Source organism: Bacteroidota bacterium (genome assembly GCA_013696965.1).
Classification (GTDB): Bacteria; Bacteroidota; Bacteroidia; order JACCXN01; family JACCXN01; genus JACCXN01.
Genome location: JACCXN010000020.1, coordinates 57,672 through 115,342, shown reverse-complemented (window position 1 = coordinate 115,342; position 57,671 = coordinate 57,672). Strand labels below are relative to the sequence as shown.

At 34.1% G+C, this 57,671-nt stretch carries 52 protein-coding genes (1 of these 52 only partly in view); 21 read left to right on the top strand and 31 right to left on the bottom strand.

All coding sequences use genetic code 11. The annotated features are described in order from the left end of the window. The 3 genes from H0V01_03660 to H0V01_03650 form a co-directional block, all read left to right on the top strand. On the top strand, positions 1–64 hold the 3' portion of the coding sequence (locus H0V01_03660; protein ID MBA2582469.1) for an OmpH family outer membrane protein. Its footprint begins 443 nt before the window's first position; 64 of the gene's 507 nt are visible here — the last part of the coding sequence; its start codon lies off the left edge, out of view; it ends in the stop codon at positions 62–64. Positions 65–126: 62 nt separating this feature from the next. Further along, positions 127–939 carry a glutamate racemase gene (murI, locus tag H0V01_03655; GenBank protein ID MBA2582468.1) on the top strand — a complete coding sequence of 271 codons (813 nt, stop codon included), beginning with the start codon at positions 127–129 and terminating at the stop codon, positions 937–939. Between the two features lie 67 nt (positions 940–1,006). Further along, positions 1,007–1,864 carry a class I SAM-dependent methyltransferase gene (locus H0V01_03650; GenBank protein MBA2582467.1) on the top strand — a complete coding sequence of 286 codons (858 nt, stop codon included), beginning with the start codon at positions 1,007–1,009 and terminating at the stop codon, positions 1,862–1,864. Positions 1,865–1,867: 3 nt separating this feature from the next. On the opposite strand, the gene H0V01_03645 is transcribed toward H0V01_03650, so the two are convergent. Both H0V01_03645 and trpS read right to left on the bottom strand, forming a co-directional pair. Further along, positions 1,868–2,380, bottom strand: a complete 513-nt coding sequence (locus H0V01_03645) for a gamma carbonic anhydrase family protein (GenBank protein MBA2582466.1) — start codon at positions 2,378–2,380, stop codon at positions 1,868–1,870. Positions 2,381–2,451: 71 nt separating this feature from the next. Further along, positions 2,452–3,420 carry a tryptophan--tRNA ligase gene (gene trpS / locus H0V01_03640; protein ID MBA2582465.1) on the bottom strand — a complete coding sequence of 323 codons (969 nt, stop codon included), beginning with the start codon at positions 3,418–3,420 and terminating at the stop codon, positions 2,452–2,454. 155 nt (positions 3,421–3,575) lie between these two features. Between trpS and H0V01_03635 the strand changes: the two genes are divergently transcribed. After that, positions 3,576–4,328, top strand: coding sequence for a 1-acyl-sn-glycerol-3-phosphate acyltransferase (locus H0V01_03635; protein ID MBA2582464.1), 753 nt, complete (start codon positions 3,576–3,578; stop codon positions 4,326–4,328). Positions 4,329–4,358: 30 nt separating this feature from the next. Continuing rightward, positions 4,359–4,655 (top strand): Asp-tRNA(Asn)/Glu-tRNA(Gln) amidotransferase subunit GatC, encoded by a 297-nt coding sequence (gene gatC / locus H0V01_03630; protein ID MBA2582463.1) that lies wholly within the window; start codon positions 4,359–4,361, stop codon positions 4,653–4,655. Positions 4,656–4,763: 108 nt separating this feature from the next. On the opposite strand, the gene H0V01_03625 is transcribed toward gatC, so the two are convergent. Next, positions 4,764–5,363: an SET domain-containing protein gene (locus H0V01_03625; protein ID MBA2582462.1), complete on the bottom strand. Its 600-nt coding sequence runs from the start codon at positions 5,361–5,363 to the stop codon at positions 4,764–4,766. A gap of 587 nt (positions 5,364–5,950) precedes the next feature. After that, positions 5,951–6,364 carry a BrxA/BrxB family bacilliredoxin gene (locus tag H0V01_03620; GenBank protein MBA2582461.1) on the bottom strand — a complete coding sequence of 138 codons (414 nt, stop codon included), beginning with the start codon at positions 6,362–6,364 and terminating at the stop codon, positions 5,951–5,953. A gap of 414 nt (positions 6,365–6,778) precedes the next feature. Between H0V01_03620 and H0V01_03615 the strand changes: the two genes are divergently transcribed. Continuing rightward, positions 6,779–7,171 carry a hypothetical protein gene (locus H0V01_03615; GenBank protein MBA2582460.1) on the top strand — a complete coding sequence of 131 codons (393 nt, stop codon included), beginning with the start codon at positions 6,779–6,781 and terminating at the stop codon, positions 7,169–7,171. A gap of 91 nt (positions 7,172–7,262) precedes the next feature. Here the strand turns inward: H0V01_03615 and H0V01_03610 are convergent, their stop codons facing one another. Continuing rightward, positions 7,263–7,709, bottom strand: coding sequence for a nucleoside deaminase (locus H0V01_03610; GenBank protein MBA2582459.1), 447 nt, complete (start codon positions 7,707–7,709; stop codon positions 7,263–7,265). Between the two features lie 97 nt (positions 7,710–7,806). Here H0V01_03610 and aspS point away from each other — a divergent pair, with 97 nt between their 5' ends. Continuing rightward, the gene (aspS, locus tag H0V01_03605; protein ID MBA2582458.1) at positions 7,807–9,558 is read left to right on the top strand and encodes an aspartate--tRNA ligase; all 1,752 of its coding nucleotides are present in this window, start codon (positions 7,807–7,809) and stop codon (positions 9,556–9,558) included. Between the two features lie 4 nt (positions 9,559–9,562). Here aspS and H0V01_03600 read toward each other — a convergent pair whose 3' ends face one another. The 4 genes from H0V01_03600 to H0V01_03585 form a co-directional block, all read right to left on the bottom strand. Then, positions 9,563–10,999 (bottom strand): hypothetical protein, encoded by a 1,437-nt coding sequence (locus H0V01_03600; GenBank protein ID MBA2582457.1) that lies wholly within the window; start codon positions 10,997–10,999, stop codon positions 9,563–9,565. A gap of 223 nt (positions 11,000–11,222) precedes the next feature. Next, the gene (locus tag H0V01_03595) at positions 11,223–11,951 is read right to left on the bottom strand and encodes a glycosyltransferase family 2 protein (protein MBA2582456.1); all 729 of its coding nucleotides are present in this window, start codon (positions 11,949–11,951) and stop codon (positions 11,223–11,225) included. Positions 11,952–11,991: 40 nt separating this feature from the next. Continuing rightward, the gene (locus H0V01_03590; GenBank protein ID MBA2582455.1) at positions 11,992–13,980 is read right to left on the bottom strand and encodes a hypothetical protein; all 1,989 of its coding nucleotides are present in this window, start codon (positions 13,978–13,980) and stop codon (positions 11,992–11,994) included. A gap of 73 nt (positions 13,981–14,053) precedes the next feature. Then, positions 14,054–14,713, bottom strand: coding sequence for a CoA transferase subunit B (locus tag H0V01_03585; protein MBA2582454.1), 660 nt, complete (start codon positions 14,711–14,713; stop codon positions 14,054–14,056). A gap of 425 nt (positions 14,714–15,138) precedes the next feature. Between H0V01_03585 and H0V01_03580 the strand changes: the two genes are divergently transcribed. Together H0V01_03580 and H0V01_03575 are read left to right on the top strand one after the other, a co-directional pair. After that, the gene (locus H0V01_03580; GenBank protein ID MBA2582453.1) at positions 15,139–17,172 is read left to right on the top strand and encodes a glycosyltransferase family 39 protein; all 2,034 of its coding nucleotides are present in this window, start codon (positions 15,139–15,141) and stop codon (positions 17,170–17,172) included. 64 nt (positions 17,173–17,236) lie between these two features. Then, positions 17,237–19,144: a hypothetical protein gene (locus H0V01_03575; GenBank protein MBA2582452.1), complete on the top strand. Its 1,908-nt coding sequence runs from the start codon at positions 17,237–17,239 to the stop codon at positions 19,142–19,144. A gap of 60 nt (positions 19,145–19,204) precedes the next feature. On the opposite strand, the gene H0V01_03570 is transcribed toward H0V01_03575, so the two are convergent. From H0V01_03570 to H0V01_03530, 9 genes are all read right to left on the bottom strand, one after another. Continuing rightward, the gene (locus H0V01_03570; protein ID MBA2582451.1) at positions 19,205–20,893 is read right to left on the bottom strand and encodes a glycosyltransferase family 39 protein; all 1,689 of its coding nucleotides are present in this window, start codon (positions 20,891–20,893) and stop codon (positions 19,205–19,207) included. Between the two features lies 1 nt (position 20,894). After that, positions 20,895–21,902, bottom strand: a complete 1,008-nt coding sequence (locus tag H0V01_03565; protein MBA2582450.1) for a DUF288 domain-containing protein — start codon at positions 21,900–21,902, stop codon at positions 20,895–20,897. Between the two features lie 51 nt (positions 21,903–21,953). After that, positions 21,954–22,688, bottom strand: a complete 735-nt coding sequence (locus H0V01_03560) for a glycosyltransferase (protein ID MBA2582449.1) — start codon at positions 22,686–22,688, stop codon at positions 21,954–21,956. Positions 22,689–22,875: 187 nt separating this feature from the next. Continuing rightward, entirely contained in the window at positions 22,876–24,732 is a 1,857-nt protein-coding gene (locus tag H0V01_03555) for a hypothetical protein (GenBank protein MBA2582448.1), read from the bottom strand. Positions 24,733–24,863: 131 nt separating this feature from the next. Further along, positions 24,864–25,556 carry a CoA transferase subunit A gene (locus tag H0V01_03550; protein MBA2582447.1) on the bottom strand — a complete coding sequence of 231 codons (693 nt, stop codon included), beginning with the start codon at positions 25,554–25,556 and terminating at the stop codon, positions 24,864–24,866. A 12-nt stretch (positions 25,557–25,568) separates the two neighbouring features. Beyond that, positions 25,569–27,815, bottom strand: a complete 2,247-nt coding sequence (locus tag H0V01_03545; GenBank protein MBA2582446.1) for a penicillin-binding protein — start codon at positions 27,813–27,815, stop codon at positions 25,569–25,571. Positions 27,816–27,865: 50 nt separating this feature from the next. Then, a complete protein-coding gene (locus H0V01_03540) occupies positions 27,866–28,348 on the bottom strand; it encodes a gliding motility lipoprotein GldH (protein MBA2582445.1) in 483 nt (160 codons plus the stop codon). Between the two features lies 1 nt (position 28,349). After that, entirely contained in the window at positions 28,350–29,528 is a 1,179-nt protein-coding gene (locus tag H0V01_03535; GenBank protein ID MBA2582444.1) for a hypothetical protein, read from the bottom strand. Between the two features lie 124 nt (positions 29,529–29,652). Continuing rightward, complete coding sequence (locus tag H0V01_03530) at positions 29,653–30,789, bottom strand: DNA polymerase III subunit delta (protein ID MBA2582443.1); 1,137 nt, start codon at positions 30,787–30,789, stop codon at positions 29,653–29,655. A 129-nt stretch (positions 30,790–30,918) separates the two neighbouring features. Here H0V01_03530 and H0V01_03525 point away from each other — a divergent pair, with 129 nt between their 5' ends. Further along, positions 30,919–32,103 carry a phosphoglycerate kinase gene (locus H0V01_03525; GenBank protein ID MBA2582442.1) on the top strand — a complete coding sequence of 395 codons (1,185 nt, stop codon included), beginning with the start codon at positions 30,919–30,921 and terminating at the stop codon, positions 32,101–32,103. A gap of 210 nt (positions 32,104–32,313) precedes the next feature. Here the strand turns inward: H0V01_03525 and H0V01_03520 are convergent, their stop codons facing one another. After that, positions 32,314–32,844, bottom strand: coding sequence for a CvpA family protein (locus H0V01_03520; GenBank protein MBA2582441.1), 531 nt, complete (start codon positions 32,842–32,844; stop codon positions 32,314–32,316). 123 nt (positions 32,845–32,967) lie between these two features. On the opposite strand from H0V01_03520, the gene H0V01_03515 reads away from it, so the two are divergent. Continuing rightward, positions 32,968–33,303, top strand: a complete 336-nt coding sequence (locus H0V01_03515; GenBank protein MBA2582440.1) for a hypothetical protein — start codon at positions 32,968–32,970, stop codon at positions 33,301–33,303. A 23-nt stretch (positions 33,304–33,326) separates the two neighbouring features. On the opposite strand, the gene H0V01_03510 is transcribed toward H0V01_03515, so the two are convergent. Continuing rightward, entirely contained in the window at positions 33,327–33,668 is a 342-nt protein-coding gene (locus tag H0V01_03510) for a hypothetical protein (GenBank protein ID MBA2582439.1), read from the bottom strand. 179 nt (positions 33,669–33,847) lie between these two features. On the opposite strand from H0V01_03510, the gene H0V01_03505 reads away from it, so the two are divergent. The 3 genes from H0V01_03505 (at position 33,848) to purT (ending at position 36,815) form a co-directional block, all read left to right on the top strand. Further along, entirely contained in the window at positions 33,848–34,495 is a 648-nt protein-coding gene (locus tag H0V01_03505) for a peptidylprolyl isomerase (protein MBA2582438.1), read from the top strand. Positions 34,496–34,502: 7 nt separating this feature from the next. Further along, positions 34,503–35,525 (top strand): phenylalanine--tRNA ligase subunit alpha, encoded by a 1,023-nt coding sequence (pheS, locus tag H0V01_03500; protein ID MBA2582437.1) that lies wholly within the window; start codon positions 34,503–34,505, stop codon positions 35,523–35,525. 129 nt (positions 35,526–35,654) lie between these two features. Beyond that, positions 35,655–36,815 carry a formate-dependent phosphoribosylglycinamide formyltransferase gene (gene purT, locus H0V01_03495; GenBank protein ID MBA2582436.1) on the top strand — a complete coding sequence of 387 codons (1,161 nt, stop codon included), beginning with the start codon at positions 35,655–35,657 and terminating at the stop codon, positions 36,813–36,815. On the opposite strand, the gene H0V01_03490 is transcribed toward purT, so the two are convergent. The 3 genes from H0V01_03490 to H0V01_03480 all read right to left on the bottom strand — a co-directional run bounded on the left by H0V01_03490 (position 36,812) and on the right by H0V01_03480 (position 39,376). Next, positions 36,812–37,369, bottom strand: a complete 558-nt coding sequence (locus H0V01_03490; GenBank protein MBA2582435.1) for a hypothetical protein — start codon at positions 37,367–37,369, stop codon at positions 36,812–36,814. The genes purT and H0V01_03490 overlap by 4 nt on opposite strands. Before the next feature lie 49 nt (positions 37,370–37,418). Further along, a complete protein-coding gene (gene dprA, locus H0V01_03485; GenBank protein MBA2582434.1) occupies positions 37,419–38,510 on the bottom strand; it encodes a DNA-protecting protein DprA in 1,092 nt (363 codons plus the stop codon). Positions 38,511–38,581: 71 nt separating this feature from the next. Continuing rightward, positions 38,582–39,376 (bottom strand): DUF1571 domain-containing protein, encoded by a 795-nt coding sequence (locus H0V01_03480; GenBank protein MBA2582433.1) that lies wholly within the window; start codon positions 39,374–39,376, stop codon positions 38,582–38,584. Between the two features lie 225 nt (positions 39,377–39,601). Between H0V01_03480 and kdsB the strand changes: the two genes are divergently transcribed. Both kdsB and H0V01_03470 read left to right on the top strand, forming a co-directional pair. Continuing rightward, complete coding sequence (kdsB, locus tag H0V01_03475) at positions 39,602–40,357, top strand: 3-deoxy-manno-octulosonate cytidylyltransferase (GenBank protein ID MBA2582432.1); 756 nt, start codon at positions 39,602–39,604, stop codon at positions 40,355–40,357. Positions 40,358–40,383: 26 nt separating this feature from the next. Further along, positions 40,384–41,436 (top strand): HU-CCDC81 and SPOR domain-containing protein, encoded by a 1,053-nt coding sequence (locus tag H0V01_03470; GenBank protein ID MBA2582431.1) that lies wholly within the window; start codon positions 40,384–40,386, stop codon positions 41,434–41,436. A gap of 45 nt (positions 41,437–41,481) precedes the next feature. Here the strand turns inward: H0V01_03470 and H0V01_03465 are convergent, their stop codons facing one another. Together H0V01_03465 and H0V01_03460 are read right to left on the bottom strand one after the other, a co-directional pair. Continuing rightward, positions 41,482–43,122 (bottom strand): NAD+ synthase, encoded by a 1,641-nt coding sequence (locus H0V01_03465; GenBank protein ID MBA2582430.1) that lies wholly within the window; start codon positions 43,120–43,122, stop codon positions 41,482–41,484. A gap of 78 nt (positions 43,123–43,200) precedes the next feature. Then, on the bottom strand, positions 43,201–44,049 hold the full coding sequence (locus H0V01_03460; protein ID MBA2582429.1) for a PorT family protein: 849 nt from the start codon (positions 44,047–44,049) through the stop codon (positions 43,201–43,203). Positions 44,050–44,186: 137 nt separating this feature from the next. Between H0V01_03460 and H0V01_03455 the strand changes: the two genes are divergently transcribed. The 3 genes from H0V01_03455 (at position 44,187) to H0V01_03445 (ending at position 47,578) form a co-directional block, all read left to right on the top strand. Then, positions 44,187–45,122, top strand: coding sequence for a hypothetical protein (locus H0V01_03455; protein MBA2582428.1), 936 nt, complete (start codon positions 44,187–44,189; stop codon positions 45,120–45,122). A 121-nt stretch (positions 45,123–45,243) separates the two neighbouring features. After that, positions 45,244–45,582 (top strand): gliding motility protein GldC, encoded by a 339-nt coding sequence (gldC, locus tag H0V01_03450; GenBank protein MBA2582427.1) that lies wholly within the window; start codon positions 45,244–45,246, stop codon positions 45,580–45,582. 169 nt (positions 45,583–45,751) lie between these two features. After that, complete coding sequence (locus H0V01_03445; protein ID MBA2582426.1) at positions 45,752–47,578, top strand: gliding motility-associated C-terminal domain-containing protein; 1,827 nt, start codon at positions 45,752–45,754, stop codon at positions 47,576–47,578. A gap of 103 nt (positions 47,579–47,681) precedes the next feature. Here the strand turns inward: H0V01_03445 and H0V01_03440 are convergent, their stop codons facing one another. The 3 genes from H0V01_03440 to H0V01_03430 all read right to left on the bottom strand — a co-directional run bounded on the left by H0V01_03440 (position 47,682) and on the right by H0V01_03430 (position 51,174). Further along, positions 47,682–48,425: a succinate dehydrogenase/fumarate reductase iron-sulfur subunit gene (locus H0V01_03440; protein ID MBA2582425.1), complete on the bottom strand. Its 744-nt coding sequence runs from the start codon at positions 48,423–48,425 to the stop codon at positions 47,682–47,684. A gap of 89 nt (positions 48,426–48,514) precedes the next feature. Then, positions 48,515–50,434, bottom strand: a complete 1,920-nt coding sequence (locus tag H0V01_03435) for a fumarate reductase/succinate dehydrogenase flavoprotein subunit (GenBank protein ID MBA2582424.1) — start codon at positions 50,432–50,434, stop codon at positions 48,515–48,517. Positions 50,435–50,478: 44 nt separating this feature from the next. Further along, positions 50,479–51,174 carry a succinate dehydrogenase cytochrome b subunit gene (locus tag H0V01_03430; protein ID MBA2582423.1) on the bottom strand — a complete coding sequence of 232 codons (696 nt, stop codon included), beginning with the start codon at positions 51,172–51,174 and terminating at the stop codon, positions 50,479–50,481. Between the two features lie 216 nt (positions 51,175–51,390). On the opposite strand from H0V01_03430, the gene H0V01_03425 reads away from it, so the two are divergent. Then, entirely contained in the window at positions 51,391–52,698 is a 1,308-nt protein-coding gene (locus tag H0V01_03425; GenBank protein ID MBA2582422.1) for an aminopeptidase P N-terminal domain-containing protein, read from the top strand. A gap of 76 nt (positions 52,699–52,774) precedes the next feature. Next, positions 52,775–53,605, top strand: coding sequence for an alpha/beta hydrolase (locus tag H0V01_03420; protein MBA2582421.1), 831 nt, complete (start codon positions 52,775–52,777; stop codon positions 53,603–53,605). On the opposite strand, the gene H0V01_03415 is transcribed toward H0V01_03420, so the two are convergent. The 3 genes from H0V01_03415 to H0V01_03405 form a co-directional block, all read right to left on the bottom strand. Continuing rightward, positions 53,602–54,600 carry an NAD(P)H-dependent glycerol-3-phosphate dehydrogenase gene (locus H0V01_03415; protein ID MBA2582420.1) on the bottom strand — a complete coding sequence of 333 codons (999 nt, stop codon included), beginning with the start codon at positions 54,598–54,600 and terminating at the stop codon, positions 53,602–53,604. The two genes, H0V01_03420 and H0V01_03415, sit on opposite strands and share 4 nt — an antisense overlap. 11 nt (positions 54,601–54,611) lie before the next feature. Further along, on the bottom strand, positions 54,612–56,321 hold the full coding sequence (gene lysS, locus H0V01_03410; protein ID MBA2582419.1) for a lysine--tRNA ligase: 1,710 nt from the start codon (positions 56,319–56,321) through the stop codon (positions 54,612–54,614). 279 nt (positions 56,322–56,600) lie between these two features. Beyond that, a complete protein-coding gene (locus tag H0V01_03405; GenBank protein ID MBA2582418.1) occupies positions 56,601–57,389 on the bottom strand; it encodes an SDR family oxidoreductase in 789 nt (262 codons plus the stop codon). Positions 57,390–57,671: the final 282 nt, after the last annotated feature.

Sequence of the window (57,671 nt, the reverse complement as noted above, 5' to 3'; positions counted from 1 at the left end):
ACTGTACTCTCCAGAATCAGACGATATTTTGCCCCTGGTGAAAAAGAAAATGGGCATTAAATAAAAAAGCTCTTATTTTTGATCCCGGAATTTCTTCCGGGATTTTTTTTTATTCATTTTTAGGCCTTGAGAACAACAAATTCAAAACAACCAATTGGAATATTCGATTCAGGTATTGGGGGACTTACTGTAGCAAACGCCATAAATAAAATACTACCCAATGAACAACTTATTTATTTTGGCGACACTGCTCACTTTCCTTATGGTGACAAATCCCCGGATTCTATTAAATACTATAGCATAAGAATTGCTAAATTCCTAATTGACAATAATTGTAAGGCAATAGTAATTGCATGCAATACTGCTTCCTCTCAGGCTTATGAAACAGTTAAGGATTTTGTAGCAGATAAAGCCATTGTTTTTAATGTTATTGATCCGGTAGTTGAAAAAGTTACTGCTTCCGGAGCTGGCTCAATTGGTGTAATTGGAACCAAAGGAACAATTAAATCAAACGTTTATGCCACTAAAATAAATCAGGTGAATCAAAATATTAAAGTGGCCTCCCTTGCAACTCCTTTACTTGCGCCAATGATCGAGGAGGGGCTGTTCAATAATAAAATCAGCAAAAGCATAATTAACTCCTACCTGAGTAAAGCTAAATTAAAAAATATCGATTCCCTTATTCTTGCTTGCACACATTATCCTTTAATAAAACAAGAGATTGAAGAGTTTTATAAAAAGAATGTAAATATTTTAGATTCAGCGGAAATTGTAGCACAGCATGTAAAAAAAAATTTAGCAGAAAAAAAAATGCTTAATCAGGGAAAAAACCTGAACCATCATTTTTATGTTTCTGATTTTACTGATTCATTTGAACAAAGCACTCGTTTTTTCTTTAAAAATAAAATTCATCTGGAAGAAGTTTCCATTTGGAAATAGTCCTAACATCAATCCTTTTTATTGTATTTTAAAAAATATAATTTCAAAGAAAAATAAATAATAAAGCATGAGTAAATTAAAGGCAGCTTATCATTTTCTATCCTCCAGGTTCCAATCCATACACCTTGATTATAAAGTTGATTCCAAGCCACGGTATGGGCATGGAAAAGCTCCTCACAAACTTCTTTATGACAGTATTAATTCCAACAGGCAGGAATATGAAAATAATTTAAATTTCTTTTGTGGATTAAAAGAGGTTTTTTTTAAAATTAATGATTCAAGTAAGGAAAGGGATGAAAATAAACCTGCCTGGAATAATGGTTTTTTACCCGGGCTTGATATTATTGGTTTATATGGTTTAATTGCCAGGAAAAAACCAGCTCAATATATTGAAATAGGTTCTGGAAACTCAACTAAAGTTGCAAGAAAAAGTATACTGGATAACCAGCTTAACACCAAAATAACCTCAATTGATCCTTATCCAAGGGCACATATTGATCATCTGGCAGATAAAGTAATCCGGCAACCCGTTGAGAGCATCAGTAATCTGGATTTTATTGTGGATAGCCTTAATGAGAACGATATGCTTTTTATTGATAATTCTCACCGTTGTTTTCCAAATTCTGATGTAACCGTTTGTTTCTTAGAATTGTTACCCAGGTTAAAAAAAGGAGTAATTGTACATATTCATGACATTTATCTTCCCTATGATTATCCCCAGTTTATGTGTGACAGGTTTTACAATGAACAGTATATCCTTGCTTCTTTCATCCTTGCTAACCCCGGTAAATACAAAACTATTTTACCAAATTATTTTATTTCTGAAGATAAGGAATTAAGCAAAATTTTAAGCTCAGTTTGGGAGCATCCAAACATGAAAAATGTTGAAAAACACGGTGGTTCCTATTGGATTGAAATCGCTTAGTTTTTATTTAAACCAGCTGGAATATTTAAGGTAATTATCTGCTATTCGGTTAATTTCACCTGTAATTAATTCCTGTTTTATATCCTTGACTTTTTTTGCCGGAACACCAGCAAAAATACAACCTGCAGGAACTTTTGTTCCCTCCAGTACAACTGCTCCCGCTGCAATAATTGTATTGGACCCAATTTCGCAATTATCCATTACAATGGCTCCCATACCAACTAATACATTGTCCTCAATTAAACATCCATGAACAATTGCATTGTGACCTATTGAAACATTATTACCAATGTTAACAGTGGTTTTTTGATAAGTGCAGTGAATAACAGCTCCATCTTGAATATTTACTTTGTTTCCAATGCGAATGCTGTTTACATCGCCCCTTACCACCGCATTGAACCAAATACTACAGTCATTCCCCATAATTACATCGCCCACAACAGTAGCATTTTCAGTTAAAAAGCAATTTTCTCCAAATTGGGGTTCTTTTCCGTTTACAGTTTTTATAAGGGCCATTGTTTTATCAGTTACAGGTAAAATTTTAATGATTTTTAAGTTTTGACTTATTTTAATGAATTAGAAAATCTTTAATACCCGATTTTCGTTCTAACCCTTTCAAGCACTTGCCTTGCAATAATTCTTGCCTTTGCAGCGCCTTTTTGTAGTTTTTCCTCAAGGGCTTTTTGATCGTTCATATAATAATCGAAAAGCAACCTTTCCTGCTTGAATTTTTTAACAATTAATTCAAATAATTCATTTTTTGCATGGCCATAACCGTAATTTCCTGCTGTGTATTTGTTTCTCATATGGGTTATCTGCTCCTCAGTGGCAAGTAATTTATACAGGGCAAATACATTGCAAGTATCTGGGTTTTTTGGTGCCTCCAATGGTGTGCTATCCGTAACTATGGATAATACTACTTTTTTTAATTCTTTATCTGGAAGAAAAATATTGATGTAATTATTATAAGACTTACTCATTTTTTGCCCGTCAATTCCAGGTACTGTCATTACTTGCTCATCGATACGGGGTTCAGGTAAAACAAATGTATCTCCATAATGATGATTAAAACTGCCTGCAATATCCCGCGTCATTTCAAGATGTTGAAGTTGGTCTTTTCCAACAGGAACCACTTGCGCATCATACATAATAATATCCGCAGCCATTAATACCGGATAGGTAAACAAACCAGCATTAACATCTGCCAGTCGTTCTGATTTATCCTTAAAGGAATGCGCATTGGCTAACATTGGAAAAGGTGTAAAACAGTTTAAATACCAGGTAAGTTCACAAACTTCGGTTACATCAGATTGCCTGTAAAAAATATTTTTTTCTGTGTTAAAACCAAATGCAAGCCAGGCAGCTGCAGTTGCCATGGTGTTGTGTTTTAAAATAGTGGGATCTTTAAGGGTTGTAAGAGAATGAAGATTGGCAATAAAAAAAAGAGATTCGTTTTCAGGGTTTTCAGATAAACGGATAGCAGGAATAATTGCCCCCAAAATATTTCCTAGGTGAGGTACTCCTGTGCTCTGAACACCAGTTAATATTCTTGCCATTTGAATAAAAGTAAATTAAAAGTGAAAAATAAAAGTAAAATTAGAAAATTTAAATCTTAAAAGGCAGTTTTTTCAATTGCTTGTTAATTGATTCCACTATTTAAGGTTTTTATCTTAATTTTGAAGAGAGAAAATAAAATGAAAAAACAATAAAATTGAACAAGATTACCAAAGTATTTCAAGTGTGTTGGAAAATTTATGTTATTGTAAATTTCTGTTTCTCCCTCTTGCTTATTTATCCGTTTTTTTATTGGTGTTTTTTAAACGACAAAAGGCTTCCTAGAGCATTCTGGATTTTCCAGGTATGGGCTAAATATATAACCTTTAGTTCGGCAATTAATGTAAAAATTACCTTTGAAGAGGAACTTCCATCTCCCCCTTATGTAATTTGTCCAAATCATACTTCTTTCCTTGATATCATTCTTGCTTATAGTGTTTTCCCTGATTATTTTATTTTTATGGGAAAACAGGAACTTGGAAAAATACCTATTTTTAAAGGCTTCTTCAAAACAATGCATATTCTTGTTGACCGTAAAAGCAAAGCAGCCTCACATCGCTCATTCCTTCAATTGGGCATTAAGATTGATAAAGGAAATTGCATAATTATTTTCCCGGAGGGAACAGTTTCCAAAATTGCTCCCCGTTTATCTCCCTTTAAAAACGGTCCTTTTAAACTTGCAATTGAAAAACAAGTTCCCCTTGTTCCTGTTTCTTATTTAAGTAATTGGAAAATTTTTGGAAATGGTTCCTTCTGGAGTTCTCCTTGCGGCCCGGGAACATCAACAATTTATGTTCATAAAGCCATTTCAACCAAGGATGTAAATGAAAAGAATATGACTCAAATTAAAGAGCAGGTTTATACTGTACTTGACAATAAAATGGCAGAGTTCCTTGAAAAAGAAAAATAAAAACCAATTAAAATTATACTTGAAATCAACATGAAAATAGACGATAAAATGGTTGATCACCTGGCACATCTTTCCAGGCTCGAATTTGATAAACAAGCAAAGGATGAAATAACCAAAGATTTAAACAACATTCTTACTTTCGTTGAAAAACTAAATGAACTGGATACAGAAAATGTAGAACCCTTAATATACATGACGGATGAGTTTAATGTAATGCGTGAAGATGAAGCAATAATTTCATTAACCCAGATAGAAGCGCTAAAAAATGCCCCCAAAAAAGATTCTGATTATTTTAAAGTCCCAAAAGTGCTTGAAAAACCAATTTAAGAAATAAGTAGTTTGAATTTTAAGTTAAAGCTCAGCTTTGCCCTATAATTTCAAATGGTTTTTGGTTGTTATAAAATTTGTTTGCTGTTTGTTGATTAATAAGATTAATCAATGCTTCTTATTTCTGTCAAAATAACAATTAAGAATGGATTCCAATTCTTCCTTTTTGTGGCCAATATTTTTAGCTTTAACAACAATCTCCTGTGGAAGTAATTTGATTAATGGCTGCTCAACATCATTGAAAAACTGAAAACCTTCTTTTATTTTCTTATCCCATATTGGATGATACTTTAATAAGTCATCAGGTAAAACATGAGTACGTTCTGAACCATGTTCTTGAATACATTCAAATGGTTCTTTTACATTCAAATAACCATAATCATCTGTTAACTCTTCCCCAGGATGAATATCCCTTACAGCAATTTCAAATTCATAGGCTGTTGAAAAGCAATTTGAGTTAAAGCTGTGATTTACAAAGCGGGAAATATCCCAACAAAGTACATAGCTTCCTTTATTGTCAACATAACAATACTTTTCAAGGATGCCTTTGTAAATTTCATCAAATTCACCAACCTCAGAAGGGCTAAAGGTTCTATCTAATTTATCTTTTACCCAGGTTATTGTTCCTTTAGGAATAAATTGCGTTGCAACAACACCGTAGCCCACTATGTCATTAATAAATTTAATTTCTGTATGTGGATGAATCATATTAAAATTTTAGGTTTCAAATGTATTTAATAAAAAAGTTACTTGTTTAAATTGACAAAAATTTTAATGTGCTGTTTATTAGTAATTTAGTGTTGAAAATTAAAAAGATGATACGGGTGATAATGTTTCAGCACTTTTTTTCTTTTCAAAAGATGATATTTGCTAAATTCACTCTTTAACTAAAGATATAAAATTTGAATGCAATTCGAAAACAAAGCCTAAACTATTCATAAAGTCATGCAACAAGGAGAATGGAAATAAAAATAAAATAACAAATTTTTATCTCCTTAAGTTTTTATTTTTAAGCCTGTTCTATTTAATATTAAACAAAAAAGCCGGATTTGCTGAAAAAGCATCTCATTCTTTGATTAATTTTTAAAAAGCGATTAAGTTTAAAGCAATCTTTAGCTATTGCTTTTTTTATAATGCTTTTTATTTGCTTAATTTTTTAGTGGAAGTCTTTAACTAAAAAAAAGGAGTAGAAAAACTTATCTTTCTACTCCTTTTTTAGTTAACAATTTCTTAATAGACTTTTTCAGTGGACTCTTATAATTAAGCCGGCTTTTTTTATTTAATCTGATTTGTGTTTAACAATATTGATCAAAAGCCATTTTAAGGTTATCAGCAATCATTGTTGCTGCTTTTCCTTCGATATGGTGCCTTTCAATAAAATGAACCAGTTTCCCATCTTTAAATAGAGCAATTGCCGGGGAGGAGGGAGGGTATGGCAACATGAATTTTCTTGCCATAGCAACAGCCTCTGTGTCTACTCCTGCAAATACTGTTGTTAATTTATCAGGGCGCTTATTATTTTGCACGGCCATTTTAACTGCCGGACGTGCATTTCCTGCTGCGCATCCGCAAACAGAGTTTATAACAACTAATACTGTACCGGATTTACTGTTTAATGTATTGTCTACTGCTTGGGATGTTAATAATTCTTCAAAACCCGCTGATGTTAAATCTGTTTTCATTGGGGCTACTAATTCTGCTGGATACATATTTTTTGTTTTAATTAAATATAATAGAGTGTGCAAATATAACGAAGAAAATCAGCAAAATAATATGATTTTAATCATTTGGCATGATGTGTATGTTGGAATTTTAAGATATAAAACAAAGTATTTGGCATTATAACATTCTTTTATTAGTATTTGACTAAAGGTTTTCTAATCAAAAATTGTAAAGCGAGCCAAACGAAAATCTCTTTGTTAATACTCTTTGGTGCATTGCGGAAAAATTTACACAAAGTGAATAGAGGATTGTATAATGGTTTTTATAAAAAGTATTTTTTAAAAAGGAATAAAAATTAAACTATGAGGGAAAATAGATATTTATGGTTTTGAATTAGTCTACTGGCTGTTTTTTTGCATTTCTATTAGAAAAGATTTCAAATTTTTTAAATATAGATGCAAATGAGAAAAATAATTTTAGCCCTGGCAATTATAGGTGTATTTTATTCAACCTTTAGTTCCGGACAAATCCAGGTAAAAATCGAACAAGCCCGTCAAAGTATTCAAACAGATCAGGAATGGGAACTATCTCTGGAACAAAAATGGAAAGGGGCGGATAATTTGTGGTATAAATTAGATGGGGATCAGGTTATGAAATCCAAGGATGGCCAGAACTGGGAAATGATTTACGGCAACACTTTCGAAACAATTGATGGGGGAATGTACAGATATTACGAGGGAAAGCTGTATAAATTGGCAAATGGCCAACTTTGGAGGTTAACTGATGGATTTATTGATGCGCAAGGAAATGCGTGCAACATTGATGAGCAGGGAAATTTGTTAATTAGGTATTAGCCAGCAAAAACTTTATTAATAGTTGCTTTATCAAAACTAAACAAACCTAAATAAACTCTCTTTGTAGTTTGATTTCAGGAATCAGCTTTTTTCACCTCTTTTTTTTAAAAAAGGATTTTAATAATTCCTGACTTTCATTTGCTAAAATTCCACCTACAAGAGTTGTTTTAGGATGGAGTAGGGGATATCCGGTTTTTAAAAAACCTCTTTTTGGATCTTCTGCGCCATAAACTATTCTACTTATTTGGGCCCAAAAATTAGCCCCGGCACACATCACACAGGGTTCAAGAGTAACATAAAGGGTGCACTCAGTAAGGTATTTGCCGCCAAGGTGGCCAGCAGCTGAGGTAATTGCCTGCATTTCAGCATGAGCGGTTACATCATTTAACCTTTCAGTTAAATTGTGAGCCCTTGCAATTATTTCATTATCATGAACAATTATCGCTCCCACTGGAACCTCGTCAGCTTCAAATGCTTTATGCGCTTCTTTTAAAGCCTCTTTCATAAAATGTTCATCAGAAAAAATAGAAAAAACCATATTTGTAAAATCGCATTAGTATTTAATTGAAGAAAGAGAACCTATTATGCATTAATATAATTGCTAATTTCGCAAACTTAATATAAAATTACGAGATATGCTCAGAACACATACTTGCGGAGAATTAAATATAAAAAATACCGGAGCTAGGGTTACTTTATGCGGTTGGGTACAAAAATCAAGAGATTTAGGGGGAATGACTTTCATAGATCTACGTGACCGCTACGGTATTTCACAATTAGTATTCAATATGGATACGAATTCAGATTTATGTGAAAAAGCAAGAAAGCTTGGTAGGGAATATGTGCTTAAGATTTCAGGCTCAGTAACTGAAAGAAGTAACAAGAATTTTAAAATACCAACTGGCGAAATAGAAATTAGTGTAAATGAACTTGAAGTATTGAATGTTTCCAAAACACCTCCTTTTACTATTGAAGAAGAAACCGATGGTGGGGATGAATTAAGAATGAAGTACCGTTACCTGGATTTAAGAAGAAACAACGTAAGAAAAAATCTTGAATTAAGACATAGAATGGGAATTGCTACCCGTAATTACCTTGACTCAATGGATTTTCTGGAAGTTGAAACTCCTTGTCTTATTAAGTCAACTCCTGAAGGAGCACGTGATTTTGTTGTACCCTCAAGAATGAATCCCGGTGAATTTTATGCCCTTCCACAATCCCCTCAAACTTTTAAGCAATTGTTGATGGTAGCAGGTTTTGATAAATACTACCAAATTGTAAAATGTTTCAGGGATGAGGATTTACGTGCCGACAGGCAGCCCGAATTTACTCAGATTGACTGTGAAATGGCATTTGTGGAACAGGAAGATATATTGCAAACCTTCGAAGGCTTAACAAGACATTTGTTTAAAAAAGTAAAAAATATCGATCTACCCCTTGTTCCCAGGATTACGTATGCCGAGGCAATGAGGGATTATGGTAATGACAAACCGGATATAAGATTTGAAATGAAATTTTCAATGCTAAATGAGCCATTAAAAAATAAGGGATTTAAGGTTTTTGATGATGCTGAATCTATTATAGGAATTTGTGCCCAGGGTTGTTCGGAATATACACGCAAGCAAGTGGATGAACTTACGGAATTCGTAAAACGACCACAGCTTGGAGCCACAGGATTAGTTTATGCCAGGTACAATTTAGATGGAACAATTAAATCTTCAGTAGATAAATTTTACAGTGAAGAAGATTTGAGAAATTTAATTGAAGTTTTCAATGCTAAACCAGGGGATTTAATATTAATTCTGGCAGGTGAGGAATCAAAGACACGCAAAGCATTATCAGAATTAAGATTGGAAATGGGTACCCGGCTTGGGTTTAGAGATAAAAACGTTTTCAGGGCACTTTGGGTGCTCGATTTTCCTCTTTTGGAATGGAGTGAGGAAACAAACCGCTGGCATGCCATGCATCATCCTTTTACTTCACCAAAAGCCGAAGATATTGATCTTTTATCCACCAATCCAGCTAGTGTAAGGGCAAATGCCTATGATATGGTAATCAATGGTGTTGAAGTAGGGGGCGGGTCAATACGTATACATGATCGTTTATTGCAGGCAATGATGTTTGAAAAGCTTGGTTTTACCCAAGAAGAAGCACAGGCACAATTTGGGTTTTTAATGAATGCCTTCGAATTCGGTGCGCCTCCTCATGGTGGCATTGCCTTTGGTTTTGACCGCCTTTGTTCCTTATTTGGTGGTTCAGACAGTATCCGGGATTTTATTGCATTCCCAAAAAACAATGCAGGAAGGGATGTAATGATTGATTCCCCTTCTCCCATTAGTTTTGAACAGTTGCAGGAACTTGGAATTAAGCTTGAGGTAAAAAAATAGTTGCTTATTTTTTATAAAAAGGTTTGAATTCATATTCATCCTCACCTCTCATTGCCTTTTTAAAATCAGGGTCTTTAAACCCAACACTCAATGCCTTTATATCTGAATCATTGAGTTGATTGTTTAGGAATAAAATCCAATAGGCTTCCTTAGTCATACTCTCCCAATGCAATAACCCTACACGATATTGGTTGGTTTGATGAAAATTAAGATAAATACAAAAAGAAAATGTTAGTGCAACAAGGGCATTGTAAATGATTTTTTTTTGGGTGATTATGTATTCTACAAAAGCGCAAAAAGGGATTGCTAAAAATGGATAAATATCTATCATAGGTCGCATACCATAACCTCCACCATACCACCAGCTCCACCAGGAAAAAATTATATAAATGAACAAAACAAACAAAGTAACAAGGGGTATGAAAAATTTTTTCTGTTTTTTATAAAGTAGAATAAAGCCAATTAGAGAAAAAATCATTACCGGAGAATAAACCAGCCAGCCTTTCCTGTAACTAAAAAGTCCTTCCAGTATATGAGGATTTGTCCAAAAAAACCTTTCCACTCCAAGGGTTGCATTTGTATAGGAGTAATAAAAAAAATGATCGGTTATAATTTTCCAGTAAATTAGCTGAGGGAGAATTACTAAAAATGAAATTGAGGCTATTATCAGCAATTGTTTTTTGTAAATTAAAACCTCTTTGATTCTGTATTTATAGTCTGAGAAATTTTTAACATCATACAATGCAAAAAATACAAATACAAGAATATTAACAGGCCTGGCCAAAACAATTAATCCTCCTATAACACCTATTATTAATGATTTTTTAAACGATTTGTCTTCATGCCATTTTATGCTGTAATAAGTAAATGCTGCAATTAAAGTAAAATTAAAACTATGGCTGTAGGGAGATAAATCCGTAACAAAATAATATAGATTTGTTGCAAACAACAGAGTGAGTAGTGTTGAAGAAACGGTAATATCATTGAAAAACAATTTAAGAGTTTTGCGAAGATAGAATAGTCCGAAAAAAAAATAAAATAATCCGGAAAGCTGTATCCATTTCTGATAGGGCATAGAAAACCCATAGGCCTCATACCCAAATATTAAAGCCTCTAAATGGGCCATTGTGAAAAAAGGTAAATATAAAATGGAAAGTCCCATTGTCATTTTAAACACCAGCCCTCCATTTGGAGCCTCAACAGGCCAATAAACCCCTTTGTGATCGGAATAAATAAAATTTAAGTGTAAATCATTGTGAATTATTGCCGCAGGCAAATAACCATAATAGGAGATTACATCTGAAATAATAATCTCCCTGGTTTCCCAAAGTTTTTTACTAAATGTTTCAAAGATTAAAAATGAAACAATGAATGCAAGTATAAATCCAGAAATAGTTGTTTTATGAATTACCCGGGAAAAATCAAATTTTAGTTTAGGCATTGTCATTTCTTAAAATAATACCTGTTGTTTTTAACAATAACACCTGTTCCTGATTTATAGGAATAATTATACTCAGATATGGAAATTGTGTTGTCAAAGGATACTTTTTTTAATGTCTTTATCTTTTTTCCTGTAAATTTTATGCATTAAAACTTCAATTTTATGTTTTTATTGAAACTGAAGTTTTAGCAAGGTTATATAATTTCAAAGAAATTGAAAATCCTTATTTTCGATTCCAAATATTGTATTTCATAATGCAGTAAATTGCTCTTACACCATCTTTCCATCCAATTTTTTTTCCTTCTTCGTATGTTCTGCCATAATAAGAAATTCCTATTTCATAAATGCGCACCTTAGGTACTCTGGCAATTTTTGCTGTAACTTCCGGTTCAAAACCAAATCGCTTTTCCTTAAAATCAATGTTTTTTATAATATCCGATCTAAATACCTTGTAACAGGTTTCCATATCCGTTAAATTCAAATTGGTGAACATATTGGAAAGCGCAGTTAAAAATTTATTCCCTAATGTATGCCAGAAAAAAAGAATGCGGTGCGGCTTTCCTCCAATAAATCTTGATCCGTATACAACATCAGCCACATCGTTTATAAGGGGTTTTAACAACACATTGTATTCTTCAGGATCATATTCCAAATCGGCATCCTGGATAATTACATAATCACCAGAGGCAAGTTTGATACCTTTGTGCAATGCAGCTCCTTTCCCCTGATTGTAGGGCTGGTTATGCAAGCTAATGGTAGTACCTGAATTGTTAAGCATGTATTTTTCTATAACTTCAGCTGTATTATCAGAGGAACAATCATTTACAATAATAATTTCCTTTTCCATGTTATCCACAAGTTCAACTTTTGATACCTTATTGAGGATTAAATGAATTGTAGCAGCCTCATTGTAAGCTGGAATTATTATGGAAAGTTTCTTGACTTTGTTCACTAGGGGTTTAGTTTTTCATTTAATTTTAAAAAGCCTCTTTTTATTCAATCGTTAATTCATATACTTCCCCTATTATATCATTTTTTGGAAATGGAATGAATTCTTGCTTAAAGGTTATAGGAGGCCACCACTCCGATAAGTGGTATTCCTGGGTAATTACAGCAATCATTTGATTGTTGGGAATAGATGTTATATCACTGTTCATATATCCAACAACGGATAGTTTATCCTTTTCCGGTCCTATTCTCCAAATAATATGGTTGGGAGTCCATTCAAATTGGTAGTAGTAATATGGGCTTTTGAATAAGTCATTGTCTTTTGCTGCAGTTCGGGTAGTAAGGGCTTGATAATGACTGTCCCATCGCATTGTTTCAAAAGTTTTATTTTCATATTCAACCGTATCAATTCCCCATGTATATGTTTTGCAATCCTTACAGGTTAAATCCCAGTTAGTGCATCCAACAATAATATCATCACTTTGCGATTCATCCTTTTCATTTATTCTCCCCTTGTAATAACCTATTGGCCATTTAGGGCTTGTTTTTACTATTTCGAAATCTATTTCTGAATAATTTGTCTGAGAAATCCTTGGAGCATCATTTATGGTTTCTCCCTTTTTGGAATAGCCTGTTTTACAAACCCTGCGATTATTCCATTCCTGTTCATCCTGGTATATTAACCAAAAGGCATTTGTTAATCCATTCCAAACGTTATGTTTATTTATCAGTTCAGGGAATTTAATTTTAGCAGTTATTTTTCCGTAAGTGAATCCTATTCTTGTTTTAATCCCCATATTAACTTTGTGTGCATCTGCAAGCTTGTCATTTCCGGGATTCACAATCTCAATAGCTTTTTTATTTTCATTATACCTTACATATTTACACGGATTTTCAGTACTTCTTATGTAATCTTTTTTAAATTGTTTTTCTGAATATTTTTTTATTGCTGAATCATATTCATCCTTTGTATAACTGGAATCATTTACGTCTTGAATAAGAGGTATTGTATTTAAGTGGAAGTTTTTATTCAGGGAGGAAAAAAACTGGCCGAAATGTGCATTGTTAAATAAATCCTTATTCCAACCACACGCTTTTTCATCGGGCATTTTTTCTGAAGAGGGATATTCAAGTGGATTGGCACATATTCCCCCAGCAACATCCATGGAAGCTTGTACCCTTACAAAGGAGCTATCAATAAATACTTTTGTATCAGGAAAAGAATCAGGGTTTATTTTGTATTTGAAAAAGTAATAAGGAGAAACGAAAATTCCGCTATCTGAAAGTTCATTTATAAATTGGATGTGTTTAGGGATCTTGGCTAGTTCCTCCTCTGTAGTAACTACTACCATAAGGCTGTAAGTGCCCATTCTTGGATTTCTTTTCCACCGGTTGTTTTCATGCTCTCCCCTGGTTTCATTTTTCAAAACCCACTTAGCATCAAAAAGCAATTGTTCTTCGATACTTAATTTATTTTTTTCTGCTTTTGAAACTATGGCGGCAAACCAGTCTTGTGTTTCCCTTATGTTTTTGCCTACGGCTTGAATATCTTCCTCACTGTAATACGTTTTTTGGAATGGAATTCCATAATATTTTTTTTCGTCTCTTGGATTGCCAATAATTTTTATGGATTCATTAATAGTAAAATCAATTGCAGGCACTTTTTTAAATCCTATAGATGGATCATTCCAAGAGCCATAGAAATTTTCATCTGCAAATGCATTGTAATTTTGGGCAGTATCAGCAATTTCAGGGAATTTGTAACTTTCGTTCTGGTAATAAATCTTGTAAAAATAATTCTGGCCTTTGCTTCCTTTTACCTCAAATGAAATGTCGAAATTGCCAGAAGCGGTTTGCCTTTCTGTTGGAATTTCTATCCCATTGGTAACTACCCCCGATAAATCGGCTTGAATAACTCCATTTGAAAGTTCACCTAAATTGTATTTTACATTTAAAATTTCAGGACTATTACTACATGAGGCAAAAAGTGCGATTAGAATAAATAGGGCACTAAAACGAATTAATTTGATCATGTTTTTTTTATGGTGTTAAATTCAACGTTTTTCCGGATAATTTAGCCTGAATTTATTTACAGGAAGTTTGAATTTAAAAAATTTTCATTTCCGGAATTTCTCCTTCAACGATTAATTTTCCAGCTGTGGCTTTTACTATTTCTTCCACAGATACTCCTGGCGCCCTTTCAATAAGTTTAAAACCTTGGGGAGTAACATCAATTACAGCCAATTCTGTGACAATTTTTTTTACACACTTAACTCCCGTAAGTGGAAGGGAACAACTTGGAAGTAATTTTGATTCCCCGGCCTTATTAATATGTTGCATGGCAACAATAATGTTTTTGGCCGAAGCTACTAAATCCATTGCACCTCCCATACCTTTTACCATTTTTCCCGGTATTTTCCAATTGGCAATATCTCCTGTTTCACTCACCTCCATTGCTCCAAGAATGGTAAGGTCAACTTTCCCTGCGCGAATCATTCCAAAACTCATGGCTGAATCAAAAAAAGCAGATCCAGGAATTGTTGTAATGGTTTGTTTTCCGGCATTTATCAAATCAGGATCTTCTTCTCCTGCAAAAGGAAAAGGGCCCATTCCCAATAAGCCATTTTCTGATTGAAGTATAACATCAACTCCTTCAGGGATATAATTTGCTACCAAGGTAGGTATTCCAATTCCTAAATTTACATAGAAACCGTCTTTTACTTCCTGGGCAATGCGTTTGGCAATTCCGTTCTTATCTAAAGGCATTTTAATTAATTTTGTGGTTCAAAAATATCAATTTTATAATCAGGGATGAAAATATTCTGATTTTTACCGGTTTTATTTTTTTAGGCAGTTTTATCTGAATTCAGCGGAAAGGTAGTCAAAACTAACTTTATTACATTTATTTAACTCTAAATTCATTGAATTTTCAAAACTCTTTGTTGCCTGTTTCTTTATTTTAAGCCTAATTTTCATTAATAACTGCAAAAATTCAAATTGTAGTATAAATGTATGAACAGCTAATTCCTTGAAAAATAAGATAGTTATTAGTCCCCTGCTTATCCTCAAATTCCAGTTAAGTAATTGTGAATTGTAATTCATGAATATTTGTTTCCTGTGTAAACAAAAAAAATAATACTATGTTTGTGATAATATAGAGTATTGCAGACCATTAAGAAATACCCATAAGGGTGATTCCACGAGAATATTTGTCAACAATGGGTGAAATTCCAACAAATAAAAAACAAGGATTAAATAGTAAATTAATATTCTTTTTACTGTTGTTTTTTTTGTTTTTACTATCACTGTTTATTCGTACATATGGCCTTTCTCTGGAGAGCTTATATGGCGATGAGATGTATAGTGTGTTTCATGGTCAAAAATCGCTATCTGAACTAAAAGTAATATTTTTAAATGATCAAAACCCACCCATGCACATTGCTTTGTTGCATTTTTGGATGGAAATTTTCGGAGTAACAGAAATAGCTTCTAAAATGTTATCTGTTGCATGTAGTGTTTTTGCAGGCCTTATTTTATTTTTATTTGCCAAAAAGTTTTTGAACATTCAAACAGCAGTAATTGCTTTTTTCTTGTTTTTGTTTTCCAATTCCCAGCACTATTTCTCTACAGAGGTAAGGCCTTATGCCCTTATTCAATTGTTGTGCATTTCTTCATTTTATATTTATTTCAATTTGCTTACTAAGCCCAAAAAGAGCGATGTTATTTTTTTGTGGTTAATTAATTTGTCTTTACTCTTTACGCATTACCTTTCTGTTTTTATTCTTGTTGTTCAGTTTGTTTTTATTTGGGGATATTTTAAAGAAAACAGAAAAGCTTTTGTTTATTATTTTGTTAGTCAAATATTCCTTGTAATTTCTTTTTTGCCCTGGGTTTCTATACTCTTATCCAATGTTCCCAAAGAAGGCTCTTTTTGGAACATAGCTCCAAATTTTGATGCATTTAGATACCATACAAATGTTCTTTCGGGAAGTGAAACTTTGTTTTATGTTTTTAGTGCATTTGTTTCGCTTTCATTTTTGATTGTTGTTTTCAACAATCAGCTGAAGGTTCTTAGCATGGAGTTTAATCGCAAACACTACTTTGTTTTTGTAACACTGTATATCCTGCCCATAGTTCTGGATTTTATTGTTTCTCAGAAAACCCCGGTATTCCATGCAAGGTATATTTTGTATACCACCATTGGTTTGTTTTTGTGCATTGCTTACTTTTTTTCAAATCTAAAAATGAAATTTCTTTATAAGTTCTTATTTATTATCCCTTTTGCTTTATTGATACTCACTTCTTTTGAAATTACGCAGGAACGCGAAGATGATTGGAAAAGAATGGTTCCGGTTGTAAAAAGTAAGCAGGATAAGAATACGGTTATTTTTATTTCCGCCACTTATAAATACATGGATTTTGCTTTTTATTACGATTACGAATCCTTTAGGAATTATTCAAAATCGGCTGAAATGTTGGCAAAAAACAATGTTTACTATTGTGAGAAGTGTCCTTTGTATGGATGGGAAAATTTAAATTACGATACTATAAATAAAGTTATTTATGTTCATTCTCATTCGCAATTTCAGGATCCTGACCATAAAATAGAAGAATTTATTGTAAGTAAAGGATTTAAAGAATGCAGCTATTACAAGAGAATCAGTACAGGCTACACTGTATTTGTAAAAAATGAGTTAGCTTGTAATCCAATTGAAATTATTGCAGATGTCTCAGACAATCCCTGTGATTTGGTAAAAAGCTTTATTGGCAAGAATGTTAAGGGTGATTCTTGTCTTGTTTTTCATTCTTCCTTTATGAATGCAGGTTGTAATATAGATAACCCTTCAATTATATTCACTGATACTGGAAGGGCATCTTATTTAATTAATGAACAAAATCAGTTTAGCCCGGGAATAGTAAAAAAAATAAGTGAATTGAATGGAAAAACAGCCATTTCAATAAACGCTTTAGTTTATAATGAAAAAAAATCAATCGGACATATGGTTATTTCAGTTGAAAAAGATGGGGAATCCTTGTTCAGAGCTGATTTAATTGTTCTGGAAAAAATGAAGGTGCCAAATAACTGGAATAATATTTCTTTAATAGCAAACTTGCCTAGCGGTATTTCTGATGATGCGGAATTAAAAATATATGTTTGGAACCGTGCTAAAGAGAATTTTTACATTGAAAATTTTAAAGTTGTTATACAAAAAGGTGAGTTTTAGAGTTCAAATTTTGATGCATTTTTTTTAAAATAAAGTAAGTAAATAATTAGTAATTCGAAAAAGAATGGAATTTATAAAAAATATAAAAAGCAATTTAATTAGTATTTCCTCCCTTGTTGTAATTGTTATTTTTATTCTTGGGGTTTTTCGACTAGTAAGTGAAGATAAAATTTATCCTACGGGGGATGTAATTGAATATACAATAATGACAGAGGCTTTTTACAATCATTTTTCACCTGATGTAAGAGAGGGTGATTTTGAAACCTTTAAAAAAGCATACACTAAAATTGCCGACTGGTCCAATAATGAAAAAGCAATAACTTATGATGCAGCTCAGCAGTTTGTTTCAGAAAAGAATCATCAACCTCTGGATTACGATTATGCTTTTTTTGTAAGTGAAAAGGGTAAAAAATTTAGTTGTCATTTCTTTGCATACTCTTTAATTAATGTGCCTTCCCGTATTCTTTGTGCTGTATTGGATTTTAATCCATTAATTATCCATCAGCTCACTAATTTAATGTTGATTGTTATTTGTAGTTTTTTATTCTTCAGATATAGTGGATTTAATAAGCTATATACAACTCTCTTTGTATTCATGTTTTATTTTTCAACAAACTATTGGTATTTATCCTGGCAACACCCAGAAGTATTTACAGTTTGTTTTTCTTCATTGGGTTTGTTTTTATTCCTATCCGAAAGGCGTTATTGGGGTTTGTTTTTAATGTCTATTGCTGCATTGCAAAATCAGCCAATGGCTATTTTGATTGCTGGTTTAGCGGTATATACATTAATTAAAGCACCAATTAATATTAAAAATCTAGTAAAGTTGGGCTTAAGCACAATAATAGTGCTTGGTCCATCTTTGTTCTACTACTACCATTTTGGTGAAACAAACCTTATTAAATATCAGGGGGCTTTAAGTTTTGACTATGTAACTGTTAATCGTGTTTTGGGTTTGTTTTTTGATATTAATCAAGGCGCAATATTGGCAATTCCACTTGTTTTGTTTTTATATATTTTCCTTCTTATTCGGAAATTTCTCACAACTAAACCTCCGGAATATATTTTAGAAATAATAATAGTGGTTTTTACTGTATTTTCTGTTTGCATTGCAGCAACAATTGATAATTGGAATCATGGCCAGTCTGTTGTAAATCGTTATGTTACCTACTTTAGTGGAATGATTTTGGTTCATTTTGCGTTTTTGCTGTACGAAATTAAAAACCTGAGGTTAAAAATCAGTATTGCTTCTTTTGCGCTTATAACCCAAATAGCAACAGTAATTTATCACAACAATTTAAGTGATTATGACTGGTCCACAAATGTGCCAAAACCCATTTCAGTATGGGTGTTGGAAAATTATCCCAAATTTTACAACCCGGACCCAGTAATATTCTTAAATAGGTATTTTCCTAATGCAGCCTATGATTATTCAAGTACTCCTGCTTATTTCATGAAAACAGATGGTACTATTACCAAAATACTTATACACAAACAACATACAGATAATTTGGAAATAATAGGCTTGAATAAAGCTCAAATTGATTCAATAAATGAAAATACTAATTTTATTAATAATTGGGCTTATTTAAATGTTGACAATATTTCATCAAAATTTCTACCTAAAGCATTGCTAATAGAAATTGATAATGTAAGAAAAACACAAAATATGATTGAAATAATAAAAGCCACTCCCAATTGGTATAATTCAGTGATTGAACGAGCTGAAAAGGAGGGTGTTTCCGAGGAGCAGGCTTTGATTGGTGATGCAAGATATGTTTTAAAAATTGATCCAGTAATTCAAATAGGAACCACTAAAGAAGAAAAAATAAATATTAAAATCGTTCAGATAAAAGCTAACCCAGAATGGCTTGAAATGATTAAATTAAAAGCCAGAGAAAGTAATACAAGTTTGGATACAGCCTTATATTATGACGCAAAATGGATTATAGAAGAAGAGCTGAAAAAATAGTATCTGTTTTAAAATAGTTTCTATTTTTACTTTTAAAGTTGCAATTCAAAAAGTAGAGTTTTAAAAATTGTATTTAACTTTGATGGAATCTTGTTCTTCAGGGCTAATTTCTTTAGCATTAGTTAAACACCACAATGCTTCCAGCATAACTTGTTTTTCTATGGTTACATTATTATTTAGAGCCTTTTGCTTTGTTGCTTGGTTCCACTGCTTGTCGGAATTAATTTCTGAAACTTTTTTTAGAAATAGTTTTACATATTTGTTTTTGAAGTATTCATCATAGGAAATTACCCGAAGCAATAATTTCGGACCTTCAGCAATAATTAAAGTATCTAAAACCAAATCTTCCTTCAATGTTGGAAAAAATTTCATTTCCGTTACCATAATTGTGTCATTTTGTACAAAATCATGGTTGGTTGGTTGAACAATTTCAATATTCAAATGATGCATTTCTTTCTCTTTTATATAAAAGATTAGATGCGGATTGTAACCTTCGGAAGTTACCTTTAAATTTTTTTGATTGGGAAATAATGCATGTATTTCATTTATAAAATCGCCATAAAACGTCTCAGGATAATAGGTTTCTTTTTCAAACTGAATGGATGTGGCAAAAATATTTTTCAGAGGAATAATAAAAATTAGTGACGTTATTGATAGATAAACAAATTGTTTAAAAATAGATTTTTTCAACACACTTAAACCTGATATTTGTATTTGTAATTGAGTAAAGCCAGCGGCTATTATTAGGGCAAACAATGGAAATAATGGGAGGTCGTACCAATCTAGTTTTGTATCTGAAAAAGTAATTACTGCAAAATATACTATAGCCTGAAGAAAAATAAATGCTGTTATTTTTTTTAATTTTTTATCTGCCCTTAAAAAGATCAGGACTAGTGCCAATGGAATAAAATATATCCAAAACTTATAGTGGTAGTCCCTTAATAATTCATAGTAAAACCAAATTGATCCCGAATGACCTTCGTTTGTTTCAGCATATCTGCCTGTTATTTCATTAAAAATTACCATCTCAATAAAGCCAGGGTTCATTTGTTCCCGAATAATGTAATAGGAGAGCCCAATTAGCAGGCCCAAAAAAGAGAATACATAAAAATTTGCTGACTTTAATAATGTGAGATTCTTTTTATCGATAAAAAAATAAATTGCCAGGCCTGGTAAAATCATGCATGCTGCAATTCCTTTGGTAAGTAAAGCCAGACCAAAAAAAATGGAGAAAAGTATTAAATTTATTTGTTTTCTGTTTTCTAAAAACAGAAAAAACTGTGTAACATATAGGAATATCCACATTGCAAGCATTGTGTCGAAATCTCCATTTCTTGATGCATGATGATCAATGAATCCAATTGATGTGCATAAAACTAATCCAAATATAAAACCAAGGTTTGTTGATTGAATATATTTTCTTGCAAACCAAAAACCATATATAACAATTGTTAGAGCTGCCAGAACAGAGGGGAATCTTAATGCAAATGTAGTTACACCAAAAAATTTCATGGAAAGTGCAATCATCCAAATCATAAATGGAGGCTTTGTGTTCCACATATCAGGCTGATCATCGAAATGGGTTACAAATAGCTTTCCATTTCCTAACATTTCAATTGCATTAATTCCATTTCTAGCCTCATCCCACATTCTTACACTTAGTTTGTCTAAGTTTAAGAAAAGCGGGTAAGAAACAAGAATAATCAATAAAACGAAAGCAGAATAGATTTTAATTTTGGATTGAATCATTCTAATTTAATACTATTTTCAAGTCGCTTATCCATGCTTTTAACAATATCATCTCATCTTTTCCAATCACACCCATATCAATTAGTTTTTGATAACAGGCTATTAAATTAGGGTAGATGTTTTCCTGGCCTGGCTTTAAATCAAGTGCTTGTAATTCTTTGCAAATATTAAAGTTGTTGGTGTATCCTGGAATTTCATCTTCAAAATCTTTCATCAAATTGTGTTCGTTGCGCTCCTGCCAAACTGTAGGTTCGTGATATAGTATGCTCCAGCCGCATTCCCATGCTATACGCTGTGCAACATAACTGCGCCAGATGTCGGTCATCCTAAAGCTGCAATACGAGGGTAAATACATCAATGCAAAAGCTTCTTTAAACCAATAGGTATTCTGACTGTTAAAGGGGCTCCATGCGTTTTTGCCTAATGCTAAGCGTTCTTTTAATTCAAAATTAAATGGCAGGGGGTAAGTAAGTCTGTAAACTGCATCAACATCCGGATTCTCATCAGCAAGGCCTTGTTGAATAGGGCACAGGGTACTTTTGTTTTCCAGGTCTGAAAGTGCAATTTGTTTTTTTTGTAACTCCTCCAAAGGAAAGCCTCTTGGCCAAATCATCTGCTTGCTAAAGTAATGGTATACATTTACCCAGCCCTTGTTTTCAAACTGATGGCTCTTTACTTCACGAGATTTTGGTTCCCAAAATTCTTTACGCGGAATATTGTCATCATCTGTTTCTACCAGTTCCGTTGCCCCGTTTTTTATGGCAATAAGATATCCCAAATTTTTTCTTGAATAATGGCGGGTGGGGGTGATTTTTGCCAGTTCAAAAGGCAAGCCCAATTGACGCTCAACATTCCAGTAATCACAACCCTCTAATTGGAAATTTTCCGGTGATTTTGTGTCACCAATTACAATGAATGGCGTGTTTTGTTCTTTGCATTCCTTTGCAAATTGTTTTAATATTGCATTTTGATCGTTTGCAATTGAGGTAATGATAAGTGTTTTTGACATATATTTATTTGGAATGAAAATTCTACTAATTACCAGGGTATACCCTATTCATTATAGTGTTGGTTTATTTCCAGTTAATCGTTGAAAGAAATAATAAAACAAGGACTGATAGGCATTTTTTATTGCATTTTTTGAAACACGCGGTGAAGGTGCCTGGTAATGTATTGGAACTTCGAAAATTCTTCTATTTCGCAACAAATAACGCAATTCGGTTTGGTAAAAATGAGCTTTTGATCTAAACTTATGATCTATTATTTTAGCCACCACATCCCTATGGAATCCCTGGTATCCTGAGGTCATGTCCCTTAATGAAGTTCCAAGTAAAAAATTGGCAAGAAAGGTTCCCGTTTTTGAAAGAAATCTACGTTTAAATGGCGAATCCCCCATAGAACCTCCATTTATAAACCTGCTTCCGAATGCACATTCATTTCCTTCATTCAATACACGCAAAAACATTGGAATTGCTCTCGGATCGTGGGATAATCCTGCATCCATTTCAATAATTATTTCATGACCTGCTTCGTATGCAACACGCAATCCTTTAACATAAGCATCTACAACATTCTTGTTCTCAGGCGCCCATACAGTAACATATTTTGGATCCCTGGCTGACAGTTCCTGGCACAGCTCAAGAGTCCTGTCTTTTGAAGCTTTATCAACTATGAAATAAACATTTCCTGGGTTCAATTCATTTATCACCAAATTCACCATTTCAATGAATGGTTTAAAATCTGCTTCCTCATTAGCCAAAGGAACAACGATGGCCCATTTTTTATAATAGAACATTTTTAATAATTTACTATGCAAATATATATTTTAAGCTGACAAATGTAAACTTTATCTGTTATTTAATATAAGAATAACCTATACCACTTTTGTTGCACTATTGTCTTGGGCCTTTTAATAACTCAAACGAATTGTTTTTATTTAAATCACACAATTTGCCTATTCATTTTCATTATTGAAGTTTTTTTTAATTTTTTGGTTCAAAAACATCAATTTTCAGGTCATCAATGTATATGTTTTTCTTCCCTCTATTCCATGCATAAACACTTAAGTTGTCACTTTTTTTCCTTACCTCAGGTGTAAGGTAATCAAAACTTACTTTGTTCCATTTGTTTAATTCTAAATGGGGTAGATTTTCAAAATTTAATGCAGCATATTTATAATTGTTCCATTTATGCTTAAAAGTAATTACAATACTTGCCGGATCGTTTTTTAAATCTGCTGTGGGATAAATCATTGCAGAAACTCTTATCCATGCATATTCTTTGTCTGTGAGATCCTTGTAGGTTATTTCATATTTTGGAGAAAAAATATTGTTGCTATCTAACTTTAATGAGGTATTTCCTGAAAAATACTGTTTTTTGGATAATACATATTTCCGGTGTTTTTCATAACTCAGTTCATATGTTTTATTCTTTTCAAAATCAATAAAACCAAGCGTAGTTTTGGCAAATTCATCTTCGTTTTGCACCGTTTCATCTCCAATAAAAAATCTATTCACCAATAATAGTTTTTTGTCCTCTTCCTGAACTGTTGTTTTTCCAAACACTTTGAGATAATAGGAAAAAGTCATCCTGGAGGAATGAATAATATAATTATTGATTTGCCAGGTTTGAAACAAGTTCAATAAAATGAAAAAACCAAAAGCAATAGAAGATAAAACCTTTAGATAAATTTGCTTGCTTTTCAACCACAGGATAAAATAGCCCAAAGGCAAGGCAAGTACCGCAAAGGATTGCATTAATGCTCTTTGGCCAAAACTATCGGCATACCACCAGCATGACCAGCTAGAAACAATATACACATTAACGATTGTAAACAGGACTATAGCAAAGCTGTGTTTCCATTTGTTTTTAAGCATCATAAATAGTCCAATAATGGCAAATAGCATAATTGGAGTATAAATAAACCATCCCTTCCTGAAACTAAATAGAACTTCTAAGGTATATGGCTTCAAAAACTCCATTCCTTCGCCATAATTTCCATAACTTGAATACAAAAATTTGCCCGTGATCATTTTATAATAAATAAGTTGAGGCAAACAGGTTGTAAATACAACCAATAAAAACAAGAGTATTTGAACTTTTTTTTCTAGTAACAACCGTATTTTTTCAATAAAACTTTCCTTATTGTTTATTGTCCAAAGTGCAGGAATCAAAAGACAAACTATTTCTGAAGGCCTGCTCAGGATACATAGTCCGCAAACTATTCCGCACAAAACAATATATTTAATTTTAAATGTTTCATGCCATTTTAAGGTAAACCATAAAACAAGAGTGTATAAAGTGAAAAGGAAGTTATGTGGCATTAAACTGCTGTAAATCACAATATGAAAGTAATTGGTGCCAACAACAATTAAAATAAGTGCAATAGCAGTAATTTGATCATTAAAAAATTTCAATAGAACTTTTCGTAAAAAGTAAAGGCCAGCTAAAGTGTAAAAAAAGCTACCGGCAATTAGTCCCCATTGATAGGGAGGAGAGAATCCATCAGCAGCATAGTCTAGAAATAAAGCTAAAAAATGACTAATAAAAAAAAACGGGGCATATAAAACAGCCATGCCCATGGAGTATTTAAAAACCCATACTCCTTCCGGCAATCTTGTTGCCTGGTAAAAAGTAGAAGTGCTGCTATAAGTTTGAATTATGTTTTCAATTACCTCAATATTCTTTAAACCCAAATCCTGATAAATAAACACAGCAGGTAAATACAGGTAATACCCAAAAACATCCCAGGAAATAGTGTTAGGGTATGGGTTAAGTCCAATCAGGGTTACAAGGATTATGGATAATACCAGGGTAACACCAGCGGAGAGCTTATTCATTAGGGAATTTATTTAAGGCAGACTGAATTTATTTTATTAGCAATACAAATAGTAATAAAAACAAGTGTATCAATTAATTTTGGAAATTCAACAGGATGTTTTTTAATTTTAGATGTAAATATAGAAATCCATTAACTTCTAAGGGTTCTTTGCTCAATTCTTTTTTCATAGTTACTTCCCTGAAATATCCTATGAACAAAAATGCCTGGAGTATGTATGGAATCAGGGTCCAGTTGGCCTACTGGGACAAGTTCTTCTACTTCTGCAATGGTTATTTTTCCAGCCATTGCCATAAGTGGATTGAAGTTTCTGGCAGTTGCGCGGAACACTAGATTGCCCTGAGTATCACCCTTCCATGCCTTTACGATTGCAAAATCAGCGTCAAAAGCAAATTCAAGTAAGTAATCTTTTCCATTAAAGTTTCTTACTTCTTTTCCCTGGGCTATTTCAGTACCAACTCCGGCAGGTGTAAATACTGCAGGTATTCCATATCCTGAGGCCATGCAACGTGTTGCAAGGGTTCCCTGTGGTACCAGGTCAACTTCCAATTCCCCACTTAGCAATTGTCTTTCAAATTCCGCATTTTCTCCTACATAAGAGGCAATCATTTTTTTTATTTGTTTGTTGTGTAGCAGTAATCCTAATCCAAAATCATCAACTCCGGCATTATTGGATATGCAGGTTAATCCCATTATTCCTTTTTTAACAAGTGCTGAAATGCAGTTTTCTGGAATTCCACATAATCCAAATCCACCCAGCATTAAAGTCATATTGTCTTTTATTCCTGCAATAGCAGCTTCTGCGTCCTTTACTGTTTTGTTCATACTGCCCTATTTTTATTCAAAGTTAGATTTCGTGTTCTGAATTTTATATGCTGCACAATCCACTTCAACATCCAGCTTTCCGGTTGGCCTCTCAAAATCACCTTTGGAAATTGTAATTGTTGGATCAGCATAAACTTTTTGCATGTATAATGCCCAAATTGGTAATGCCATGTTGGCTCCTTGCCCCAAATGGGTTGATCTAAAGTGTATGCTTCTGTCTTCTCCACCAACCCAAACACCAGATACCAGATCGGGAGTTAGCCCTATGAACCATCCATCGGAGTTGTTTTGAGTTGTACCCGTTTTTCCTGCTATGGGTGGGCTAAGTTTAAACCTAAATCTTAACCTGGTTCCCGTTCCTGATTCAACTACTCCCTGCATCAATTTCAAAGTAAGATATGCAGATTCCTCACTCATAGCCTCTGTTTGTTGAGGGATAAATGTTTTAAGCACGTTCCCGTTTTTATCTTCAATCCTGGTTATGAAATTGGGTTCAGTCCAAACCCCTTTATTGGCGAATGTACTATTTGCTCCCACCATTTCAAAAACAGAAATGTCGGCAGTTCCAAGGCAAAGCGAGGGAACTGCATCAAGTGGAGCTGTAACACCCATTTTTCGTACAAGCGTAACAACTGCCTCTGGACCGAACTGTTTCATTATGTATGCAGTAATAGAATTGGTAGAAGTTGCAAGGCCTTCCTTTAAAGTCATCATCCCCCCATATTTACCGTCAGAATTTTTTGGCGTCCAGACTTTTCCCTCAGGCAACTCAAAACTAACGGGCACATTTGGCACTTTATAACACGGAGACCAAAATTCCTGCATAGCAAGAGCATAAACAAAAGGCTTGAAAGTTGAGCCTACCTGTCGTTTTCCCTGCTTTACATGATCATAAGAGAAATGGCGGGAATTTATTCCACCTACCCAGGCCTTTATAGCTCCTGTTTTTGGATCCATAGACATAAACCCAGTCCTTAAAAAATGCTTGTAATAAAGTATGGAATCCATTGGGCTCATCAGGGTGTCAATATCACCTTTCCAGGAAAAAATGGCCATTTCGACAGGAGTGTTAAAATTCTTCAAAATAGAATCTTTATTAATTCCTTCATTTACCAGGTTCCTGTATCTTTCTGAGCGTTTCATAGACTGATTCATGAGATTTTCAGTTTGCTGATCATTAAGATGAAAAAAAGGAGCGTTTTTTTTGCCTTTCCAGTGCTTGAAAAATTCATCCTGAAGTTCTTTTCCCATATGTTGGGCAACAGCTTCCTCTGCGTATTGCTGCATTCGAGAATCAATAGTCGTATATATTTTTAACCCATCGGTGTTGATATTGTAATAGCTACCATCAGGTTTTTTGTTTTCACTGGCCCATTTTTTCAATTCAAACCTCAGGTATTCTCTAAAATAAGTAGCAAGTCCTTCCAGGTGATCTTCCTTTTTATAATCAAGCCCAAGGGGCAGTACTTTCAAAGAATCGAATTCAGATTTTGAAAGATATGGCTTATTGGTTTGAGGATTATCAAAACTTGCCATTTGGTACAAAACCACATTTCTTCTATGCTGGGTTTCCTCCGGCCTTCTTAATGGATTAAAAAAGGATGGATTTTTTGCCATCCCTACCAACATTGCTGCTTCCTGAATATTTAATGAATCAGGAGTAGTATTAAAATAAATTCTGGCTGCTGATTTTATTCCTACGGCATTATTCACAAAATCAAAGCGGTTAAGGTACATGGCCATAATTTCATGCTTGGTGTAAAATCTTTCCAGCTTTGCTGCGATCACCCACTCCTTGAGTTTTTGAACGCCCCGTTCCATTTTCCCCTGGGGTCTGTCATGAAAAAGCATTTTGGCAAGTTGTTGGGTAATTGTACTTCCTCCCCCTGCATTTTGATCACCCCCAATTAATGTTCGAAAGAACACCCGAAATAAACTTCGGGCATCTACTCCCGAATGATTATAAAACCTAACATCTTCAGTAGCAACCAATCCATTACACACGTTGGGTGAAATATCTTCGTAAGGAATAGTAGTACGGTTTTGTATATAATATTTACCCAATAATTTTTTATCGGACGAATATATTTCTGAAGCTAAATTGTTTTTAGGATTTTCCAATTCTTCAAAAGAAGGAAGTTCTCCGAATAAGCCATTATTTACACCGCTTATTACGAGTACAGGTATTGCAATAACGAAAAGGATAAAAACCCAGAAAAGGACAATCCATTTTCTATATCCGGAGAATTTTTTATTCATAAGCTTCAAAAAATGCCAAGGTTAAAAATAATCATTTCAAAAAATAAATTTTATTTTTTGTCGCTTTTTTCAATTCGCATCCCAATATCTATAATATCCGGAAGTACATCTTGACGCATTGCATGTTCAAATTCAAATTTATAAGTACCTTTTACAGGAAAAGAGGTTTGTTTTTTAAATAATATCCTGTTGTCATAGATGTCTCCGGAGCCTTGCCCAAGCCATTTTCCAGCAGGATCTGCAAGAAATATCTCCAATGTATCTCTTGCCAGTTCACCTTCGGGAAAAACAGTATTCAGAAACACAAATAAATTTGCATACGAATAAGCCCCTGAATTCCTCACATTTATATAAAAATCATATTGAGCAAGGGTATCATCCACTTGAACTTCAAATACTATTTTCTCATTCTTTCCCCAGGATTCATTGGGGATTGCTACGTTTTTTTCATAAAACCGCTCATCATTGCATGAGGATAAAACGATCACAAAAAGAATGGCAAAACTTGTTATTTTAAAAAAAAAGAATTTCAAATCACGGTGTTTTTTTAGCGTTAGCAGTGTTAATTGTTGAAGGATTTTTATTTTTTCTCTTTTTCTTTTTTGGTTTCTTATTATTATCAAACCTTGTGAGGCTGTCTTGTCCAACCACATTTTCATAATCATGTGCTTTTTCTACCTTAACTTTTACCTGTTCCCCGAGATCCTCTGGTTTTGTGCCATTTTTATTCATTTCCATTACCTCCATTACACGGTCCACAGTTAAGGGGATAAATAAACCGGGGTTATTATCATAAGCATACCACATGATTTTACCAAAAATATCTGTTTTCTGGTGTTTGGCCCTTCCTGATTTTGATTCCAGGTTAACAGCAATTTCAGGAAATGACTTTAATGCATCAAGATAAGAATCTAGCTCATAATTCAGGCAACATTTCAGTTTGCCGCATTGCCCTGCAAGTTTTAAAGGATTTAGAGCTAGTTGCTGGTATCTGGCGGCATTTGTAGAAACGGACCTGAAATCAGTAAGCCAGGTTGAACAACACAATTCTCTTCCACAGGATCCGATTCCTCCCAGTCTTCCTGCCTCCTGCCTTGCCCCAATTTGCCGCATTTCTATTCTTACCTTAAATTCATCCGCTAAAAGTTTTATTAATTCCCTGAAATCAACCCTTCCATCGGCAGTGTAATAAAATATCGCCTTTGTTCTGTCCCCTTGATATTCAACATCACTAATTTTCATGTCCAGCTTTAAACTCACAGCATGGGTCCTCGCTTTATGCATTGTGGCAACTTCCAATTCCTGCGCCTCATGCCATTTTTGAACATCAGTGGTTCTTGCCTTACGGTAAATTTTCTTCACATCATCCGATTCGCTTTTAATCCCTCGTTTTTTCAATTGAAGTTTCACCAGCTCCCCGGTAAGGGATACAACGCCTATATCATGTCCTGGATTTGCCTCAACAGCAATAATATCACCGGAGTTAAGGTCAAGATCATCAACATTTCTAAAAAATTCTTTACGGCTGTTTTTGAATCGAACTTCAACAACATCGAAATTTACCTGTCCACGAGGCAATTGCATGTTTGAAAGCCAGTCAAACACATTTAATTTATTGCATCCTCCTGTGCCACAAGCTCCATTATTCCGACAACCTCCAGGCAAGCCGCCTGTACTACATCCACTTCCAGATGAACAACTTCCACATCCCATAATTTTATATATATATTAATCAATTGACATTTTATCCTGTCAATATCGCTGGTTATTAGTATTCAATTTCAAACTTTTTGCAAGAAAGCATTAAAACAGCTAATGTAACGCAAAATTAAAATTTTTATGCTTTGAGCTTCAATAATTTCATCATTCTTAAAGATAAATCAAGAAACAAGATGCGCCCATTTGCATTTCTTTCTATATGTTGAGCCGCTTTGGTTAGTTCTTCGGTAATTTGCAAACAATTACCTCCATGAATAAAAGGGGAGAATTTTTGTAAAAATGCTGCCTCACTACCATTTGCTTTGTTTAGATTTTTTCCAGCAGCATAATTCATTAGCATACATTCCCTGATCATTTGAAGTGAGTAATGAATGAAATTCTTTTGTTTTTCACGTCCTGCTGTTGCAATTGTACTTGTCCATTCAATGGCTTCAGGAATATTTACCCCGAAAGAAATACGCATCCACTGAATAAACAAAGAAGTGAAAATATCATCCTCAGCATTTTCCTGCATTAATTTTTTTGCAGTGATCCTGTTACCATCAGCTAAAAAGGCTACTTGCGAGGCCTTTTCTTTTGAAACATCTGGGTTTTTTAAAAGCCAGGCAATTAAATCTGAATCTTTAATTTTTTTTACCTTAATTAATTGTGTCCGCGAGGTAATTGTGGGTAGAAGTTGTTCAAACTGTTCAGAAATTAAGATAAAAACGGTCTTGTCAGGTGGCTCTTCAAGAATTTTAAGCAGTTTGTTGGAAGCTGCTGTATTCATTTTCTCCACCATCCAAATAATCATCACTTTGTAATCTGCTTCGTATGATTTCAGGCTTAATTTTTTTATTACCTCTGTGCTATCATTTACATTTATCACACCCTGTTTATTTTCAATACCCATTGTTTCATACCATTCATTCAAGCTTAGGTAAGGGTCATTGTAAATACTTGCTCTCCATTTTCCCAGATATGTATCGCTAATTACAGCCCCCGTATTTTCTTTTGAGGTATTTACCGGAAAAATGAAATGCAGATCAGGATGAATCAATTTATTGTATTTAATGCAGGAGGAACAAATCCCACATGAATCCTCATCCGTTCTTACCAGGCAATTAACGTATTGCATGTAGGCAATTGCTAAGGCTAGTTTTCCACAACCTTCAGGGCCAATAAATAGTTGACCATGACTAATTCTATTGCTCTTAACAGATTGAATAAGTCTGTTTTTTAATTCCTGTTGGCCTATAATATCTTTGAAAAGCATTGAAAATGGTATATTTCACAATTTTAGCAAAGATAAATAATCTTCTAAATGAAAAAGAATGGATGTTGCTTTAATTTTGAGTGTTGAGGCAAATTCTTACTTTTGCACCTAAATTTTCAGATAAAGCACATGAAGACTCCGGATGATTACAATTTTTCAGGTAAAAAAGCCTTGGTAAGAGTAGATTTTAACGTTCCACTCAATGAAAACTTCACTATTACTGATGACACACGCATAAGGGCAGCTTTGCCTACCATTAATAAAATTATTGGTGATGGAGGAGCAGTTATTTTGATGTCTCACCTGGGTAGACCAAAAGGATTGATCCAGGATAAATATTCCCTTAAACCTATTATCAAACATTTATCTGCATTGCTCGGCAGGGAGGTAAAGTTTGCAAAAGATTGCATAAATAGTGAGGCAAAGGCAATGGCAAAGGATCTTATTCCCGGGGACGTTTTACTTCTTGAAAACCTGCGCTTTCATAAGCAGGAAGAAGCAGGAACTGAATCTTTTGCTGAGGAGCTGGCTTCATTGGGCGATATTTATATTAATGATGCCTTTGGCACTGCCCATAGAGCACATGCATCAACAACTGTTGTGGCTAAATTTTTTCAAGAAAAGGCATTTGGATACCTTCTGGCGGACGAAGTTAGAAACATTGAAAAAGTTTTGAATAATGCAGAAAGGCCTTTAACGGCAATACTTGGAGGGGCAAAAGTTTCCGGAAAAATATTAATCATTGAACAATTGATGGACAAAATTGACAACCTGATTATAGGTGGCGGAATGGCTTATACATTTATTAAAGCGCAAGGTGGGAAAGTTGGTTCTTCCTTAGTGGAGGATGATCGCATTGAAACTGCAAAAGGAATTCTGGAAATAGCAAAGCAAAAAAATGTTAGAATACATTTACCCCTTGATACTATTTATGCTGATTCATTTTCAAATGAGGCAAACACAGGAGTTTGCGCAATAAACCAAATTCCCGCAGGGAAAATGGGTCTGGATATTGGGCCAGAAACTGAAAAAATGTACGCAAAGGTAATAGCTTGCTCGAAAACCATACTATGGAACGGTCCCATGGGCGTTTTTGAAATGGAAAATTTTGCTCATGGCACTAAATCCCTTGCGGATGCAATTGTTGATGCAACTAGTAATGGTGCATACTCCCTTGTTGGCGGAGGTGATTCAGTAGCAGCTATAAATAAATTCAATTTAGCATCAAAAGTAAGTTATGTTTCCACTGGAGGAGGGGCAATGTTGGAATATCTTGAAGGAAAAACACTTCCAGGAGTGGCTGCCCTTAATTAAGAATTACAACTTTGAAAATTAAATTCCTTTTGGGATAAACCCGATCAATAAAAAAAAGAAAATTAATTATTCCGTTGTGAATAGATTATGAATTAGTCCTGCACAAAAGGGAAACACTTTCGGATAATTGATTTGGAAAAATTGAAACAATTAACCACTTCAAATTCGCTTTGAATAAACTTACAAGGTATTACTTATATAACACCAAACTTATTCTTGTTTATTTAACCTTTTTAAAGAATTTTCTTTAAACTCTATTAAATAATCCTTTAGCGAGGGAACCAAAGTAATTGAAATTTTTGCTAAAGGCGAATAAAGATAGGATGTTGATCTTAAATCTTCCGAAATCATAGGTTCTTTTTCTTTAACTGCATTTAAAATAAATAACAGCACACTTAAAATCAAAGCATATTTGAAACAACAAAAAACAGCACCTAAAACCTTATTGAAAGTGCTTAGCATCGTGAGTTTTAAAAAACCTTCGAGCAATTTTGCCGATAAAAAGATTAAAATAAGTATAGCAAGAAAAATAATAAAAAAGGAAGCTATTGGCAGATATTCAGTTTCATAACCATATTCTACAGTTAACAGTTCTGATAAATATCCTGAAAACTTAATACCAGCCCAAGTAGCGAGAATCAAACCTACAAGGGATGCAGCTTCAATTACAAAGCCTTTGCGAAAACCTTTATATAATCCCCAAACAAGGGGAATTAAGACAATTATATCAAATTTATTCATCAACTATTAAATTTGAAATAAAATTACGGCACAATTCTTAATAAAATAAAGCCTATAAACAGGATTTTTAAACAAGTTCCTTTTGATAACCTTTTATCATTTATTTCAATTAATTTTACGGCCATGGAAAATGAGCTAAAAATAAGCTGGGAAGAACTTTTAATAAAACTAGAAAAACAATTTGGTGCAGACCTTGATTTGCAATCAATTTTATTTTTAATTGGGGTTCAAGAACTTGGCAAGGGATACAGGAAATTTACCAAAGATGAAAAGGTTGATGTTATGCATGTAGCTATTTGCACATTGCTGGAACCCTTCGGCTATTATGAATATGAAGGCCTGGATAGTGATGGATGGCCTCATTGGAAAAGAAACGAAAAACTTCCTGCATTAACACCTGATCAGCAAACAAATTTAATGCAACAAGCAGTAGTGGATTATTTTAAAAACCAGATTTAAAATCTGGTTAAGCGAAAGACGATTTAGTAAACTATAACTGTTTGTTTAACAACCTCATCCATGATTAGCCTAACAGTTCCCTGTCCAAAAAGAGAATCTTTTTTGGCATCAATTGTGTAAATTGCTTCAAGATCAAATTTGAAATGTGCCTGGCCTGCTCCATTGGTTGTTAAAGTGTATTCATAATCCCCTGGTTTAGTGGCATCATTAGCATGTAAAAAAACTGTTGCACCGCTTACAGGCTTTTTGTCAACCGTGGTTATTGTTATTATTGCCTCTGGTTTTGCAGGTCTTCTACAACCTGTAATGGTAATAGTGGCTGCTGCAATTAAAATAAGTAAGCATTTGAATATGTTTAATTTCATAAGGAAGGTATTGGATTTTTTCAATGCGTTTTCTGTTTTTTGCAAATACTCCAAATAATAAATCAGGATAAATTGCATTTTATAATTTTGTTAATATTTCTTATACTTGTGGCATATTTCAAACATCAAATATACGAAATTCAGCATTTGTTCAATAATTTCTGAAAAATCTTTAAGCAATGAAAAATTTAATTCTTTTAATATCTGTACTTTTTATTGCCTGTGATGATTCTCCGGCTCAAAAAAAAGGAAAAACACCCACAGAACCAATCGTATTAATAAGTACTGAATTTGGCGATATTAAAGTCAAACTATATAATGAAACGCCATTACATAGAGATAATTTTATAAAATTAGCTTCAGAAAAACAATACGATGCTTCAATTTTCCACCGTGTTATTCCTGGTTTTATGGTTCAAGGAGGGGGAGTACAAGGAGGAACCAAGGATATTGGAGGAACAATTCCTGCAGAGATCAATCAAAAATTCGTTCATAAAAGAGGAGCACTTTGTGCTGCCAGGATGGGGGACAATGTCAATCCCCTGAAAGCATCTTCCGGATCGCAATTTTATATTGTACACGGCAAGTCTTTTACAAAAGAGGAAATTTTATCTATTGGCAATAGGGCAGGTTTCCCCTATAACGAAGAGCAAATCAACGCTTATTTAAAATTAGGTGGTGCACCACATTTAGATGGAGGATATACTGTTTTTGGAGAAGTAATTGAGGGAATGGATGTGATTGATAAGATTGCTGTGGTGGAAAGAAATCCTCAGGATAAACCATTGAAGGATGTTAAAATGACAATGAAAGTTCTGAAAAAATAAGCCATAAATGCAGCAGAAATTAAAAGATTTAATTGCCCAAATTGAAGCATTTAAAGCGGAAAATGTAAATCAGTTAGAAGAATTCAGGATAAAATTTCTTGGAAAAAAAGGAATTCTGAATGAACTTTTTGCTGATTTTAAAAATGTTGAACCCTCATTAAGAAAAGATACAGGAGTTCTTTTAAATGAATTAAAAAACAAAGCCCAGGATAAGATACAAGAACAAAAAAATCTTGTGGAAAGTCCTGAACTTGAAATAAAACCTGGAAAAGATCTCACCCTGCCTGCTCAACCCAACATTGTTGGTACGCGTCATCCATTATCCATTATAAGTAATGAAATCAGCAGTATTTTTTCAAGAATTGGTTTTACTGTTTCAGAAGGTCCGGAAATTGAAGACGACTGGCATAATTTCTCTGCATTAAATTTTCCCGAAGAACACCCCGCAAGAGACATGCAGGACACTTTTTTTATTGAAAAAAATCCTGATATTGCACTTCGAACCCACACTTCTTCAGTTCAGGTAAGGGTAATGGAAAATAACAAACCACCTATAAGAACAATTTCTCCGGGAAGAGTTTTTAGGAATGAAGCTATTTCTGCCCGTGCCCATTGTATATTTCATCAGGTAGAGGGCTTGTATATTGACAAGGGAGTTTCTTTTGCAGATTTAAAACAAACCCTGCTTTATTTTGCACGCGAAATGTTTGGTGAGAAAACAGAAATAAGACTCAGGCCTTCGTATTTTCCTTTTACCGAGCCCAGTGCTGAGATGGATATTTCATGCCCTTTTTGTAAGCGCAAAGGCTGCAACATCTGCAAGCACAGTGGATGGGTAGAAATTCTTGGATGCGGAATGGTAGACCCAAATGTATTGGAAAATTGCAATATTGACACAAAACAATATAGTGGATTTGCCTTTGGAATGGGAGTGGAGAGAATTACAATGTTAAAATACCAAATTGGAGACCTGCGCCTGTTTTTTGAAAATGATGTTCGCTTTTTAAATCAATTTAAAGCAACTTTATAAGTTCAAAATTTTTTTTCCCTGTTCAATTTATTTATACATAGCCATGCTTAAACCATGCACAAACAGGAATGAAAATAACATTGCTATTCCGACAAATGGGATGACATTTAAAAAACAAATTATCTACATATGAAAAAGATAGTATTACTTGGCTCAGGTGAGTTGGGAAAAGAATTTGCCATTGCAGCACTTCGATTAGGTCAATACGTTATTGCCGTTGATTCTTATGACAATGCCCCAGCCATGCAAGTGGCTCATGAAAAAGAAGTTATTGATATGTTAAATGGGCTTGAGCTGGACAGGATTGTTGAAAAGCACAAACCTGATTTAATTGTTCCTGAAATTGAAGCCATACGAACCGAGCGATTTTTTGAGTATGAAAAAAACGGTATACAGGTTGTTCCAAGTGCCAAGGCTGCTAACTTTACAATGAACCGTAAGGCTATTCGCGACCTTGCATCAAAAGTGCTTGGACTAAGAACTGCAGCTTATGCATATGCCTCCTCTAAAGAGGAATTAATAAAAGCAGTAAATGAAATAGGAATTCCTTGCGTTATTAAACCCCTTATGTCCTCATCAGGGAAAGGACAATCGTATATAAGAAAAAAAGAGGATATAGAAAACGCATGGGATTATGCATCAACTGGAGGCCGAGGTGATTATTTAGAAATTATTGTTGAAGCATTTGTTGATTTTTATTCAGAAATAACCCTGCTTACGGTAACCCAGAAGAATGGGCAGATTTTATTTTGTCCACCCATAGGACATAGACAGGAAAGAGGTGATTACCGCGAGAGCTGGCAGCCTGCAGTAATTAGTGAGGAGCATTTAAAGGAAGCTCAAATGATGGCTGCAAAAATAACAGAAGCGCTTACAGGTTTTGGAATTTGGGGAGTTGAATTTTTTCTGGCAAATGATGGTGTTTATTTTTCCGAATTGTCTCCAAGGCCTCATGATACAGGAATGGTAACACTAGCTGGAACACAAAACTTCAATGAGTTTGAATTGCACTTAAGAGCAATACTTGGACTGCCAATTCCTGAAATAACGTTGGAAAGATCAGGAGCAAGCGCAGTTATTCTTGCAAACAAGGAAATTGTTTCTCCGGTTTTTCATGGATTAGAAAATGCACTTACTATAAATAAAACAGATGTAAAGATTTTCGGAAAACCTTTGGCCAGGCCTTTCAGAAGAATGGGTGTTGCTTTGGCATGGGATAAAAAAGATGCAGACATAGACACAATTATTGCTACAGCCATAAAAACTGCGCAAGGGATTGAAATAAGTTAATTTTCCGATTCCATTTCTTCCTGATCCTTCCTTGCTTTTTCTAATTTTTTGTTCTGTTTGTCAAAATCTTTTTTAGACTTGGTTTTTTTCACCCTCTTGGCAGGATCATCTTTAGTAACATTAAGTGTAATTCCTACAATTGGAAAAATATAAGTAAAGCTACGGTCAATAAAAACAGGTATTTGAATACCCAATACTTTACTTTCAAAAGAAATTACAGGCATAAATATTATATTGCTGAACCGGTCATAATCAATGTAAACGCTCCCTACGTCAACATTTCCTATTATGTAGGCGCCTTCAATTCCAAATTTTATTTTAAAATCATCCCTTTTATAAAGGGCCATTTTCGATTGAATATTCAATCGGCTTGCTCTGAATGCAGTGGTTAATCCACCTTCCACATACAGGATGCCTGCAGGGTTGTATTCATAGGACGCTCCAAGCCCTGTCATTGAAACAATAATTTTGAAACTGTTGTCTTTTTGGGCAAAAGAGTTAAAATGAAAACCCAAAACTAAAATTAGTACACCAGAAATAGTTAACTTTTTCATCAAACTTATATCTATGCTAAAACGTTTTTGTTTAAAAAAATTGCTTGAATTAAGTCAATTGAAACATTTTTCCAGGAAGCGATTTCACAAGGCCTGAAAACTCGAGGTTTAACAACAATGCAGCAACCTTGCTAGTACTTAATCTCGAAACATTACAAAGGTTGTCTATTGCCATTGTTCCCTTTTCTTTTAATATGTCCATTAATACTTCTTCTTCAGGACTAAGGTTTACAAACAGTTGTTTCTGAATATTTTTTTTGCCTGTTTCTTCCCAGCCAAGGTAATAAATTAAATCTTCTGCTGATTCAATAAGTGCTGCCAGGTTTTTCTTAATTAAAAAATTGCATCCCTCAGAATACATGTCGCCTACTTTTCCCGGTACTGCAAATACATCCCGGTTATATGAATTTGCAATGCCTGCTGTAATTAATGCCCCTCCTTTTTTTCCTGCCTCTATCACAATAGTTGCATCAGAAAGTCCTGCTATAATTCGATTTCTTTTTGGAAAATTTTCCCTGTCAGGATTGGTGCCACTTAAAAATTCAGTTACCAGTCCACCATTTTCATACATAGATTCTGCCACTGATTTATGAACCAAGGGGTAGATTCTATCAAGACCATGAGCCATTGCTGCCACAGTTGGTAAATTGTTTTTAATTGCAGCCTTATGGGCAGCAATATCAATTCCATATGCCATTCCGCTCACAATCATTACAGTGTAGCCCGAAATATCCTTTATTATTTCATCGCAAATATTTTTTCCATATTCTGTTGCTTTTCTTGTTCCTACAATACTCACAACCTTTTGCGTGAAAAAGTCTATTTCTCCTCTGCAATAAAGCATTACAGGAGAATCTTCGCATTGTTTGAGCCTGCTTGGATAGGATTTGTCAAGAAAAAAAAGAGGCTTAATATTGTTTTTAACAATAAAGTTCATCTCTTGTTCAGCCTTTATTAATGCTGCGTCTTTTCCTGATTCCATGGCAAGAATTCGGCCGGATGTTTTATTAAAAGCATGTTTTTTTTCTTTAAAAACAGCCTCGGCATTTCCATAAAAAGTAATAAGTTTTTTTGCTGTTTTACATCCAACACCTGGAAGAAGGGAGAGTGCGATTTTATATTTTAAATCTTCTGTCACGATTAAAAAAAGGATTAAATAACAAGATAAACAAATTTTATTTCTTGTTATTTTCTTTTTTCGAAAAACAGAATTTACCAGAAGTTGTAATCTTTATAACCCTTTGTGAATTCTTCAGGAGCAAAATCAGGGTTTAATATCAGGTTACGGTATTCGTATTTGGCAAAAAGACCTTTATCATCAAACATCATCTGCACAACAGGAAGGAAATTTTCTTTATTTATATAGATTACCGTTTTTTTTGCATAAACAGAAGGTACTTTTATTTGTTGATTTGCAACTACATTGTAATAATCTTTTACCTCTGGATTAAGTTCAACAATCATATATTCACTTACAAAAAGTTTTTTGGCAATAGATATTACGTTTTCCCCCTTCTTTACTGTATAGGGAATGAAACTAAAATCAGGCGCATCGATAATAACAACATAACAATCCTTACCTTCCCACTGAATACTTCCCTTAAGTTTAAATGCCTGATTAAAATCTTTTCCTGCCTTAATAATAGCAGCATCAATTATTGTACTAAAATAAGTAAATCCTAATTCGAAAATAGTATGATGCTGGCCTCTTCTCAATATAGAGCTTTGAGGATCTAGGCTAATGTTCAAATAAGGAATGGAACTTGATTTAATCAATGCCTTATCCCCATTGCTACCCTTTATATATAATAATTCTGCCCCTTTAATATTTAGGTATACTTTATAAGGATTTACTTGGATTTTGGTAGTATTTGTGCCTGATTCTAAAACTCCATCAATTCTTTCGCTTATTTGACTGTTATACTTTAAGGTTTTTACCTGGCTTGTTGCATGTAACATTTTGTCAACCAATTCTTTAACCGTTGGTTGAGCATGGGCGGAATTCAATTGAAGATTAAAAAAAACAGCGAATAAGAATATTAAAGTATTTTTTAATAGCCGAATTTTGTGCTTATTCCCAATAAAAATAATCATCTTTTAAAATCGTGTTAAATATTTCTTTAATATATATTTTAAAATTCATGCCATTTTATGCAATGATACAAATAATAGCGAATACTCAAAGTCAAAGAATATAATTAACTATTTTTACAACCTTAAATTGTTTCAATTATGCGAATAACCGGTATCATTCCTTCTCGTTATGCTTCTCAAAGATTGCCAGGAAAGCCCCTTGCAATGATAAAAGGCACAACAATGATTCAAAGAGTATTTGAACAAGTTCTCAAATGTTCTGAATTGGATGAGCTTGTGGTTGCAACGGACAATGAGAAAATTTTTTCCCATGTTCTTGATTTTGGTGGAAAAGCAATAATGACAAGTCAAAACCATTATTCTGGTACTGATAGATGCTATGAGGCAGCATGTAAATTAAATATACAAGACAATGACCAAGTTATTGTTAATATTCAGGGAGATGAACCTTTTATAAATCCCCAACAAATAACAGATTTAATAGGTTGTTTCAAATCAGATGAAGTGCAAATTGCCACTTTAGTGAAAAAAATCACTCACAATGAAGATGTTTTCAATGTTTCCAAACCAAAGGTTGTTGTAAACAATAAAAACCAAGCCATGTACTTTAGCCGTTCTCCAGTGCCATATATGCGCAATGTTGAGCCACAAATGTGGTTTGAAAACCATTCTTTTCTCAAACATATCGGATTATACGGCTACAGGTTCGGGGCTTTAAAAAAGATTGCCTCCTTGCCTGCATCACCTCTTGAACGGGCAGAATCCCTGGAGCAGCTTAGATGGTTAGAGAATGGATTTATTATTCAAACAGAACTAACTCAATATGAATCCGTTTCAATAGATACCATTGAAGATTTGGAAAATATTAATAAAGAATCGGATGATTTTTCATAATTTAGCGGCATAATAGAAAGAATAGGATGAAGATTGAAAAATACATACAAGAACTTTTACTCTGGCATAATTGTGTAATTATACCCGGTCTTGGCGGCTTTGTGGCAAGTTATATGAATGCCCAGATAAACTCCTCCAAACATTTATTTATTCCTCCTACAAAAAAAATAGCCTTTAATAAAAATATTAAAAACAATGACGGGCTCTTGGCCAACCATATTGCCATTGTTGAAAATGTTAGTTTTTATCAGGCAGTAAATATTATTGAAAACTCCGTTGCTAGTGGTTTTAAAACTTTAAGTAAAGGGGATAAGCTTACTTTAAAAGGTGTTGGTGAGCTTTATCTTGACAAGGAACAAAACCTTCAGTTTGATCCTTCCCTTGAAATAAATCTATTGGTTGACTCATTTGGATTGACTGAATTTCACTCCCCATTAATAAAAAGGGAGCCATTGCACAAAAAAATTGAAAAACAGTTTAAAGATAGGCCAGCTGTTGCTTCTGAAAAAAAGTCGAAATTTAAAAAATGGGCTTATACTCTTGCAGCCTTGCCCGTGCTTGCTGCAATGGCTTTGCTTCCCTTAAAAACAGATCTTTTTTACGATCTTTCAATGAACTATTCCTCCCTTATTCCTTTTCCCATAACGGCAAATCAAACATACTCCCCAAGAGAGGAGAAAGCTTCTTTTAAATTAGTTGATTCATCTGATGATTTAGAGCAAACAACTTTAGAATTAAGTGCCCAGACAATTACTGCCACTGAAGTGGAAGTTCCTACAGTATCTGAAGAGATTATTGAAGATGCTGCAAAAACGTTTATCGCTAATTCAGAAGTAACTAAGAGTAATGCCGGAAAAAATAATTTCTTTGTTATTGCAGGATGTTTTGGGGTTATTGAAAATGCTGAAAATCTCATTTCCATTCTAAAGTCTAAAGGTTATAAAGCTAAAATCGTTGATCAGAATAAAGGATTGTACAGGGTTTGTTACAATGGATTTAATACAAAAGATGAGGCAATTGATTTATTGGTTGAAATAAAAAACGGGGAAAACCCTGGCGCCTGGATACTTTCTGAGTAATAGGTTTATTAATTATAATAAGGCCTTAAACAATCTACTTTAATTCTAACCAAGATATTTTCCCACAATAGGCATTCTTCTTCCAGGACCAAAGGCTTTATTGGAAATTCGTAAAATTGGAGGAGCCTGCTTTCTTTTATATTCATTTGTATTTACCATTTTCAATATTTTGGTTACAAGCAATTCATTGTAGCCAGAATTGATTATTTCCTTAGGACCTTTTTTGTTTTCAATATAATCATACAGTATTTGATCCAAAATTTCATACGGGGGAAGCGAATCAATGTCCTTTTGATCTGGTTTTAGTTCTGCGCTTGGTGGTTTAATGATTGTATTATTTGGTATAATTTCCTTGTGGAGGTTAATAAATGCAGCCAATTCAAAAACTTCTGTTTTATAAACATCTCCCAATACAGATAGGCCTCCACACATGTCTCCATATAAGGTTCCATACCCAACTGCCATTTCGCTTTTATTTGAAGTGTTTAATAATACTGAACCAAACTTATTTGAAATTGCCATTAAAAGAACACCCCTGATTCGTGCTTGCAAATTCTCTTCTGCAAGTCCGCATGAAGTTCCCTTAAACTGGGGTTCCAAAGCCCTTGTAAAGCTATTATAAACATCAGTAATTCCAATGGTTTCATAAGGGCAGCCAAGATTTTTAGCAAGTGCAACAGCATCTTGAACTGAATGTTCAGAAGAAAACATGGAGGGCATTAATATTGCCCTTACGTTTTTCGCCCCTAATGCCTCGGCCGCAATTACCAATGTAAGAGCAGAGTCAATTCCTCCTGATAATCCCAGCAGGGCATTGCTAAAGCCTGTTTTTTCAAAATAATCCTTTACTCCCAGCACCAGGGCTTTATAAATGTTCTCTGATTTATTAAATGATACGCCAGGATTGGTTTTAAAATCAGAAATTAAAGCATTAAGATCATATACTTTGAAATCTTCTTTGAAAAGTGCAAGTTCATCCAATATATGCCCATCAGGTGCATAAACCAAAGAATTACCATCAAAAATCAATTCTGTTTGGGCTCCAATTTGATTCACATAAAAAAGAGGTAATTTATAACGTTCAGCATTCTTACGCATTAAATTCTTACGCAATTCAGAGTGCGAATAAGAAAAAGGAGATGCCGCTATATTAATCATTAAATCGGGGTTCTGGCCAATTAATTTTTCCATTGGAGTTTCTTGATAAAGCTTTTTTTCTTCATCAATATTCCACAAATCCTCACAAATAGTTAAAGCAATATTCTTTCCTTTAAAAGGTATTATTTTAAATTCCTTAGCAGGTTCAAAATACCTGTATTCATCAAAAACATCATAATTAGGTAGTAAACCTTTGTTGTAAATTCCAAGTATTTTGCCCTCAGAAATGAAATAAGCCGAATTAAATAAATTCCTTCCCGTTGTTTCAGGATTTATGGATGGGGCGCCAATAATTACTGCAATTCCTTTTGTGGCAAGAGCAATTTTATCAATAGATGATTTGCAACGAAGCATAAAATCATCAAATTCAAGGAAATCAAGTGGGGGGTAGCCACAAACAGCTAGTTCGGAGAAAACAACAAGATCGGCTTGCTCTTTTTTAGCTTTCTCAATATGAAGGATAATTTTTAATGTATTGCTTTCAAAATTTCCAATGTGATAATTGAGCTGAGCTAAAGCAATCTTCATAAAAAATGTTGCAGAATTAATAGTTAAAAAAAATCCCGGATTAACTGGTAATCCGGGATTGAAAATAAAATTAACAATTTAAAAAAGGATACCTACATTAAGAGCAACATAATTAGTTGTTGCTTTTTGATTTAGTGGAAGATGATTTACATTATTAGTAGGAATCGTTTTGTCCATTATTACACCTGAATTCTTTTTAAGAGCATTTGTAAATCCATTATTGTAATTTACAGAAATTACCAAGGCTGTATTTCCAACCAGGTTATATTCAATTCCTGCTCCAAGATTTAGTGCAACTCTAAATAATTGGGTGTCCTTTGAGATATCTAAACTTTCTGGTATTTCAACCTCATTGGGTGCATCCTTAAAATTTTGATCGGTAAATTTGCCTCTGTCATCAGCCCTTACTTTCGACCTGAATCCAATATTAAAACCAAACTGTCCGAAATATCTCATATAACCAATTTCATTTGTTTTCATTTTCAACGTTAAAGGAAGCTCAATGTATTGGAAATGATAAGTTCTTCTTGTTAGGATAAACACGTTATCAGGAGGTGTTCCGGAAATGTAATAAGCGGAATCAGGAAAATTTAGTGAGCCCCCAAGAGTTGTAACTTCAAGTCCTGTAACAAAAGAATAATTCTCAGAAAGCGCAAATTCAGTCATTAATCCATAAGAAAATTTCAATGCGGGCTTATTTGCGTCCTTTTTTGCTTCAAAGTTAGGACTGCCTGGCTTTAGCCACGAAATGTTCGGAGCAGCCTTTAAACCAAACCTGAATTTTTTAAAATCCTGAGCATATGTTATGTTTGCAAGCAATAATAGAACAATTATGGCAGTTATGCTTTTTATCTTCAATTCAGCACTGGAAAAAACTTGCATATTTTTTTTATTGCTTTTTATGTTTAATATAGATGCTCGTTTCATACTTTTGAAATGTTTTTTAGAATTACAGATACAATATTAATTAATTTTTTGAATATAAAATGAAAATGTGTGGGTTGAATTTTTTTTATTTGTTCTTTTTAGCCGTATTTCTATTTAATTCCTGTAAAAGTGACCGGTTGAAAATTGATGTATCAGAAAATGAGACAAAAATTGAGGCATTTAGATTGGAAAAAGAGCTTTTCGATAAAAAACCAAGCTTTGAAAAGCATTTGAATTTGTTTGACAAATTAGGCGAATTCTACCAACATTATGTAGAGATAATGATTAATGCAGGTCCTGTTGAGGATAGTTTGACTATTAATGGCCTGGTCCTTTTTACTCAAGATTCGGAAATAAAAGAAGTTTATAAGGATGTAAATTCAACATACAAGGATTTGAACCTTTTGAATGATGAACTTTCATCTGCTTTTAAACATTACAACCATTATTTTCCAAACAAACGTGTTCCTGAAGTTACTACTTATATTTCAGGATTTAATTATGCTGTAGCTGCGAGTGATAGTGTCCTGGGAATTGGACTTGATATGTATTTGGGCAACAATTACAAATATTATAACATGATTGGCTTTCCTCAATATAAAACCTATAGCATGCGAAGCGAATATATAACTCCCGATGCTATAAAAGGTTGGATAGCAACAGAATTTGAATTCGACCCCATTGGAAAAGATATGTTGGCTCAAATAATTCATCATGGAAAAATAATGTATATGATGGATGCCATTTTGCCTAATACCCCTGATAGTTTGAAGATTGTTTATAGCAAGGATCAACTTGAATGGTGCAAAAATAACGAATCAAATATTTGGGCTCAATTTATTGATAAACAACTTTTGTTTTCTACAAATACAAAAGAGATTATGTCTTATTTAAACGATGGCCCATTTACTCCAGGAATGCCCCGTGAATCACCTCCAAAGGTTGGTGTTTGGCTTGGATGGCAAATAGTAAAGGCCTATATGGAAAGGAAGGGCGATGTTAATCTTGAAAATTTGATTCAAGCTGATGCCAAGGATATACTTAAGGAATCGAAATATAAACCCAGAAATTAAAACCTAGTTTGAAAAACTTCAGTTATATTTATCCTGTGAAATATCCATGGACAAACACTTACAATTATAGCATGGCGACCCGATAAATCGGGATGACAGTTAAAAAACAAATTATATACATATGAAAAGTTCAGAAATTAATTTCATTGTAAATCTTGATGAAAACAATATTCCGGAAAAAATCCAGTGGGAAGCAACCGATTCTCCTGAAAGTGTAGGCCTTAAAGCATGTAAAGCAGTAATGGTGTCTATTTGGGATCCTAAAGAACAAAATTCACTTCGTATAGATCTTTGGACCAAAGATATGATGGCTGATGAAATGAAATTATTTTTCCATCAAACTTTGGTTTCAATGGCACAAACACTTGAAAGAGCAACCGGCGAGGAGAAAATGGCTGGAGATATGCGTGATTTTTGTGAATATTTTGCCGAAAGACTTAATCTTTATGATGAAAAGTAAAAATGAGATAGAAAAAAGAGTTTTGTAAGCTAAGCTTTATTTGAAATTATATTGAAATAAAACGTAGATAGAAAAAAGAGTTTTGTATAAGCTAAGCTTTGAAATTATATTGAATTCTCATTAAATTTTATATATTTGTGTCTTAGGAATATTAAATCCTTTGACAAATATGATTACAAAAACTACTCTTTCAATAGTAAAAAGCAGTGTTTTTTCTTTGTTTTTAGCCTTTATCCTTGCATTGAGTTCTGTTGTTGCCCAAACTTCGAATGATGCAATATTATTCAGTAATGGCGGATTAATTTATACAGCGGAAGGGGCCGTTGTTCAGGTGAATGGTGGACTTACGAATGATGGAGGTGATTTAAGGAACAACGGAAATATAAATATTTCCAATAGCGGAACAGAAGGAAGCATTTATCTTTTAAATGGTTCTATAACCAATGGAAACGGTCTTTGCAGAATTGAACAAAACTGGTTTAATGATGCTAATTTTATCGCAGAAAGTAGCCAGGTTGAGCTTTATGGCACTACTTCTGAACAATTGATTACAGGTGCCGTTCCAACAACTTTTAATAATCTTATTTTAACAAGTTCAACAGGAACTCGAGCAAGGCTAACTATAAATGCAACAGTTTCAGGACAACTTGTATTAAATGACAGAGAACTCGCAACGGATGACAATTTGCTTTCAGTTACAAACCCTGCAGTAAATGCCATAACAAATTCAAGTGTAACCTCAATTGAAGGGTTTGTAAGTTCCAACAACAATGGTACTGGACTTGGCGCACTGTTAAGAACCACAAATACAAATCAACCTTATCTTTTCCCTACAGGTTCAAGTGCTGGAACATATAGGTACAGGCCTATTGTAATAACTCCTGCTTCTTCGGATGTAAATAATTATTCTGTTCGAATGGCTAATGTAGATGCAGGAACAGAAGGCTATGACAGAAATTCTGTGGACTCTCAAATATGCTCCACCAATCCTGAATTTTATCACAGAATCAATAGGACATTAGGTACAACTGCAGCTGATATAACCTTTTTCTATAATATAGCCTCTGATGGGCAATGGAGCAATACATCACAATGGAATTCTCCTAATGGTTCGATGTGGAATTCTTTAGGATTGGTAAATATTGGATCCAGTGGAAATTTCGCAACCATTAAAAAAAGTGCGTTTAATTCTTTTGGTAATTCCAGTACGCCTTTTATTCTGCATGAAACACGTCCTGCTGCTCCAAGTTTAACTGGTGATCAGTTAATTTGTTCAAATGCACAAATGGACTACGCTGCCTCAGGAAGTTCAACTTCAACTTATACCTGGACTGTAACTGGTGGTACAATCACAACTAAGCCCAATCAACAAACAGTTACAATAGAATGGGGAACAGCCTCTCCAGGAAGCATAACAGTTACCGAGGTGACCTCTGGTGGATTTTGTGAATCATTAGCTTCTGCTTCCTATGTTGTGATACTTGATTCTAATCCCGTTGCTGATTTTAATACTACCTTTTCCGGTCCTTTATCCCAACATGTTTCTTTTCAAGACAACAGTTTAAATGGAGCTTCCTGGTTTTGGGATTTTGGGGATGGGAAAACTTCAACAGCTCAAAATCCTAGTAACTATTATTCGAATTCCGGAACCTATACTGCTCAGTTAATTGTTGAAAGTCCGAATTCCTGCTCAGATACATTGTCCTTAGAAATCAATATTAATGAAGATGCAATTGTTCCAAATGTATTTTCTCCAAATGGCGATGGGAACAATGATATGTTTTACATACCAAATACAGGTATGGGTAATTTTAGTATAGAAATTTACAACCGTTGGGGGACTAAAATTTGGGAAACAACTGCGCCAGAAATCAGATGGGATGGTAGAACTTCTTCAGGTGCATTAGTTCCAGAGGGTACTTATTTCTTTATTTTAAAAGCTGAAAACGCTAAAGCAGATTACAGTAAAAACGGAACAGTTAATTTATTCAGGTAATTTTTTTGCAAAAAAAAACAGGAATTAAAAAACCGGAAAGAGTAAGACTTTTTCCGGTTTTTTTAATTAGTTAATTTGTAATAAATGATTTAATTATTGGCTTTTATTTAAATGTAGCTCCAATAAGTTCTCGGTTCATCCTGGCTATGTTTTCAATAGAAATTTCTTTAGGACATTCCACTTCACAAGAACCCGTATTGCTGCAATTTCCAAAGCCTTCTGCATCCATTTGTTCCACCATGCTTTTTACACGTTCTTCTCTTTCTATTTTCCCCTGTGGCAATAGTGCTAGTTGAGAAATTTTAGCTCCTACAAATAAAGCCGCTGAAGAGTTTTTACATGCTGCAACGCAAGCACCGCATCCAATACAGGTAGCAGAATCAAAAGCTGCATCTGCATCATGTTTAGGAACAAGTATATTGTTTGCATCCTTGGCATTTCCTGTATTTACAGAAATAAAACCACCAGATTCAATAATACGGTCAAAAGCGGAACGATCAACAACAAGGTCTTTAAGTACAGGAAAAGAACCTGATCTCCATGGTTCAACAACTATTGTATCGCCATCATTAAATGAACGCATATGTAATTGGCAAGTAGTTGTTCCCCTGTTAGGCCCATGCGCCCTACCATTGATGAACATGCTACAAGCACCACATATTCCCTCGCGACAGTCATGATCAAAAGCAATTGGCTCTTCTGTTCCTTTACTGATAAGTTCTTCATTTAATACATCAAACATTTCAAGAAAAGACATGTCAGGTGATATGCCTTTTAACTGATAGGTAGCCAAATGTCCTTTGTCCTTGATGTTTTTTTGTCTCCAAACCTTTAACGTAAGATCCATGTTTTGTTTTTTTGTAATAGTTTAATTCTCGTTGTATTTCTCTTTTTTAAGTTGTTTGAATGAATCATCAACTCAAAACATGCTAAAATCTATTTGTAACTTCTTTGAGCAACTTTAATTTCCTCGAATTTCAAATCTTCCTTGTGTAATATCGGCTCATTTCCAACTCCTGTGAATTCCCATGCAGCAACATAGGAGAAGTTCTGATCATCTCTTAATGCTTCCCCTTCTTCGGTCTGGTATTCTGCACGGAAATGGCCCCCGCATGATTCATTCCTATGCATGGCATCATCTACCATTAGCTCACCAAGTTCAAAGAAATCAGCTACTCTTGCAGCTTTTTCCAGTTCAGGATTTATTTCAAACTGGGTTCCAGGAATTTTAACATCTTTCCAGAATTCCCCACGCAATTCCCTAATCATAGCTTTTGCCTTTGTAAGACCTTCCACACTTCTTTCCATTCCACAATAATCCCACATTATTTTTCCAAGTTTCTTATGGAAATAATCTACAGACTTAGTTCCTTTTATGGATAAAAAATTATTCATTAAATCCTGAACTGATTTTTCTGCTTCAACAAAGGCAGGATGATCGGTAGAGATTGCTTTAGTTCCAATTTCCCCACTAAGATATGAACCGATTGTATATGGAATAATGAAATACCCATCAGCCAAACCTTGCATAAGTGCAGATGCACCAAGCCTGTTTGCGCCATGATCAGAAAAGTTTGCTTCCCCTAAAGCATATAAACCAGGTATTGTTGTCATTAAATTGTAATCAACCCAAATTCCTCCCATGGTATAATGTACCGCAGGGTAGATACGCATTGGGCTTGCATAAGGATTTTCTGCAGTAATCTTTTCATACATTTCGAATAGATTGCCATATCTTGCCCTAACCAAATCTTCTCCAAGTCTTTTTATGGAAGCTGCAAAATCAAGATAAACTGCTAGTTTTGATTTTCCAACACCATACCCTGCATCACATCTTTCCTTAGCAGCCCTTGATGCCACATCCCTGGGAACCAGGTTGCCAAAAGCAGGATACCTTCTTTCTAAAAAATAATCTCTTTCTTCTTCAGGTATATCAACAGGTTTTCTATTGTCATCTTTTTTCTTTGGTACCCAAACTCTGCCATCATTTCTTAATGATTCGGACATTAAAGTAAGTTTAGATTGATGGTCACCGGAAACTGGAATACAGGTTGGATGGATTTGAGTAAAGCAAGGATTTCCAAAAAATGCTCCTTTTTTATGAACTTTCCATGCAGCCGTTACATTTGATCCCATGGCATTGGTGGAAAGAAAGAAAACGTTTCCGTAACCTCCCGTACATAGTAAAACAGCATGGCCAAAGTGTTTATCCAGTTTGCCCGTTACAAGATCTCTTGATATGATTCCTCTTGCCTTGCCATCTATCATTACCAATTCAAGCATTTCATGACGGGTGAACATTTCTACCTGCTTTGTTCCAATTTGTCTGCTCAAGGCACTATATGCCCCTAATAAAAGTTGCTGCCCTGTTTGTCCGGCAGCATAAAATGTACGTTGAACCTGAGTTCCTCCAAAAGATCTGTTACTTAAATAACCTCCATATTCTCTTGCAAATGGAACTCCTTGAGCAACACATTGATCAATAATACTGGAACTAACCTCAGCAAGACGATGAACGTTTGCTTCCCTTGCCCTATAATCTCCTCCTTTTATTGTATCATAAAACAAACGGTAAACGCTATCACCATCATTTTGGTAATTTTTTGCGGCATTTATTCCACCCTGGGCTGCAATACTGTGAGCTCTTCTTGAGCTATCCTGAAAACAAAATACTTTTACTTTGTATCCCATCTCTGCAAGGCTTGAAGCAGCAGAGGCGCCAGCAAGGCCAGAACCTATAACTATTATTTCTAAATTTCTTTTATTAGCCGGATTTACTAGGGGAGCTGTAGAGCAATACTTTGCCCATTTTTCAGAAAGTTTCCCATCAGGTATTTTTGATTCTATCTTGGCCATTTATTTAGCGTTTTTATTCTTTTTAATTAATTAACTTCAATTGGTTATTTCACCCCAACAATCCCAAAAAAGAAAAGGATCGGGAATAAAGAAAAGCCTACAGTCATAACAATTGCAAATGCACTTCCTATTATGGTTAATATTGGTGCAAAGGATTTATTGTTTAATCCAAGTGAACGCATTGCTGATTGAAAGCCATGGTTAAGATGAGCACCCAATAAAATCATAGCAATAACATATAAACCTGAATACCACCATTGGGTAAAAGCTGCCTGAACAACAAAGTACATGTCTTTTAACTCCACTCCATCATCATATACCATAACTGGAATTTCTCCGAATTTATAAGTAAACCAAAAGGTTTTTAAATGCAGAATAAGAAAAATAAGAATTATACTTCCGGTAACACCCATATTCCTGGAATAAATACTTGCTGTTTCATTTACTTTGGTCACTGCATATTTTACAGGACGGGCTGCGGAATTTTTCCGGGTTAATCCAAGAGCCAAAATAATATGAGCTAGAAATCCAGCAACAAGACCAATTTCCGCACCTCTAATAAGCAAATTTGTGGTCATAAAAACCGTGTATTCATTAAAAGCACGTCCTCCATCACTACTAAATAATAAAAGATTGCCGGATAAATGGACTACTAAAAACAGACATAGCAACAGTCCGGTTAATCCCATTAATATTTTTTTTCCTATTGTTGAGTTGAATATCAGTGAATTGTTTGACATAATTACTTGAGGTGAAGGATGTTAATTAAGTACAAAGTGTCAGAAAATTAAAGGGTAATCTTTCTATGCCTTTGTGTTTGCAAATGTATAATTCATATATGTTTATGCAAAGGAAAAAAGTAAATTAGTTTTATTTTTTTTTGAATATTTAAAAGTGTCTATAATTAATGTAAGATTTCCTAATTTTGTTGTTTTTCATATAAAAATTCGTGTATCATGAAATATTTGCCTCTTAATAGTGAGATGTTCCTAAAAAACAGAAAAAAATTTTCTGAAATGTTGATGCCGAATTCCTTGGCAGTATTTAATTCCAATGATATTATGCCAACCAATGCGGATGGCACAATGCCTTTTAGACAGAACAATGATTTGTTTTATTTATCAGGTATTGATCAGGAGGAAAGCATATTAATAATTTTTCCTGATGCAATTAACCCTGAATACCGTGAAATACTTTTTGTAAAAGAAACAAATGAGGAAATAGCCATTTGGGAAGGTGCCAAATTAAACAAGGAAGAAGCATTTAAGATTTCTGGTATAAAAACTGTTTTCTGGATAAATCAATTTAAAAACATATTAAACATATTAATGTCAGAGTGTGAAAATATTTATCTTAACACTAATGAACATACAAGGGCAGTAGTAGAAGTTGAAACAAGAGATTCAAGATTTATAAATTGGTGCAAACAAAATTATCCTTTGCATAAGTATAATAGGTCTGCACCTATTATGAAAAAACTAAGGCAGATTAAATCTCAACATGAAATTGATTTACTTCAAAAAGCTTGCAATATTACTGAAGATGGGTTTAGAAGATTGTTGGGATTTGTTAAGCCAGGAGTTATGGAATATGAAATTGAGGCTGAATTGATCCATGAATTTGTTCGTAAACGTTCACGTGGATTTGCCTATACTCCCATTATCGCTTCAGGTTTCAATGCCTGTGTTTTGCATTATATAGAAAATAACCAGGAATGTAAAGCAGGAGATGTTATTTTATTGGATGTGGGAGCCGAATATGCAAATTATGCCTCAGACATGACGCGTTGCGTGCCTGTAAGTGGAAGATTTACCCAAAGACAAAAAGATGTTTACAATGCTGTTTTAAATGTAATGAGGGCAGCCATTAAATTACTGGTTCCGGGAACAAAAATTGTAGATTACCACAAAGAAGTGGGATTTATAATGGAAGCAGAATTAATTAGACTTGGCTTGTTGAATGCATCAGAAGTGACCAATCAAAACCCAAACAAACCTCTGTATAAAAAATATTTTATGCATGGAACTTCTCACCTGCTTGGTCTTGATGTACATGATATAGGTGAACCGGATCTAGTATTTCAGAATGGAATGGTTTTTACCTGTGAACCGGGAATTTATATAAGAGAAGAAAATTTGGGAATAAGATTAGAAAATGACATTTTAATTACAGAAAATGGCCCTGTTGATTTAATGGCTAATATTCCAATTGAAGCAGATGAAATTGAAGAATTAATGTCAGCTTTAACTGTGGCCAGTACATAGGATTTTCACATACTATATAAAGCGTTTATTTGCGCGCAGCTATATTGATTTAATGATCAATACAAAATGAATTCAAATGATAAAAAACCTGGCATTTAAAAATGCGCCTGTACGGGTTATTGATAAAGGAAGAGGAAGGGCCTTGGTTTTTCTTCATGGTTTTTTGGAATCCTCGGATATTTGGAAGGAGTTTGTAGACCCCCTTTCATTAAAATACCGTGTAATTTGTATAGATCTTCCCGGACATGGGCAAACAGGATGTCTTGGATACGTACATTCCATGGATTTAATGGCAGAATGCGTACAATCAGTGCTGAAACAACTAAGAGTAAAAAAATCTATCCTGATTGGCCATTCTATGGGGGGTTATGTTGCAATGGCCTATGCTGAATTTTTTCCTGAAAATGTTAAAGGTCTTTGCCTTTTCCATTCTTCTGCGGCAGCAGATAATCAAATAAAAAAACAGGAGCGAGAAAGGGTGATAAACCTAATTAAGCAAAGTAAAAAGGATTTCGTAAAAAACCTTATTCCGGGTTTATTTACCAAGGAAAACCAAAAAAAACATTCCAAGGAAATAAAACTATTAATTAAAAGGGCCGGTAAAATTTCCAAACAAGGAATAATAGCTTCACTTGAAGGAATGAAGGAGAGGGTAGAGCGGGAAATTATTCTTCGTTTTTCAACTTATCCTGTTTTATTTATTATCGGGAAACAAGATCCTGTTATTCCTTTTGAAGTTATTGTTGAACAGGCTGAACTACCAAGGAATGCAACAACTTATATATTAGATTCTGTTGCTCACATGGGCTTTATAGAGGCCAAGGATCAAACAATTGAAATAATAGCTGGTTTTGCCAAAAAAGCTTTTTCAGGAAAAGTGCATGGGAAAAGGAAAGCAAATACTTAAGATAATTTATCAGATAGTATTTTCATCTCCACCATTGGAGAAATCTTCTCGTAAAGCATATTGTAAACCGCATCTGTAATTGGCATGTAAACCTTATGTTCACGATTCATGTCATAAATGCATTTGGCAGCATAATAGCCCTCTGCAACCATGTTCATTTCAAGCTGAGTGTGTTTAACTGAATGTCCTTTTCCAATCATAATACCAAAAGCCCGGTTACGACTGAATTGAGAATATGCAGTAACTAGTAAATCTCCTAAGTAAGCTGAACTTTTTATATCCCTGCTAATTGGATGCACTTTTTCTACAAAACGTTCAATCTCTTGTATAGAATTAGAAATAAGAACCGCCCTGAAGTTATCGCCATAAGCGAGTCCAATTGAAATGCCACAGGCAAGGGCAAAAACATTTTTCAAAACAGCTGCATATTCAGTTCCGAAAATATCATCTGAAACTGTTGTTTTTAAATACCTGCAGGCGAGTTTTTGCGCCAGTACTTCAGCATTTTCAACAGAAGGACATGCAATAGTAAGATAAGAGAGTTTTTCAAGAGCAACTTCCTCTGCATGGCAAGGGCCCATTATAACACCAATATTATTGAAGCCAATTTCAAATTGTTTATTCAAAAACTCTCCAATAATCATATTGTCTTCGGCAACAATTCCTTTGATTGCAGAATAAATCATTTTTCCTGCAACATCTTCTGGTTTTATGCTTTCAAGTGCCTGTTTAACAAAAGCGGAAGGAACAGCAAGAATAATAATATCGTTTGACTTAATAGCGAATTTTAAATCACTGGTTAAATTAAGCTTGTGAATGTCAAATTCAATGGAACTTAAATAATTTTTATTGTGGTGGAATTTTTTCAGGTGTTCAATTGCTTCCTTATCTCTCATCCACCAGGTTACCACTGTTAAATTATTGCTTAATAATTTAACTAAAGCAGTTGCCCAGCTTCCACCGCCAATAACGGCTATTTTTGGTTCTTCTTTCAAATTATTTAGTTTTATTGATTAACCCAAGCCTTTACATCATCTATGCTTGGTGCTGGTACTTCAAGTTTTAATTTTTTTCGCATACCACATAAATCATTGAATAATTTATTAGGATTTGCAGCTTTTAAATCTTCTAAAGTTGCTATTCCTATTTTAACCAAAATAGTTGACCAGGGTTCAGGTATACCAAGGGATTTAAAGTCAATCGCTGTTTTCTTTTTCTCGGGGCGCATTTGAGGGAAAAACAAAACATCCTGAATGGATTTTGAGTTGGTCATAATCATGCTAAGACGGTCAATTCCTATACCCAGACCTGAAGTAGGTGGCATTCCATATTCTATTGCTTTTAAGAAATCTTCATCCAGCATCATTGCTTCTTCATCTCCTCTTTTTCCAAGTTCCAATTGCTCCTCAAATCTTCTTCTCTGATCCACGGGATCGTTAAGCTCAGAATATGCATTGCAGATTTCTTTCCCATTGCAAATGGCTTCAAAGCGTTCAACTAAGCCCTCTCTGCTTCGGTGTCTTTTTGCCAGTGGGGACATTTCTTTTGGATAATCCATAATAAAAGTAGGCTGAATTAATTTCGGCTCGCATTTTTCTCCGAATATCTCATCAATAATTTTCCCCCTGCCCATTGTTGAATCCACTTTAACACCCATTTCTGTTGCAGCTTTTGCAACTTCCTCTTCGCTCATTGCAGAAATATCAACGCCTGTGAATTCCATAATAGCTTCATACATGGTGTATCTTTTCCAGGGACTTTTAAAATTGATGATGTTATCACCATATTTAACCTCTGTGGAACCATGAAGATCCATAGCAATGCGTTCAACCATTTCCTCCACCAGTTCCATCATCCACAAATAATCCTTATAAGCCACATAAAGTTCCATTTGAGTAAATTCAGGGTTATGAAACCTGCTCATTCCTTCATTTCGAAAATCTTTGGCAAATTCATAAACCCCATCAAAACCACCTACAATTAATCTTTTTAAGTACAATTCGTTTGCAATACGCAGGTACAAATCCATGTCAAGGGTATTGTGATGGGTTTTGAAAGGACGTGCAGCAGCTCCACCATAAATAGGTTGCAAAACAGGAGTTTCCACTTCAAGATACCCTTTGTTGTTCAAAAATGAGCGCATGGAATTGGTAAGCCTGGTGCGTTTTATAAAAGCTTCCTTTACATGGGGATTAACAATTAAGTCCACATAACGCTGGCGGTAACGTTGTTCCGGATCAGAAAAAGCATCATGTATTTTGCCTTCAGCATCAACCTTTACAATGGGTAATGGTTTTAGTGATTTGCAAAGTATTTTTAAGGTATTCACATGAATGGTTGTTTCTCCAGTTTGGGTTGTAAAAACATAACCGGTTATACCAATTATATCGCCTATGTCAAGAAGCTTTTTAAATACTGTATTGTAAAGGGTTTTATCTTCATCAGGGCAAATGTCATCACGTTTTACATAGGCCTGAATTCTACCACTTGCATCTTGTATTTCTACAAATGATGCATTTCCCATAATACGCCTTGTCATTATTCTTCCGGCAATGCTTATATTCTTGTAACTTAGCTTATCTCTTTCGTAATTTTTATTTATATCTTCTGCTGAAGCATTTATTTCAAATAATTCAGCAGGATATGGATTAATTCCAAGTTTAATAATTTCCTCCAGAGACTGTCGTCTTAATATCTCCTGATCAGTATATTCCATAAGATGTTTTCAAAAATAGTTGTGCAAATATAAGTTTTCAATTAGATTTTCAATCAATTTGAAGTTGAAACAAACTAAACTACATTTAAAAGTGGTTGTTTAGTAAAGAATCAAACTTTAAACTATGACATTCGTATTGCAATAAAAAATTTAGCAGGATTCGTTATTGGCAGATTTAAGGATTTCAAAAACAAGGGCCAACAAAAAGCAATAAAATCCCGCAATTTATAAGTAGGCAAATACAGGTTCATTTAAAATTAAAAAGGCTTGTGTTTTACATTAAAGACATCCAGTTCTTCCTCCATCAACAGGAATATTAACCCCATTAATATAAGCTGCAGCAGGAGAGGCAAGGAAAGCCACTGCATTTGCAATTTCATGGGCTTCAGCAAAACGGCCTGCAGGAATTTCTTTTATCATCTCATCTTTTAAAAATTCAATGGAATGTCCTGTTTTTAGTGCTTTTGCCTGAAGAAGAGAGGATAACCTAACAGTATTGGTGGCACCTGGAAGTACGTTGTTTACAGTTATACCAAAAGGAGCCAATTCCAGGGATAATGTTTTAGCCCAATTTGCAACAGCAGCCCTTATGGTATTGGAAACTCCAAGTCCTTTTAAGGGTTGTTTTACAGAAGTTGAAATAATATTTATAATCCTTCCAGAACCTTTGTTTTTCATGCTTTCAACAACGGATTGAACAAGAATGTGGTTACAAAGGAGATGATTTGAAAATGTTTTTATGAAATCTTCTGTTTTGGCATCTACAATTGGCCCTCCCGAAGGCCCTCCTGTGTTATTTACAAGGATATCTACTTCTTTATGCATTGTTATATATTGCTCCATTTTGATTTTTAAATCTTCAGGAAAAGAAAAATCAGCACAAATCACATTATGTAACTGACCCTTAGAAGTATCTAATTCTGATTTTGTAGCGGTTAAATTATCAATATTACGTGCAACAAGAACTACATTGGCTCCCATTCTTGCTAATTCCATAGCAACTGCTTTGCCTATTCCCTGCGTGCTTCCACATACAATAGCATGTTTGTTTGTAAGATCAAGATTCATATTTCAACTTTGTTTTATTTGTAATATGAGCCAAAGTTAAAAAATTATAATCGTTCACAAAGGGCAAAAAAACTGCACTGATTCATTGCTTCACAGAGTCCCACAGAGAAGTCACAGAGATTCCCTGATTTTTTTGTTTTTTTCGCTCTGTGCAACTCTGTGACTCCTTTGTGCCCTTTGTGTAGTTTAAAAAGTATAGTTTCACAGAGTTTTACAGAAAAGTCAAAGAGGACCACAGAGATTCCCTGATTTTTTTGATCCTCTGTGACTCCTCTGTGCGCT

Bases quoted from the DNA above. Each gene is read 5' to 3' on its own strand.
- H0V01_03650 (MBA2582467.1), top strand. From the start codon at position 1,007: ATGAGTAAATTAAAGGCAGCTTATCATTTTCTATCCTCCAGGTTCCAA.
- H0V01_03645 (MBA2582466.1), bottom strand. From the start codon at position 2,380: ATGGCCCTTATAAAAACTGTAAACGGAAAAGAACCCCAATTTGGAGAA.
- trpS (MBA2582465.1), bottom strand. From the start codon at position 3,420: ATGGCAAGAATATTAACTGGTGTTCAGAGCACAGGAGTACCTCACCTA.
- gatC (MBA2582463.1), top strand. From the start codon at position 4,359: ATGAAAATAGACGATAAAATGGTTGATCACCTGGCACATCTTTCCAGG.
- H0V01_03625 (MBA2582462.1), bottom strand. From the start codon at position 5,363: ATGATTCATCCACATACAGAAATTAAATTTATTAATGACATAGTGGGC.
- H0V01_03620 (MBA2582461.1), bottom strand. From the start codon at position 6,364: ATGTATCCAGCAGAATTAGTAGCCCCAATGAAAACAGATTTAACATCA.
- H0V01_03615 (MBA2582460.1), top strand. From the start codon at position 6,779: ATGAGAAAAATAATTTTAGCCCTGGCAATTATAGGTGTATTTTATTCA.
- H0V01_03610 (MBA2582459.1), bottom strand. From the start codon at position 7,709: ATGGTTTTTTCTATTTTTTCTGATGAACATTTTATGAAAGAGGCTTTA.
- aspS (MBA2582458.1), top strand. From the start codon at position 7,807: ATGCTCAGAACACATACTTGCGGAGAATTAAATATAAAAAATACCGGA.
- H0V01_03600 (MBA2582457.1), bottom strand. From the start codon at position 10,999: ATGCCTAAACTAAAATTTGATTTTTCCCGGGTAATTCATAAAACAACT.
- H0V01_03590 (MBA2582455.1), bottom strand. From the start codon at position 13,980: ATGATCAAATTAATTCGTTTTAGTGCCCTATTTATTCTAATCGCACTT.
- H0V01_03585 (MBA2582454.1), bottom strand. From the start codon at position 14,713: ATGCCTTTAGATAAGAACGGAATTGCCAAACGCATTGCCCAGGAAGTA.
- H0V01_03575 (MBA2582452.1), top strand. From the start codon at position 17,237: ATGGAATTTATAAAAAATATAAAAAGCAATTTAATTAGTATTTCCTCC.
- H0V01_03570 (MBA2582451.1), bottom strand. From the start codon at position 20,893: ATGATTCAATCCAAAATTAAAATCTATTCTGCTTTCGTTTTATTGATT.
- H0V01_03565 (MBA2582450.1), bottom strand. From the start codon at position 21,902: ATGTCAAAAACACTTATCATTACCTCAATTGCAAACGATCAAAATGCA.
- H0V01_03560 (MBA2582449.1), bottom strand. From the start codon at position 22,688: ATGTTCTATTATAAAAAATGGGCCATCGTTGTTCCTTTGGCTAATGAG.
- H0V01_03555 (MBA2582448.1), bottom strand. From the start codon at position 24,732: ATGAATAAGCTCTCCGCTGGTGTTACCCTGGTATTATCCATAATCCTT.
- H0V01_03550 (MBA2582447.1), bottom strand. From the start codon at position 25,556: ATGAACAAAACAGTAAAGGACGCAGAAGCTGCTATTGCAGGAATAAAA.
- H0V01_03545 (MBA2582446.1), bottom strand. From the start codon at position 27,815: ATGAATAAAAAATTCTCCGGATATAGAAAATGGATTGTCCTTTTCTGG.
- H0V01_03535 (MBA2582444.1), bottom strand. From the start codon at position 29,528: ATGGGATGTGGAAGTTGTTCATCTGGAAGTGGATGTAGTACAGGCGGC.
- H0V01_03530 (MBA2582443.1), bottom strand. From the start codon at position 30,789: ATGCTTTTCAAAGATATTATAGGCCAACAGGAATTAAAAAACAGACTT.
- H0V01_03525 (MBA2582442.1), top strand. From the start codon at position 30,919: ATGAAGACTCCGGATGATTACAATTTTTCAGGTAAAAAAGCCTTGGTA.
- H0V01_03520 (MBA2582441.1), bottom strand. From the start codon at position 32,844: ATGAATAAATTTGATATAATTGTCTTAATTCCCCTTGTTTGGGGATTA.
- H0V01_03515 (MBA2582440.1), top strand. From the start codon at position 32,968: ATGGAAAATGAGCTAAAAATAAGCTGGGAAGAACTTTTAATAAAACTA.
- H0V01_03510 (MBA2582439.1), bottom strand. From the start codon at position 33,668: ATGAAATTAAACATATTCAAATGCTTACTTATTTTAATTGCAGCAGCC.
- H0V01_03505 (MBA2582438.1), top strand. From the start codon at position 33,848: ATGAAAAATTTAATTCTTTTAATATCTGTACTTTTTATTGCCTGTGAT.
- pheS (MBA2582437.1), top strand. From the start codon at position 34,503: ATGCAGCAGAAATTAAAAGATTTAATTGCCCAAATTGAAGCATTTAAA.
- purT (MBA2582436.1), top strand. From the start codon at position 35,655: ATGAAAAAGATAGTATTACTTGGCTCAGGTGAGTTGGGAAAAGAATTT.
- H0V01_03490 (MBA2582435.1), bottom strand. From the start codon at position 37,369: ATGAAAAAGTTAACTATTTCTGGTGTACTAATTTTAGTTTTGGGTTTT.
- kdsB (MBA2582432.1), top strand. From the start codon at position 39,602: ATGCGAATAACCGGTATCATTCCTTCTCGTTATGCTTCTCAAAGATTG.
- H0V01_03470 (MBA2582431.1), top strand. From the start codon at position 40,384: ATGAAGATTGAAAAATACATACAAGAACTTTTACTCTGGCATAATTGT.
- H0V01_03465 (MBA2582430.1), bottom strand. From the start codon at position 43,122: ATGAAGATTGCTTTAGCTCAGCTCAATTATCACATTGGAAATTTTGAA.
- H0V01_03460 (MBA2582429.1), bottom strand. From the start codon at position 44,049: ATGAAACGAGCATCTATATTAAACATAAAAAGCAATAAAAAAAATATG.
- gldC (MBA2582427.1), top strand. From the start codon at position 45,244: ATGAAAAGTTCAGAAATTAATTTCATTGTAAATCTTGATGAAAACAAT.
- H0V01_03445 (MBA2582426.1), top strand. From the start codon at position 45,752: ATGATTACAAAAACTACTCTTTCAATAGTAAAAAGCAGTGTTTTTTCT.
- H0V01_03440 (MBA2582425.1), bottom strand. From the start codon at position 48,425: ATGGATCTTACGTTAAAGGTTTGGAGACAAAAAAACATCAAGGACAAA.
- H0V01_03435 (MBA2582424.1), bottom strand. From the start codon at position 50,434: ATGGCCAAGATAGAATCAAAAATACCTGATGGGAAACTTTCTGAAAAA.
- H0V01_03430 (MBA2582423.1), bottom strand. From the start codon at position 51,174: ATGTCAAACAATTCACTGATATTCAACTCAACAATAGGAAAAAAAATA.
- H0V01_03425 (MBA2582422.1), top strand. From the start codon at position 51,391: ATGAAATATTTGCCTCTTAATAGTGAGATGTTCCTAAAAAACAGAAAA.
- H0V01_03420 (MBA2582421.1), top strand. From the start codon at position 52,775: ATGATAAAAAACCTGGCATTTAAAAATGCGCCTGTACGGGTTATTGAT.
- lysS (MBA2582419.1), bottom strand. From the start codon at position 56,321: ATGGAATATACTGATCAGGAGATATTAAGACGACAGTCTCTGGAGGAA.
- H0V01_03405 (MBA2582418.1), bottom strand. From the start codon at position 57,389: ATGAATCTTGATCTTACAAACAAACATGCTATTGTATGTGGAAGCACG.